The organism is Dactylosporangium siamense (genome assembly GCF_016862795.1).
GTDB classification, from domain to species: Bacteria; Actinomycetota; Actinomycetes; order Mycobacteriales; family Micromonosporaceae; genus Dactylosporangium; species Dactylosporangium siamense.
On record NZ_BONQ01000050.1, the window covers coordinates 1 to 55,524 of the forward strand.

56 protein-coding genes are annotated in these 55,524 nt (G+C 71.0%); 24 read left to right on the forward strand and 32 right to left on the reverse strand.

Going from position 1 to position 55,524, the window contains the following annotated elements; genetic code table 11:
- Positions 1-361, reverse strand: a 361-nt coding sequence (locus Dsi01nite_RS15875; protein WP_203846915.1) for an AraC family ligand binding domain-containing protein, incomplete at its 3' end; no start/stop codon positions are given.
- Positions 362-416: 55 nt separating this feature from the next.
- Here Dsi01nite_RS15875 and Dsi01nite_RS15880 point away from each other — a divergent pair.
- From Dsi01nite_RS15880 to Dsi01nite_RS15890, 3 genes are all read left to right on the forward strand, one after another.
- Entirely contained in the window at positions 417-1,412 is a 996-nt protein-coding gene (locus Dsi01nite_RS15880) for a zinc-binding dehydrogenase (protein WP_203846916.1), read from the forward strand.
- Positions 1,413-1,560: 148 nt separating this feature from the next.
- Positions 1,561-2,478, forward strand: a complete 918-nt coding sequence (locus tag Dsi01nite_RS15885) for a glycoside hydrolase family 16 protein (RefSeq protein WP_239135920.1) — start codon at positions 1,561-1,563, stop codon at positions 2,476-2,478.
- A gap of 8 nt (positions 2,479-2,486) precedes the next feature.
- Positions 2,487-3,380 (forward strand): glycoside hydrolase family 64 protein, encoded by an 894-nt coding sequence (locus Dsi01nite_RS15890; protein WP_203846917.1) that lies wholly within the window; start codon positions 2,487-2,489, stop codon positions 3,378-3,380.
- 174 nt (positions 3,381-3,554) lie between these two features.
- Here Dsi01nite_RS15890 and Dsi01nite_RS15895 read toward each other — a convergent pair whose 3' ends face one another.
- Complete coding sequence (locus Dsi01nite_RS15895) at positions 3,555-4,127, reverse strand: hypothetical protein (RefSeq protein WP_203846918.1); 573 nt, start codon at positions 4,125-4,127, stop codon at positions 3,555-3,557.
- A 339-nt stretch (positions 4,128-4,466) separates the two neighbouring features.
- Here Dsi01nite_RS15895 and Dsi01nite_RS15900 point away from each other — a divergent pair, with 339 nt between their 5' ends.
- Together Dsi01nite_RS15900 and Dsi01nite_RS15905 are read left to right on the forward strand one after the other, a co-directional pair.
- A complete protein-coding gene (locus tag Dsi01nite_RS15900; RefSeq protein ID WP_203846919.1) occupies positions 4,467-4,616 on the forward strand; it encodes a hypothetical protein in 150 nt (49 codons plus the stop codon).
- A gap of 96 nt (positions 4,617-4,712) precedes the next feature.
- A complete protein-coding gene (locus Dsi01nite_RS15905; protein WP_203846920.1) occupies positions 4,713-5,231 on the forward strand; it encodes a hypothetical protein in 519 nt (172 codons plus the stop codon).
- A 51-nt stretch (positions 5,232-5,282) separates the two neighbouring features.
- Here Dsi01nite_RS15905 and Dsi01nite_RS15910 read toward each other — a convergent pair whose 3' ends face one another.
- The 5 genes from Dsi01nite_RS15910 to Dsi01nite_RS15930 are packed head-to-tail and all read right to left on the reverse strand — an operon-like array spanning position 5,283 to position 10,765.
- The gene (locus Dsi01nite_RS15910) at positions 5,283-7,454 is read right to left on the reverse strand and encodes an MMPL family transporter (protein WP_203846921.1); all 2,172 of its coding nucleotides are present in this window, start codon (positions 7,452-7,454) and stop codon (positions 5,283-5,285) included.
- Between the two features lie 28 nt (positions 7,455-7,482).
- Positions 7,483-8,286: an ABC transporter permease gene (locus Dsi01nite_RS15915; protein ID WP_203846922.1), complete on the reverse strand. Its 804-nt coding sequence runs from the start codon at positions 8,284-8,286 to the stop codon at positions 7,483-7,485.
- On the reverse strand, positions 8,283-9,350 hold the full coding sequence (locus tag Dsi01nite_RS15920) for an ATP-binding cassette domain-containing protein (RefSeq protein ID WP_203846923.1): 1,068 nt from the start codon (positions 9,348-9,350) through the stop codon (positions 8,283-8,285). Before Dsi01nite_RS15920 ends, Dsi01nite_RS15915 begins: the two co-directional genes overlap by 4 nt.
- Before the next feature lie 20 nt (positions 9,351-9,370).
- Entirely contained in the window at positions 9,371-10,216 is an 846-nt protein-coding gene (locus Dsi01nite_RS15925; RefSeq protein ID WP_203846924.1) for a DUF4097 family beta strand repeat-containing protein, read from the reverse strand.
- Positions 10,217-10,249: 33 nt separating this feature from the next.
- Positions 10,250-10,765, reverse strand: a complete 516-nt coding sequence (locus tag Dsi01nite_RS15930) for a toxin-antitoxin system HicB family antitoxin (protein ID WP_203846925.1) — start codon at positions 10,763-10,765, stop codon at positions 10,250-10,252.
- 94 nt (positions 10,766-10,859) lie between these two features.
- On the opposite strand from Dsi01nite_RS15930, the gene Dsi01nite_RS15935 reads away from it, so the two are divergent.
- On the forward strand, positions 10,860-11,615 hold the full coding sequence (locus Dsi01nite_RS15935) for an alpha/beta hydrolase (protein ID WP_239135921.1): 756 nt from the start codon (positions 10,860-10,862) through the stop codon (positions 11,613-11,615).
- A 32-nt stretch (positions 11,616-11,647) separates the two neighbouring features.
- On the opposite strand, the gene Dsi01nite_RS15940 is transcribed toward Dsi01nite_RS15935, so the two are convergent.
- From Dsi01nite_RS15940 to Dsi01nite_RS15970, 7 genes are all read right to left on the reverse strand, one after another.
- A complete protein-coding gene (locus Dsi01nite_RS15940) occupies positions 11,648-12,022 on the reverse strand; it encodes a VOC family protein (protein ID WP_203846926.1) in 375 nt (124 codons plus the stop codon).
- A 188-nt stretch (positions 12,023-12,210) separates the two neighbouring features.
- Positions 12,211-13,110, reverse strand: coding sequence for a C40 family peptidase (locus tag Dsi01nite_RS15945; RefSeq protein ID WP_239135922.1), 900 nt, complete (start codon positions 13,108-13,110; stop codon positions 12,211-12,213).
- Positions 13,107-14,207, reverse strand: coding sequence for a mandelate racemase/muconate lactonizing enzyme family protein (locus Dsi01nite_RS15950; protein WP_203846927.1), 1,101 nt, complete (start codon positions 14,205-14,207; stop codon positions 13,107-13,109). Before Dsi01nite_RS15950 ends, Dsi01nite_RS15945 begins: the two co-directional genes overlap by 4 nt.
- Positions 14,208-14,272: 65 nt before the next feature.
- Entirely contained in the window at positions 14,273-15,052 is a 780-nt protein-coding gene (locus Dsi01nite_RS15955) for a serine hydrolase (RefSeq protein ID WP_203846928.1), read from the reverse strand.
- Complete coding sequence (locus tag Dsi01nite_RS15960; protein WP_203846929.1) at positions 15,049-16,794, reverse strand: ABC transporter substrate-binding protein; 1,746 nt, start codon at positions 16,792-16,794, stop codon at positions 15,049-15,051. The genes Dsi01nite_RS15955 and Dsi01nite_RS15960 overlap by 4 nt, the downstream gene beginning before the upstream one ends.
- 17 nt (positions 16,795-16,811) lie before the next feature.
- A complete protein-coding gene (locus Dsi01nite_RS15965) occupies positions 16,812-17,798 on the reverse strand; it encodes an ABC transporter permease (protein WP_203846930.1) in 987 nt (328 codons plus the stop codon).
- A gap of 4 nt (positions 17,799-17,802) precedes the next feature.
- Entirely contained in the window at positions 17,803-18,801 is a 999-nt protein-coding gene (locus tag Dsi01nite_RS15970; RefSeq protein WP_203846931.1) for an ABC transporter permease, read from the reverse strand.
- Between the two features lie 294 nt (positions 18,802-19,095).
- Between Dsi01nite_RS15970 and Dsi01nite_RS15975 the strand changes: the two genes are divergently transcribed.
- From Dsi01nite_RS15975 to Dsi01nite_RS15995, 5 genes are all read left to right on the forward strand, one after another.
- Positions 19,096-21,072, forward strand: a complete 1,977-nt coding sequence (locus tag Dsi01nite_RS15975; protein ID WP_203846932.1) for an N-acetylmuramoyl-L-alanine amidase — start codon at positions 19,096-19,098, stop codon at positions 21,070-21,072.
- Positions 21,069-22,385, forward strand: coding sequence for a C39 family peptidase (locus Dsi01nite_RS15980; protein WP_203846933.1), 1,317 nt, complete (start codon positions 21,069-21,071; stop codon positions 22,383-22,385). The genes Dsi01nite_RS15975 and Dsi01nite_RS15980 overlap by 4 nt, the downstream gene beginning before the upstream one ends.
- A gap of 128 nt (positions 22,386-22,513) precedes the next feature.
- Positions 22,514-23,983, forward strand: coding sequence for a glycoside hydrolase family 10-like protein (locus tag Dsi01nite_RS15985; protein ID WP_203846934.1), 1,470 nt, complete (start codon positions 22,514-22,516; stop codon positions 23,981-23,983).
- Between the two features lie 90 nt (positions 23,984-24,073).
- Positions 24,074-25,057 (forward strand): hypothetical protein, encoded by a 984-nt coding sequence (locus Dsi01nite_RS15990; protein ID WP_203846935.1) that lies wholly within the window; start codon positions 24,074-24,076, stop codon positions 25,055-25,057.
- A gap of 35 nt (positions 25,058-25,092) precedes the next feature.
- Positions 25,093-25,422 (forward strand): hypothetical protein, encoded by a 330-nt coding sequence (locus tag Dsi01nite_RS15995; protein WP_203846936.1) that lies wholly within the window; start codon positions 25,093-25,095, stop codon positions 25,420-25,422.
- 16 nt (positions 25,423-25,438) lie between these two features.
- Here Dsi01nite_RS15995 and Dsi01nite_RS16000 read toward each other — a convergent pair whose 3' ends face one another.
- Positions 25,439-25,963: an oxidoreductase gene (locus tag Dsi01nite_RS16000; RefSeq protein WP_203846937.1), complete on the reverse strand. Its 525-nt coding sequence runs from the start codon at positions 25,961-25,963 to the stop codon at positions 25,439-25,441.
- The gene (locus Dsi01nite_RS16005) at positions 25,960-26,883 is read right to left on the reverse strand and encodes a class I SAM-dependent methyltransferase (protein ID WP_203846938.1); all 924 of its coding nucleotides are present in this window, start codon (positions 26,881-26,883) and stop codon (positions 25,960-25,962) included. The genes Dsi01nite_RS16000 and Dsi01nite_RS16005 overlap by 4 nt, the downstream gene beginning before the upstream one ends.
- Before the next feature lie 61 nt (positions 26,884-26,944).
- On the opposite strand from Dsi01nite_RS16005, the gene Dsi01nite_RS58310 reads away from it, so the two are divergent.
- The gene (locus Dsi01nite_RS58310; protein WP_203846939.1) at positions 26,945-27,529 is read left to right on the forward strand and encodes a formate/nitrite transporter family protein; all 585 of its coding nucleotides are present in this window, start codon (positions 26,945-26,947) and stop codon (positions 27,527-27,529) included.
- A complete protein-coding gene (locus Dsi01nite_RS58315; protein ID WP_203846940.1) occupies positions 27,487-27,759 on the forward strand; it encodes a formate/nitrite transporter family protein in 273 nt (90 codons plus the stop codon). The genes Dsi01nite_RS58310 and Dsi01nite_RS58315 overlap by 43 nt, the downstream gene beginning before the upstream one ends.
- 141 nt (positions 27,760-27,900) lie before the next feature.
- Here Dsi01nite_RS58315 and Dsi01nite_RS16020 read toward each other — a convergent pair whose 3' ends face one another.
- The gene (locus Dsi01nite_RS16020; protein WP_203846941.1) at positions 27,901-28,458 is read right to left on the reverse strand and encodes a hypothetical protein; all 558 of its coding nucleotides are present in this window, start codon (positions 28,456-28,458) and stop codon (positions 27,901-27,903) included.
- Between the two features lie 499 nt (positions 28,459-28,957).
- Here Dsi01nite_RS16020 and Dsi01nite_RS16025 point away from each other — a divergent pair, with 499 nt between their 5' ends.
- Together Dsi01nite_RS16025 and Dsi01nite_RS16030 are read left to right on the forward strand one after the other, a co-directional pair.
- Entirely contained in the window at positions 28,958-29,917 is a 960-nt protein-coding gene (locus Dsi01nite_RS16025) for a D-2-hydroxyacid dehydrogenase family protein (RefSeq protein WP_203846942.1), read from the forward strand.
- A gap of 135 nt (positions 29,918-30,052) precedes the next feature.
- A complete protein-coding gene (locus Dsi01nite_RS16030) occupies positions 30,053-30,550 on the forward strand; it encodes a hypothetical protein (protein WP_203846943.1) in 498 nt (165 codons plus the stop codon).
- 67 nt (positions 30,551-30,617) lie between these two features.
- On the opposite strand, the gene Dsi01nite_RS16035 is transcribed toward Dsi01nite_RS16030, so the two are convergent.
- Together Dsi01nite_RS16035 and Dsi01nite_RS16040 are read right to left on the reverse strand one after the other, a co-directional pair.
- Complete coding sequence (locus Dsi01nite_RS16035) at positions 30,618-31,244, reverse strand: hypothetical protein (RefSeq protein WP_203846944.1); 627 nt, start codon at positions 31,242-31,244, stop codon at positions 30,618-30,620.
- Position 31,245: 1 nt separating this feature from the next.
- A complete protein-coding gene (locus Dsi01nite_RS16040) occupies positions 31,246-32,253 on the reverse strand; it encodes a LacI family DNA-binding transcriptional regulator (RefSeq protein WP_239135923.1) in 1,008 nt (335 codons plus the stop codon).
- Between the two features lie 215 nt (positions 32,254-32,468).
- Here Dsi01nite_RS16040 and Dsi01nite_RS16045 point away from each other — a divergent pair, with 215 nt between their 5' ends.
- Genes Dsi01nite_RS16045 through Dsi01nite_RS16065 form a run of 5 tightly spaced genes read left to right on the forward strand, consistent with a single transcriptional unit; the run spans position 32,469 to position 41,355 of the window.
- Positions 32,469-33,749: an ABC transporter substrate-binding protein gene (locus Dsi01nite_RS16045; RefSeq protein WP_203846945.1), complete on the forward strand. Its 1,281-nt coding sequence runs from the start codon at positions 32,469-32,471 to the stop codon at positions 33,747-33,749.
- A complete protein-coding gene (locus Dsi01nite_RS16050; RefSeq protein WP_203846946.1) occupies positions 33,746-34,609 on the forward strand; it encodes a carbohydrate ABC transporter permease in 864 nt (287 codons plus the stop codon). The genes Dsi01nite_RS16045 and Dsi01nite_RS16050 overlap by 4 nt, the downstream gene beginning before the upstream one ends.
- A complete protein-coding gene (locus Dsi01nite_RS16055; RefSeq protein WP_203846947.1) occupies positions 34,606-35,424 on the forward strand; it encodes a carbohydrate ABC transporter permease in 819 nt (272 codons plus the stop codon). Before Dsi01nite_RS16050 ends, Dsi01nite_RS16055 begins: the two co-directional genes overlap by 4 nt.
- Positions 35,421-38,066: a laminin G domain-containing protein gene (locus Dsi01nite_RS16060; RefSeq protein WP_203846948.1), complete on the forward strand. Its 2,646-nt coding sequence runs from the start codon at positions 35,421-35,423 to the stop codon at positions 38,064-38,066. Before Dsi01nite_RS16055 ends, Dsi01nite_RS16060 begins: the two co-directional genes overlap by 4 nt.
- Before the next feature lie 55 nt (positions 38,067-38,121).
- Positions 38,122-41,355: a discoidin domain-containing protein gene (locus tag Dsi01nite_RS16065; protein WP_203846949.1), complete on the forward strand. Its 3,234-nt coding sequence runs from the start codon at positions 38,122-38,124 to the stop codon at positions 41,353-41,355.
- A gap of 145 nt (positions 41,356-41,500) precedes the next feature.
- Here the strand turns inward: Dsi01nite_RS16065 and Dsi01nite_RS16070 are convergent, their stop codons facing one another.
- The 4 genes from Dsi01nite_RS16070 to Dsi01nite_RS16085 all read right to left on the reverse strand — a co-directional run bounded on the left by Dsi01nite_RS16070 (position 41,501) and on the right by Dsi01nite_RS16085 (position 44,308).
- Positions 41,501-41,905 (reverse strand): hypothetical protein, encoded by a 405-nt coding sequence (locus Dsi01nite_RS16070; RefSeq protein ID WP_203846950.1) that lies wholly within the window; start codon positions 41,903-41,905, stop codon positions 41,501-41,503.
- A 212-nt stretch (positions 41,906-42,117) separates the two neighbouring features.
- Entirely contained in the window at positions 42,118-42,642 is a 525-nt protein-coding gene (locus tag Dsi01nite_RS16075) for a hypothetical protein (RefSeq protein ID WP_203846951.1), read from the reverse strand.
- 206 nt (positions 42,643-42,848) lie between these two features.
- The gene (locus tag Dsi01nite_RS16080; protein ID WP_203846952.1) at positions 42,849-43,454 is read right to left on the reverse strand and encodes an ATP-binding protein; all 606 of its coding nucleotides are present in this window, start codon (positions 43,452-43,454) and stop codon (positions 42,849-42,851) included.
- Positions 43,455-43,540: 86 nt separating this feature from the next.
- Positions 43,541-44,308: a hypothetical protein gene (locus Dsi01nite_RS16085; RefSeq protein WP_203846953.1), complete on the reverse strand. Its 768-nt coding sequence runs from the start codon at positions 44,306-44,308 to the stop codon at positions 43,541-43,543.
- Between the two features lie 170 nt (positions 44,309-44,478).
- Between Dsi01nite_RS16085 and Dsi01nite_RS16090 the strand changes: the two genes are divergently transcribed.
- On the forward strand, positions 44,479-44,982 hold the full coding sequence (locus Dsi01nite_RS16090; RefSeq protein ID WP_203846954.1) for a PDZ domain-containing protein: 504 nt from the start codon (positions 44,479-44,481) through the stop codon (positions 44,980-44,982).
- Between the two features lie 75 nt (positions 44,983-45,057).
- Here Dsi01nite_RS16090 and Dsi01nite_RS16095 read toward each other — a convergent pair whose 3' ends face one another.
- The 3 genes from Dsi01nite_RS16095 to Dsi01nite_RS16105 form a co-directional block, all read right to left on the reverse strand.
- Entirely contained in the window at positions 45,058-45,954 is an 897-nt protein-coding gene (locus Dsi01nite_RS16095) for a septum formation family protein (protein WP_203846955.1), read from the reverse strand.
- A 139-nt stretch (positions 45,955-46,093) separates the two neighbouring features.
- Positions 46,094-46,666, reverse strand: coding sequence for an FKBP-type peptidyl-prolyl cis-trans isomerase (locus Dsi01nite_RS16100; RefSeq protein WP_203846956.1), 573 nt, complete (start codon positions 46,664-46,666; stop codon positions 46,094-46,096).
- A gap of 32 nt (positions 46,667-46,698) precedes the next feature.
- Positions 46,699-47,574 (reverse strand): helix-turn-helix domain-containing protein, encoded by an 876-nt coding sequence (locus Dsi01nite_RS16105; RefSeq protein WP_203846957.1) that lies wholly within the window; start codon positions 47,572-47,574, stop codon positions 46,699-46,701.
- 135 nt (positions 47,575-47,709) lie between these two features.
- Here Dsi01nite_RS16105 and Dsi01nite_RS16110 point away from each other — a divergent pair, with 135 nt between their 5' ends.
- Both Dsi01nite_RS16110 and Dsi01nite_RS16115 read left to right on the forward strand, forming a co-directional pair.
- On the forward strand, positions 47,710-48,597 hold the full coding sequence (locus tag Dsi01nite_RS16110; protein WP_203846958.1) for an aldo/keto reductase: 888 nt from the start codon (positions 47,710-47,712) through the stop codon (positions 48,595-48,597).
- Positions 48,598-48,616: 19 nt separating this feature from the next.
- The gene (locus tag Dsi01nite_RS16115; protein ID WP_203846959.1) at positions 48,617-49,600 is read left to right on the forward strand and encodes an aldo/keto reductase; all 984 of its coding nucleotides are present in this window, start codon (positions 48,617-48,619) and stop codon (positions 49,598-49,600) included.
- Here Dsi01nite_RS16115 and Dsi01nite_RS16120 read toward each other — a convergent pair whose 3' ends face one another.
- A complete protein-coding gene (locus Dsi01nite_RS16120) occupies positions 49,601-50,215 on the reverse strand; it encodes an NAD(P)-dependent oxidoreductase (protein WP_203846960.1) in 615 nt (204 codons plus the stop codon).
- 11 nt (positions 50,216-50,226) lie between these two features.
- Positions 50,227-50,997: an inositol monophosphatase family protein gene (locus Dsi01nite_RS16125; RefSeq protein WP_203846961.1), complete on the reverse strand. Its 771-nt coding sequence runs from the start codon at positions 50,995-50,997 to the stop codon at positions 50,227-50,229.
- Between the two features lie 66 nt (positions 50,998-51,063).
- Here Dsi01nite_RS16125 and Dsi01nite_RS16130 point away from each other — a divergent pair, with 66 nt between their 5' ends.
- Positions 51,064-51,981, forward strand: a complete 918-nt coding sequence (locus Dsi01nite_RS16130; protein WP_203846962.1) for a LysR family transcriptional regulator — start codon at positions 51,064-51,066, stop codon at positions 51,979-51,981.
- A 12-nt stretch (positions 51,982-51,993) separates the two neighbouring features.
- On the opposite strand, the gene Dsi01nite_RS16135 is transcribed toward Dsi01nite_RS16130, so the two are convergent.
- From Dsi01nite_RS16135 to Dsi01nite_RS16150, 4 genes are all read right to left on the reverse strand, one after another.
- Positions 51,994-52,860 carry a S41 family peptidase gene (locus Dsi01nite_RS16135; protein ID WP_203846963.1) on the reverse strand — a complete coding sequence of 289 codons (867 nt, stop codon included), beginning with the start codon at positions 52,858-52,860 and terminating at the stop codon, positions 51,994-51,996.
- Between the two features lie 93 nt (positions 52,861-52,953).
- On the reverse strand, positions 52,954-53,361 hold the full coding sequence (locus Dsi01nite_RS16140; RefSeq protein ID WP_203846964.1) for an NUDIX hydrolase: 408 nt from the start codon (positions 53,359-53,361) through the stop codon (positions 52,954-52,956).
- Positions 53,362-53,394: 33 nt separating this feature from the next.
- Complete coding sequence (locus Dsi01nite_RS16145; RefSeq protein WP_203846965.1) at positions 53,395-54,591, reverse strand: cytochrome P450; 1,197 nt, start codon at positions 54,589-54,591, stop codon at positions 53,395-53,397.
- 32 nt (positions 54,592-54,623) lie between these two features.
- Positions 54,624-55,361, reverse strand: coding sequence for a GbsR/MarR family transcriptional regulator (locus Dsi01nite_RS16150; RefSeq protein ID WP_203846966.1), 738 nt, complete (start codon positions 55,359-55,361; stop codon positions 54,624-54,626).
- Between the last annotated feature and the right edge of the window lie 163 nt (positions 55,362-55,524).

The window sequence follows — 55,524 nt, forward strand, 5'->3', positions numbered from 1 at the left end:
GGGCGCCCGGGTCGAAGCGCCGCGAGCCGGTCAGCGCCAGCAGGACCTCGCGGGCAAGTCCGGAGGCGAGGAACACCGCCGGGCGGGCGGGCGCGCGCCGGGCCAGTGCCACCGGCAGGAACACGATCCGCATGTCGGTGTCGCCGTGTGCGCGGTGGTGGTGCATGGACGAGGCGGGGACCCAGGCGACCCGGTTGGCCGGGACGACCCAGGTGCCGTCCTCGGTGTGGACGGTCAGGACGCCGCTCGCCGCGTACACCAGATGCCCGCGTGGATGGGAGTGCGTCGGGCTGGTCGAGCCGGACGGCCACAGGTGCGCGCCCCCGGACGGCCAGATCCGGGATTGGCGGGCTACGGGCATGACTCGGCATTCTATCGGTAGGCGGCCACCAGCCCCGGCGGCGACAGTTCAGGACATGCGAACGACGATGCGAGCGGCCGTCTGCGTCCGGGCCGGCGGCCCCGAGGTCCTGGAAATCCGTGAACTGGCGATGCCCGCGGTGCGGGAAGGCTGGAGCCTGGTGCGGGTGATGGCCGCCGGCCTCAACCGGTCGGAGCTGCGCACCCGGCAAGGGCACTCACCGGGCGTCAGCTTCCCGCGGGTGCTGGGGATCGAGTGCGTCGGCGTCATCGCCGACCCGGCCGGCACCGCGCTGCCGGCCGGCACGACCGTCGCGGCGGTGATGGGGGAGATGGGCCGGGCCTTCGACGGCGGTTACGCCGAGTACGCGCTGCTGCCGGACGCGCTGCTCATGCCCGTGACCACCACGTTGCCCTGGGAGGTGCTGGCGGCGCTGCCGGAGACGTACCTGACCGCCCAGGGCGCGTTGGACGCCCTGGGCCTCCAGTCAGGGGATCGGTTGCTCATCCGCGGCGGCACGTCGTCGGTGGGCCTGGCCGCCGCGTCGATCGCGCATGCGCATGGCGTCGAGATCGCGGCGACGACCCGGCGGCCGGAGAAGGCCGCCGCGCTGGCCGCGGCCGGTGCCGACCATGTCCTCCTGGACGGGTCCGGGTCGCTGCGCACGCCGTGGCCCGACGGCCCGAGCCACGTCCTGGAGCTCGTCGGCGCGAGGACGGTCGTCGACTCGCTGCGCCTGGTCCGCCGGGGCGGGACGGTCTGCGTGGCCGGTTCCCTCAGCGGATGGCAGGTCCCGGATTTCGAGCCGATCGCGATGATCCCCTCAGGGACCCGGCTGACCGCCTTCCACAGCGACGACCTCAAGGGCGCCGCGGGTGCGGCCGTGCTCCAGCGGATCGTCCGCAACGTCGAGGCCGGCGTGTACCGGCCGAACATCGACGCGGTCTTCGGCCTGGACCACATCGTCGCGGCCCACCGGCACATGGAGGACAACCGGGCCACCGGCAAGGTGGTGCTGCTGCCCGGCGACGATCACAAAGCGCTGCCGTAGCCGCCGGCCAGGATGTCCGCGGCCTCCCGTACCGAATCCTTACCTAGCGGCATTGACGTTGACGGATGGGTGGCCCCTATCGTAGGGGAAACTCCCTGCCCAGTTGGCGGCCGAGGCGGGACGGCCTTCAGCATGGTGGGAGAGGACTATGGCAATGCAACATCGGCGGCTGAGCAGAGCCGCGGCAGTCGTCAGTCTGCTGGTTGCGGGAGCCACGGGCGCCGCAGCGCCCGGATCCGTTGCGAGCGCGGCGATCCCGGCCCCGCCCGCGGGCTTCACCCAGCTCTGGAGCACCGACTTCGACGGCCCGGCCGACACGGGTGTCGACACCGGCGCCTGGCAGTACGACAGCGGTCCGGGCAGCAGCTTCGGCACCGGCGAGATCGAGACCATGACCAGCAGCACGCAGAACGTGTACCGCGACGGCAGCGGCCACCTGGTGCTCAAGGCGAGGCACGCGGGCAACGACCCGGCCGGCGGCTGGACCTCGGGGAGGATCGAGACCAAGGCGACCTTCGGCGCGGGCGCCGGGGGAGTACTGCTGGTCAAGGCCGCGATCTGGCAGCCGGACGTGACCAGGGCCAACGGCGCGGGTTACTGGCCGGCGTTCTGGATGCTCGGCTCCACGCTGCGCACCGGCACCCCGTGGCCGACGTCCGGCGAGGTCGACATCATGGAGGACGTCAACGGCCGCAGCTCCGTCTTCGGGACGTTCCACTGCGGCACGAACCCCGGCGGCCCGTGCAACGAGTCCACCGGCATCGGCAGCGGCGAACGTGCCTGCAACGGCTGCCAGACCGGCTATCACACCTACGCGGTGCAGATCGACCGTTCGGTCCAGCCGGAACAGATCCGCTGGTACCGCGACGGCACCAACTACTTCACCGTCACCGCGACCCAGGTGCCGGCCGCGACCTGGGCGAACGCGGTGCACCATCCGTTCTTCATCATCCTCGACCTCGCCATCGGCGGCGGCTTCCCGGGTGCGTTCGGCGGTGGCCCGAACGCCGCCACGGCCGGCGGGCACGCCATGAAGGTCGACTACGTCGCCGTCTACCGGAAGTAGGGCTGATCATGTCGTTCCTGACCCGCACCGCCGCGCTCACCTGTGCCGCGGTCGCCGGCACGCTGCTCGCGGCGCCGGCATCCGCCGCGGCGGACTTCTGGGGCCCGACCACGGGCATCCCGGTGTCGAATCGCGTCATGACGTTCAAGGTGCTCAACCGCACCAACGGCCAGTATCCGGACAGCAAGGTCTACTGGACGTTCAACGGCCAGACCCGATCGATCGCCGAGCAGCAGTTCGTCGACGTCCCGGTCATCGCCGCGGCGCGGATGTACTTCCACCTCGGCGCGCCGGACAGCCAGTACTCCGACTTCATCGAGCTCAACACCACGGCCGCGTGGATCGGCGTCAACACCACCCGGGTCGACGGGTTCGGCCTCAAGCTCGCCCTGCGCGTGCACACCAAGGGCGGCCAGGAAGCGACGGTCGGCGAGACCCAGGCCGTCTTCGCGCAGGGCCGCGACTCCACGTTCCAGGAGTTCGTCACCGCGATGCCGGCGCAGTTCAAGCACCTCGCCCAGGCGCCGTTGCGGATCATCGCCCCGAGCCGGTCCGCCGCGTTCCAGCCCGGCGGCCAGTACCAGAACTACTTCAAGAGCTACACGTCATCGCTGGGCTACAACGTCTCCACGAGCGACGTCTTCGGTTGCGCCGGCTCCCTGGCGTCCAACGCGGCCCTGTGTGGCGCCCTCAACCGGCACGTCGCCCAGCTCCCGCAGGCACAGTGGGCCGACGTCGGCCGGTTCTACCAGAGCGCGCCGGCCAACTACTACGCCCGGTTCTGGCACAACCACGCGGTCGGGAACAAGGCGTACGGCTTCCCCTACGACGATGCCGCCGACCAGTCCAGTTTCGTCGCGTTGAACAATCCGCAGTACATGCTCATCGCGGTCGGCTGGTAGGCGCGCAGCCTCTGCCGAAAGGGCGGGGCAGGCCGGTCCTGTCCCGCCGGCGTTGTTGACGACGTGGCCCGCCTCGCCGAAGCCCTGGCGGCGAACTCCCCGTATTCGGCGAGCACGGCATCCCGGCGCTTGCCCGGTAACGGCGCTGTCGATCGGGGCGCTCCTGAGCGTCGATCAGCTGTCGCGTCCGCGGGCGTGTTCCTCCCGCTGCTGGCGGGCCAGCTCCGGCGGCGTCGACCACAGCGCGACGTCGATGGCCGCCATGCCCAGGTCGCGTCGGGCGGCGTTGAGGAATGCCTGCTCCGACGGCTGGAAGGTGCGGAAGCTCAAGTCCGGGACGATGCCGTCCGGGCTGTTCGCCCGGTCGATCGCGAAGCGGAGGACGGCGACGCGAAGCTCGCGGGCCTGCTCCGCGACGTCCGGCGAGCTGGTCACCATGAGCAGGTCCGCGGAGGCGGCCTCGACGGCCTGGCGCAGCGCGGCACCGTCGCCGGACAGCTTCGGCACGACGAGCCGACCGTCCGGCGACCGGATCACATCAACCGGGTTCGCGGGCTGCTTGAGGTAGTCGACGAACTGGCGGCACGCGGTGAGATAGCGCGAATAGGCGCGCCGGAGCTCTTCGCGTTCGCGGTGCCGCTGCTCGGCCTGCGCCTTCTGCCGCTCGTTGCGCAGCGTCAACCATGAACCCAGCCAGACGCCGATCAACGCGACCAGCGGACCCATGACGGCGACGAAGGCATTCATACGGCGGCCACTGTATCGACGGACTCGCGGGTCAAGCCATCGGCCGGTGGTGTCCGATGAGTGACTCGACGATCGCCCTCGACGGGGCGGAGCACGCCCGCCGCCGGCGCATCCACAACCGGTTCTTCGGCCCCGCCGCCAGCGCGCACTACGGCCGCATCGTCGAGCCGATCGCCCAGCGGACCTTCGGTGACCTGGCCGGTCCCGGGCCGGTGGACCTGGTCAGTGCGGCCATCGCCGAGTACCCGATGCAGGTGTTCATGGCGTTGCTCGGCGTGCCGGACGACCTCGGCGCGCAGGGTCTCCGGTGGGTCCGGGCCATCATGGCTCGCCGCGCCGATGGACCCGACGCTCGTCGAGCCGGGCACCGCGGCGTTCGCCGAGCCGGGCACCGCGGCGTTCGCCGAGCCGGGCGAACTGTCGTTCCATTACAGCGCCCGCGGCTTCCCGCAGCACGGGACCGAAGCGTTGTGGGTCCTCACGGCGTAGACACGCGCGGCAGGTCCAGGATCCGGGCGCGGTGGGCAGCACCGCGACCCGGGTCACCGCACCCGAGGATTGCATTGATCGACCATGATGGCTGGTGTGGAGACGCCCGTCGGATCGCGGTTCAGTGTGCTGCTCGCGGGGCTGGTGTGGGCGGTCGCGTCGAGCGCCCTGTTCTGGGTGTACGGGATGCCGCACGTGCGTGCCTCGTTCGGCTCCGGGCCGCCGGCGGGAACGGTCGTCGTCGCCGACTGCTGGGTGGGGCACGACTACGAAGGCAACGAGCTCGGCCGGTCCTGCGACGGTGAGTACACCCCGACCGGCGCGGACCGGCCGTCCGGGATCGAGCGCTTCAAGTCGAGCGACCTGCACCGTCCGGGGACCGTGCGGGAGGTGTGGAGCGCCGGGGGGACCCTGACCGAGCGGTACCCCGGCCGGATGGTGGCCGGGGGCGTGCTCGCGTTGAACGGGGCCATCGTCAGCTGGTCGCCGCTGGTCTGGCTGCTGTCCCCGTACGGGCGCAGGGCGGAGGCGGAGATCAGCGAGCTGGGGATGTTCTTCCTGCTGGCGTGGGTGGTGGTGGGCTGCCTGACCGCCTGCAGTTCGGCGTTCGTCTGAGTGCCGACGGCCCGGTCGCGTCGCGACCGGGCCGTCGGGTTCCGGCCGGATTTACGGGTGCACGGCCGGGCCGGGCTCCTTCTCCAGGTCGACGGCGCCGCCGACCGGCTGGTGCGGTGCCGGCGCCCGGTCGCCGTGGCCGGGCCACCAGGCGGCGTGCCCGATGAGCGCGGTGAACGCCGGCACGAAGAAGAACGACATCACGAACGCCGACAGCACGATGCCGATCGCGACCGCGAAGCCCATCTGCTGCAGGAACGAGATGGGCGCCAGCATCAGCACCCCGAATGTGCCGGCGAGGATCAGGCCGGCCGCGGCCACGGTCGGGCCGCCGTGCTCGACGCCGAGCGCCGCCGCCTCGCGTGGCTCCTTGCCCTCCCGGGCCTCCTCCCGCAGCCGCGCGATCATCAGGATGTTGTAGTCGGTGCCGATCGCGACGACGAACAGGTACAGGATGATCGGCAGCTGGAACGTGACGCCCGGCTTGCCCTGGATGCCCTGGAACACGTACACCGTGGCGCCGAGCGTCGCGGCGAAGTTCAGCAGCACCGCGACCACCAGGTAGATCGGCGCGACGAGGCTGCGCAGCAGCAGGGCCAGGATGATCGCGATCAGTGCGGCGGCCACCGGCAGGATCACCGACAGGTCGCGGTTGTTGGCGGTGTTGATGTCGGCGAACACCGCCGTCGTGCCGCCGACGAGTGCCTTCGTCCCGGCGGGTGCCCGGGCGTGCAGGTAGTCGCGCAGGTCGACGCGGACGAGCTCGATCGCCTCGTTCGACACGGGGTTCATGTTCAGCAGCACGTCGATGCGCACGACGTCCGGCCTGGAGCTGGGGATCGCGTCGCGCACCTGGCCGACGCCGGGCCCGCCCTTGGCCGCGGCCGAGAACTCGGTGATCGCCTGCTGGCTCAGCGGCGATCCGTCGGTGGTGGTCAGGTACACCTCGGTCGGTTGCGCGGCACCGGCCGCGAACGCGCGGCCCAGGTCCGCCTGTGCCTGGGCCGACTCGGTGTCCTGCGGGAAACCGGAGCTGAAGTCGTAGTCGGCCTTGTACATCAGCGTGCCACCGGCCAGGGCGACCAGCACCAGGCCGGACACCACCGCGACGAGCGCCGGCCGGCGCGCGACCAGCGTGCCCAGCTTGCGCGAGATCGTCGCCTTCGGCGGGTGCTGCCACGCCTTGGACGGCCAGAACACGAACCGGCCGAGCTTCGACACGAGCGCCGGGATCAGCGTCAGCGATGTGATCAGCATGACGCCGACCGCGATCGCCAGGCCTGGGCCGAGCGAGCCGAAGAACCCGAGGGAGGCGAGCAGCAGCACCAGGAAGGCGACCACGACCGCGCCGGCCGCCGACGCGATGACCTCGCCGACCCGCTGCACCGACACGATCATCGCGGTCTGCTTGTCGTCGCCGGCGCGCAGCCGTTCGCGGTACCGGAACAGCAGGAACAGGATGTAGTCGGTGCCGATGCCGAAGAGGACGATCAGCAGGATCGTCTGCAGGTCCTGCCCGACGTTCCAGTCCAGGGCCTTGCCGACGGCCGCGATGATGCTGGTGGTCACCTCCATCACGACGCCGATCACGACGATCGGCAGCAGCGCGGCGATCGGGCTGCGGAAGATGACCAGGATCAGGCCGACGATGAGCACGAACGTGGCGATGCCGACGATCGCGAAGGCGCTGTTGAACGTGTCCTCGTTGTCGACGTAGGACGCCACGTCGCCGCCGACGCGGGCGCTGAGCCCGGTGCCGTTGAGGTCCTCGGTGAGTGCGGTGCGCAGGCTGCGGATCGCCTCGAGCAGTGCCGGGTCGTCCGGGGTCGGGGCCTGCAGGCCCACGCTGATGAGCTGGATCGACTTGTCCGGCGCCAGCACCTGCGGCCCGGTGACGTAGCCCTCGGTGGCCTTGATGTTGCGGGCCTTGAGCTTGCCCGCCAGCGTGGTGACCGCGGCACTGTCCTGATCGGACAGTGCGGCGCCGTCGGAGCGTTTGACCACGATCAGCGCGCTCGCGGTGGCCTGCTTGGCGAATGCCGTCTGGGACAGCTTGATCGCCTGGATCGACTCGTACTTGGACGGAAGGAAGTCGCTCTGTTCCGCCGACGTGATGTCACTCAACGACGGCGAGAGCCCGATGATCGCGACCGATGCGACCAGCCAGCCGGCGATCACCCACCAGGCTCTGCGAACGACGAACCTACCCAACCAGCCGAACATTGACGCCTCCCTGCATCGTGGTTTCGAGTTATCGGGTCGACTCGCGATTGAACAGCTTCTTGGCCCAGAGATAGCCGCCGAGCGTGATGGCGGCGCACCAGCCGATGGCGATGACCGCATTGTTCCCGATCGGGGTGCCCATCAGCAGCCCGCGAATCGTTTCGATGAGCGGTGTGAACGGCTGGTACTCGGCGAACCAGCGCAGGGCGGTGGGCATCGAGTCGGTCGGGACGAACCCGCTGCCGAGGAACGGCAGCAGGATCAGCGGCAGGCCGACGTTGCTCGACGACTCGACGGACTTGCTGGACAGGCCGAGCGCGACCGACAGCCAGATGAACGCGAACGCCATCATCACCAGCACACCGGCGAGGGCCAGCCACTCGACCGGGCTCGCCGTCGGGCGGAAGCCGATGAGCAGCGCGACGCCGAGGACCGCGGTGATGGCGAGCACCGCCTGGATGAGGCTGCCGAGGACGTGTCCGGTGAGGACGGAGACGCGCGCTATCGCCATGGTGCGGAACCGGTCGATGATGCCCTCGGTCATGTCCATCGCGACCGAGATCATGGTGCCCTGCACGATGGAGGTGATCGTCATCAGGATGATCGCGGGGGTCACGTAGTTGATGTACTCCGCCCGCCCACCGGCGGCGCCGTCTCCAGCGCCGCCGAGCCCCGCGCCGAGCGTGCCACCGAAGACGTAGACGAACAGCAGCAGGAAGACGATCGGCATCGCGACCAGCATCACCGTGAGCGACGGATACCGCATCATGCGGATCAGCTGGCGGCGCAGCATCGTCGCGGAGTCGGCGAGCGCATAGGACACCGTGCTCATGGCGTGGCCACCTTCTCGGGTCGGGGGTTGCCGGTCTCGGCATCGGGTCGCGGGTTGCCGCCCGCGGCCTCGGGTCGGGGGTTGCCGGTCAGGGCGAGGAACACGTCGTCGAGGTCGGGGGTGTGCACGCTCAGCGAGTCGACCGCGACCGCGTGCGCGTCGAGCCGGTCGATCAGTGCCTTCAGCGCGCCGAGGCTGCCGTCGTGCGGGACCCGCAGCGCGAGCGTGTCGGTGTCGCGGGTCGCCTGGGGCTCCGCGACCCCACGCGACGGCGTCTGGGGCTCCGCGACCCCACGCGACGGCGTCTGGGCCATGGCCCGCTCGGCGGCCTCGAGGTCGGCCGGCCCGGCGAACCGCAGCTCGATGTGGCCGCCGGGGATGCGGCGCTTGAGCTCGCCCGGGGTGCCCTCGGCGACGATCCGGCCGTGGTCCAGCACCGCGATCCGGTCGGCCAGCTCGTCGGCCTCATCCAGGTACTGCGTGGTGAGGAAGACGGTGACACCGCCGGCGACCAGGTCCCGCACGATCTGCCACATGGCGCGGCGGCTGCGCGGGTCCAGCCCGGTCGTCGGCTCGTCCAGGAAGATGACCTCGGGCGACGCGACCAGGGTCATCGCGAGGTCGAGCCGCCGGCGCATGCCGCCGGAGTAGGTGGAGACCGGCTTGCGGGCCGCCTCGGCGAGGTCGAACTGGTCGAGCAGGTCGGCCGCCCGGCGCCGGCCGGCCCGGCCCAGGTGGTGCAGGTCGGCCATCAGGAACAGGTTCTCCTGGCCGTTGAGCAGGTTGTCGACCGCGGAGAACTGGCCGGTGACACCGATCGCGGCGCGGACCGCGTCCGGTGCGGTGCTCACGTCGTGGCCGGCGACCGTCGCGGTGCCGCCGCCGGCCCGGATCAGCGTGGACAGGATCTTCACCGTGGTGGTCTTGCCCGCGCCGTTCGCGCCGAGCAGCGAGAACACGGTGCCGCGCGGGACGTCCAGGTCGATGCCGTCGAGCACCACGTGGTCGCCGAAGGACCGGCGCAGGCCGGTCGCCGTGATCGCCGGCTGGGATGGCGTGGTCATGGGGGTATCCCTTCGAGAGGTCAGGTGCGGCGGATGCTGATGTCGCCGAAGCTGGTGTGCGCGTGGACCTCGACGGTCTCCTCGGACTTCTCCGGTCCCTGGTCGATGTCGGTGAGCTCGTTGCGGACCCGCCCGTGTCCCGTCTTCAGGTCGAGCCACGCGGCAGTGCCCTTGGCGACCCCGACCGCGAGGTCGCCGGAGGCGGTGACCAGGGTGACCGACTCGCGGGCGACCCGGCCGACACGGATCGCGCCGTTGGAGGTCTTCGCGTCGACCCCGGCGTCGGCCCGGTCGACGGTGATGGTGCCGTTGGCCGCGCGCGCCCGCAGCTGGCCCGTGACGGTGCCGATCTCGATGGGCCCGTTGGAGCTCTTGATGACGGCGGCGCCGCGGATCTCGCCGATGCGCACGTCGCCGCTGCCGGTGGCGACCTCGGCATCGCCGGCGACGGTGCCGGCGGCGACGTGGCCGACGGTGTCCGCGTGCAGGTGACCGGTCTGGTCGAGCCGGAACCGCCCGACGGACGACTTGAACCGGCAGTCGCCGAGCGCGCCGGTGCTGTCGATGTCGCCGACGGTCACGTCACCGCGCACCGAGGAGCCGGTCGGCAGCTCCACCAGCACGGCGATCGACCGGGTCTTCTTCGAGAAGTCGAACATCCGCGACTTCGGCCCGCGCACGGTCAGCGTGCCGTTGGCGTATTCGACCCGGGTCTGCTGCGCGGCCTGCACGTCGGACTCGTCCGTGTCGTCGCTCGGGCGCACCTCGACGACGGTGTCGGTGCGGTCGCCGGCGACGAGGCGCAGCTCGCCGACGGTGATGTCGATGATGACGGAGATCGGCTCCGGGGTGGCGAAAACAGGCATGGTTGTCCCCTTGCATTGGGTTCTGGAAGGCTTTTAGCGGGCCCAGCCGGTGTGGTGCTGCGCGCCGGGCTTGCCGCGGCGTTCGGAGGCGTGGTCGCGGTCCGAGGTGCGCAGCGCGACCACGGCGGCCCGGGCCAGCCACGCGTTGACCGACCGGCCCTCCTTGCCGGCGGCCTCCTCGATCGCGGCCTTGAGCTGCTCCGGCAGCCGGACGTTGATGCGCGCCGTGGCGCCGTCGTCGTAGCTCGCGCCGTCGTCGGCCGGTGCCGCGCCGCGGCCGGCGTCCTCGTCCCGCGGCTGCTGCGCCGGGGGCGCGGTGACGACGAACTCCGGGTCGCGGCCGCGCAGGCGCACCTGGACCGACCCGGGGACGAGGTCTCTGGTGATCTCGTCGGCGGCGGCCGACAGCGCCTCGAGCATGGCGAGCCGGATCGCCGACTCCATCGCGACGGTGAGCCGCTCGATGGACGCGGTGCCGCCGTCCGCACCGGTCTCCGCGGCCGTCAGCAGCTCACGTCCGAGCGAGGCCACATACGGGTTCAGGTCCATGGCACAACTATGGCACGCAGTGGTGCCACTCGCAAGCAATCTGGCTCAGTTTGGCGCAACGTGGCTCAGGTTGGCACCGCGTACGCTGGCCGACGTGCAACGTCCCGCTTACCTGGCACCACTCGTGGTCCCGGTCGACCCGGTCGAGCCGGAGCGCGGCGACACGGAGGACGTCTACCTCCCGGACGCCGGCGCCGGACGCCGGCCGGCGGTGGTGCTGGTCCACGGCGGACCGGTGCCGGCCGGGCGCCGGCCCACGCCGCGGGACTGGCCGGTCTATCGCGGTTACGGCTCGCTGCTCGCCGGCCGTGGTGTCGTCGCCGTGACCGTCGACCATCCGCTGCACAGCCTCGACGACTACCCGCGGTCCGCGGCACTGCTCCACGAAGCGGTCGAGCGGGCCCGCGAGCACCCGCGCGTCGACGGCGACCGCATCGCACTGTGGTGCTTCTCCGGCGGCGGGCCGCTGTGCGCCGGCTGGCTGCGTGATCCCCCGTCGTGGCTGCGCTGCGTCGCGCTGACCTACCCATGGCTGGGCAGCTCCGTGCTGGAGCCGAGCTTCCGGCCGGTCGGCGCGGTCGAGGCGGTCGGTGCGGCGGCCGCGACCGGCGTGGCCGGTGCGATGCGGGCCAACGCCCTGCCGATCGTGCTCACCCGGGTGGGGCTGGAACGCCCGGACATCGCCGCCACCGTCGCGGAATTCGTGGCCGCGGCACGGACCGCCGAGGCGGACCTGACCATCATCGACGTGCCGGCCGGGCAGCACGGCTTCGACACCCTCGACGACACCGACGCCTCGCGGCACGCCGTCACGCAGGCAGTCGACCGCGTGCTGGCGACGCTGCGCTGAGCGGCGTCACCAGCACGTCACAAAGCCGTGCCTCAGCGCTTCGCCTCCGGCTCAAGGAACTCGAGGCGGTTGCCCAGGGGGTCGAAGGCGTAGAAGCGGCGGTGGCCCGGGAAGTTGTCGTCCCAGTCGACGCCGACGCCGGCGTCGGTCAGCCGCTCCGCCAGGGCGTCCAGGTCGGCGACCAGCAGCCCGGGGTGGGCCTTGCGGGCGGGGACGAAGTCCTGCTCGACGCCGAAGTGCAGCTCCAGGGCGCCGCCGCGGAACCAGCAGCCACCGCGGGCGGCGAGCACCGGCGGCTTCTCCAGCTCCGTCATCCCCAGGACGTCGCCGTAGAACGCCCGGATCTGGGCCTCGGCGCCCGGCGGGATCGCCAGCTGGGTGTGGTGCAGGCCGTTGAACTCGAACATCGTGCCGGGCTCCTCTCGTGGTGACCGGCTACCGGCGGCGCAGGAGCAGGACGATGAACACGACGACGGCGGCCATGGCGAGGATGCCGATGCCGTACAGACCGACGTTCCACGGTTTCGTCGCGACGAGCATGCAGGGCCCTTCGGTCGGCGGATGATGCCAATCGATGCGACCTCAGGCTAGCGGGTCAGCGCGTCGCAGGTTGCCCCACGCGGTGGATGCCGGTGAGGGTCTCGACCCGGTCCTGCGGCATCGGCTCCTCGAGGACCTGGTGCGCTTCGGCCGATGCGTGCAGCAGCACCCGGTCGGTGGGGGTGACGACGATGCCGACGTGGTGGACCGGGCGCCCGGGGCGGGCGAAGAAGTACAGGTCGCCGGGGTGCTCGGTGCCCGGGGCGACGGGCGTGGTCGCGGCCGCCTGGTCGTGGGCGTCGCGGGGCAGGCGCACCCCGAGCCGGCGCCACACCAGGTGGACCAGGCCGGAGCAGTCGATGCCGGGCGTGGACAGGCCGCCCCACACGTACACCGCGCCGAGCAACCGGCGGGCCACCGCGAGGACCTCGTCGCCCGTCGGCGGGCGGTCCGGCACCGGCGCCAGGTCATCGGCGGCGGCCCAGAGCGTGCGGCCGGCGACGCCGACGGGCAACCAGCTCCCGGCCGCCGCGCCGACCGGCGGCAGCCGGGTGCCGAGCACCACGCCGGGCAGCACGACCCGCCCGCCCGGGGCGTCGCGCAGGGCGGTGGTCGTGGCGTCGACCACCAGCGGCTCGGCGCCGTCGGAGGCGGGAGCGGTGAGCTGGGCGGTGCGGACCCAGCCCGGATAGCCGCGAGGGTCGAGCTCCGGGGCGGGCTGGCCGGTCGCGACGACCCGGGACCAACCGTCCGGGCGGGACTCCTCGACCTGTACCGGATCCCCCAGCAACAGCTGGGTGACGACGCCGCTGCCGGTCTGCTCGGTGGGGGTCATCGCCGCGATCCACGCGCCGATGTCGGGGGAGTCCAGCAGGGCGGCCGCATCGCTGGGCCGGGTCCGGTCCGGGGACGACCACAACGTCGCCACCGTGACCCCGACTGCCGCGTGTCTCACAGGTCCTCCAGAGCAAGGGTGACGCCGAGACCGGGACGGTCCGGCAGCTGGACGTGGTCGCGCTCGTATCGCAGCCCGCCCCGGACCGGCGAGGACGCGAGCCACCACACGGCGTCGAGGTCGGACACGGCGCTCGTGCCGTAGGCGGCGGCGAGGCTCGCCGCGGCGCCGACGCCGACCTGGGTCTCCATCATCGAGCCGATCAGCGTGCCCATGTCGTGCGCGGCGGCGAGCTCGAGGAGGGTGCGGGCGGGACCGAGGCCACCGGACTTGGCGAGCTTGACGTTGACCAGGTCGGCGGCGCGGCGGCGGATCACCTCGACGAGGTCGCGGACGCCGAACACGGCCTCGTCGGCGAGGATCGGCACGCCGACGCGGTCGCTGACCCAGGCGAGCCCGTCGAGGTCGTGCCGGGGGACCGGCTGCTCGACGAGCTCGACGTCGAGGCCGGCGTCCTCGATGCCGCGGATGACGCGGACCGCCTGCCGTGGGGTCCAGCCCTGGTTGGCGTCGAGGCGCAGCAGCACGTCGGGGCCGACGGCGGCGCGGATGTCGCGGACCCGGGCGATGTCGGCCGCGGCGGCGTCGCGCTCGCCGGCGCCGGGCCTGCCGACCTTGACCTTGAGGACCCGGAAGCCCTCGTCGACGCGGGCGCGGGCGGCGGCGGCCAGGGCCTCGGGCCGGTCGGCGGCGAGGGTGACGTCGGTCGGCACGGACAGGGCGACGCCGCCGAGGTAGCGCACCAGCGGCACGCCCAGCCGGCGGGCCGCGAGGTCGTGCAGGGCGACGTCGACGGCGGCCTTCGCGCCTTCGTTGTGCTGCACCGCGCGCTGCACCAGCCGGCCGTTGCCGGCCACGTCGTCGGCGTCGCGGCCGATCAGCAGCGGGCCGAGGATCTGCTGGACGCAGGCCTCGGCGCCGGCGACCGAGCCGCCGGTCACCTGCCACACCTGTGGCGCCTCGCCGTACCCCGCATCGTTGCCGTCGGTGATCGAGACCAGCAGCGACTCGGCGGTCGTGGCGCGGCGCAGCGCGGTGACGAACGGCGTGTGGAACGGCGCGGACACGCGGTGCGTGCGCACCTCCTTGATGATCACACCAGCACCTCCTTGATGGTCACGCCAGCACCTCCTTGATGGTCACGCCAGCACCTCCTGGACGGTCACAGCAGCTCCTTGCGGGCGTCCCAGGCGAGTCGGGACAGGCGGGCGATCACACCGTCCGGGGCGCCGGTGGTGCAGACCGCGAGCACGTACGGCGGCTCGCCGGCGGGCAGGACCACGCCGGCGGCGTGCCGCACGCCGGTGACCCAGCCGCTCTTCTGCGCGACCCGGGCCCCGCCGGGCACCTCGATGGCGAGGTCTTCCTGGGCGGCGAGCACGTCGAGCATCTCGGTGCACGACGCGGGTTCGGCGACCGAGCCGGTCGCGATGCCGCCCAGTAGCCGGGCGAGGTCGGCGGCGGTGACCGTGTTGTCCAGGTCGACCGGGTCCTCGATGCCGCGGGCGGTGACGCTGCCGGTCGCGCCGGCCGCTCGCCACGCCCCGGCGACCGCGGGCAGTCCGATCAGGCCGATGAGCAGGTTGGTCGCGAGGTTGCTGGACCGCACGATCATCCGGCGGGCCAGCCAGCGTGCCGGGGCGGAGGATCCGAGCCGCCGCCACACCTCGTCTTCGTTGTCGTAGCCGGGATCGCAGGTGTATCGGGAGCCGCCGACCGACGCGAAGTCGTTCACCACCGGCACCGGTGCGTCCAGGTCGAGGAGGCCGGCGTCGGCCGCCCGGTGCAGCGCGACCAGCACGGCGACCTTCATCGTGCTGGCGGCGTAGTGCGGCGCGTCCGGCGAACGGGTGTACGCCGGTGGTGCGCCGAGGCGCCCGAGGGACACCGAGACCAAGCCCGGTGTCCCGTCGAGCGCCCCTTCGAGGAACGACAATGTCACTGCTTCACGTAGGCGTTGGTGACCGCGACGCTGCCCCAGATGGAGTCGATGAAGATGCCGCCGACCTTCGAGCCGTGGATCGTGAACATCACGTCGACGTACAGCGGCACGACCGGCGCGTACTCCTTCATGATCTTCTCGTCGAGCTTGCCCCACTCGGGGCCCTGCTCGCCGACGGGCAGTGCGAGGACCCGGTCGAACTCGGCGTTGAGCGCGGAGGCGTTGAGGTAGGACGCGCCGTTGTTGCTGCCGCCGTCCTTGATCGCCCGGCCGTCGTAGAGGACCGGCAGGATCGACGCGCCGCTGGGCCAGTCCGCGCCCCACGACCCGATGTACAGGTCCCAGGGGTTGTCCTTCTTCTTCGTCTCGTCGAGGAACGTGTCCGCGGCGATCGGCTTCAGTGTGATCTTGAAGCCGGCCTTCTCCAGGTTGCCCTTGAGGTGGGTGCTGAGCTCCTGGTAGGTCGAGTCGTCCTGGAACCCGAGGACCAGCTCCGGGGTCTTGCCGCCGAGGAGTTCCTTGGCCTTGTCGGGGTTGCCGCTCTTGCCGGCCGGGTAGGCCTCGTAGTCCTTCCAGCCGATCGTCGCCGGCGGCATGAGCGTGGTCACGGCGCGGGCCACCGTGTCGCCGCCGAGGGTCTTGACGACGCCGTCACGGTCGATGGCGTAGTTGAGCGCCTGGCGGATCTTCAGGTCGGTGACCTTGTTGTTGTTGATGGTGAGGGTGTACTCGCTGGGCGTGGGCTCCTGCAGCGTGCGCGCCTTCAACGCCGGGTCATTGACCACTTTGGACACCAGCGAGGAGTCGACGCCGTTGAACGACACGGCGCTCGCGTCGGCGCCGCTGTCGGCGATGATGCGGTTGGTCTGGGTGACCGGGTTGGCGCCGAACTCGTAGACGTACGCGTCCGGGTACTGGTGGCGCATCGCGTCGGTCGCCGGGTCCCAGAACGTGTTGCGCTCGAACGTGAGCCGGGTGCCGGCCTCGTTCTTGGTGAGCTTGTAGGGCCCGGAGGACAGGGGCTGCTTGTCGTAGTCGGTGCCGGTGTCCTTGGCCGGCGGCAGCGGCGCGGTGGCCGGCAGCGACGCCGCGAACGGCAAGTCGCAGTGCGGCTTGTTGAACACGAACTTCAGCGTCTTGGGGTCCGGGGTGCTCAGCCCCGGCGGCAGGGACGTCTTGTTCGCCGCGAAGTTGAACTTGGTGTCGAACTGCGGCGAGTCGGCCAGCCACTCCTGGATGTAGGTGGGGCCGCCGGTCAGGGCCAGGTCGAAGGAGCGGGCGATGCCGTAGGCGATCTCCGCCGACGTGATCGCGCTGCCGTCCTCGAACTTCACCCCGTCCTTGATCTTGAATTCCCAGGTCTTGCAGTCCTTGTTGACGTCGGTGCCGGGCGTCTCGGCCAGGTCGCCGACGAGGACCACCTTGCCCTTGCCGTCGTCCTTGTACGTGGTGAGCCGCCGCGCGTACAGCTGCGAGGCGGTCAGGCCGACGAACGAGTACACCCGCTGCGGGTCCAGGTGCGAGATCTTGCTCTGCCGCAGGACCGTGACGGTCCCGCCCTTGGCCGCGCCGGGGACCTCCGCGGCCGGGCCCTTCGAGTCCTTCGGGTCGGTCGCGATCGAGCCGGTGGCCTGCCGGTTCTCGGTCTTCGCGTCGTCGTCGGTGCGCTTGTTTTCGCTGCAGGCGCCGAGACCGGCGACGAGCGTCAGCAGTATCAACGCCGTCAAAGGTTTTCGTGGCATGTCGTTCTCCCTGGGGTTCACCGCAGCCGGACGCGCGGGTCGATGATGGTGTAGAGCACGTCGACGACGAGGTTGGCGGCGACGATGAAGGCGGCCGCGATCAGGACGGTGCCCATGATCGTCGGCAGGTCCCCGTCCTTGACCGCGTCGATCGCGGTCCGGCCGAGGCCGCGCAGGCCGAACGTGGTCTCGGTGATGACGGTCCCGCCGAGCGCGGCGCCGACCTCGACACCCGCGGTCGTCACGAGCGGCGTGATCGCGGCCCGCAGCGCGTGCCGGCGCACAACCGTGCGGCGCCGCAGCCCCTTGGCCTCGGCGGTGCGCACGTAGTCCTCGGACAGCGTCTCCAGCATCTGCGCGCGGGACAGCCGGGCGTAGACGGCGGAGAAGAGCACCGCGAGGGCGCACCACGGCAGGATCAGCGCCGTCGCCCAGTCCCACGGGTTGTCCAGGATCGAGGTGTACCGCGGGTACGGCAGGACCTTCAACGTGTAGACGAACGTCAGCAGCAGCACGCCGCCCACGAAGTACAGCTGCAGCGACGCCCCCGTCAGCGACAGGCCGATCGCCAGGCGGTCGAAGACGGTGCCCAGCCGGAGGGCGGACAGCATGCCCAGCCCGATGCCGACCGTCAGCCACAGGATCGAGGCCGGGACCACGATGCTCAACGTCACCGGGATGACCCGGCCGAAGGTCTCCGTCACCGGTTCGCTGTTGACGTAGGAGTAGCCCAGGCACGGCGCGTCGCAGTGCCCGCCCTGCGAGGCGCCCAGGTCGCGGCCGGCGAAGATGCCCTGCACGTAGTGCAGGTACTGCAGGTACTTCGGGTCGTTGAGCCCGAGCTCGTCGCGGACCCGCTCGAGGCGCGCCGCGTCGCAGTTCTTCGGGCACATCGCCGTCGCCGGGTCGCGGGGCAGCGCGAAGAACATCAGGAACGTCAGCACGCTCACCGCGAACAGCGTGAGGATCGCCAGCAGGATCCGCCGGATCAGGAAGTTCAGCACGGCGTCACCTCGTCATCGACTTCGGGTCGAGCGCGTCCCGGACCGCGTCGCCGAACAGGTTGAAGGCCAGGACCAGCACGAAGATCGTGACGCCGGGGAAGAACACGTACGCCGGGTCGGTCTGCAGGTAGTTGAGGCTGCGGAAGATCGTGCGCCCGAAGTCCGGGGTCGGCTCCAGCATCCCGATGCCGAGGAACGACAGTGCCGCCTCGCTGGTGATGTAGGCCGGGATCGACAGCGAGAACACCACGATGATCGGCGCCCACAGGTTCGGCAGCAGCTCCTTGAACAGGATCCGCGAGGTGCGCGCGCCGGTGGCCCGGGCCGCCTCGATGAACTCGCGTTCGCGCAGCGAGAGCACCTGCCCGCGGACGAGCCGGGCGGTGGCCGTCCAGCCGAACGCGGCGAACAGCCCGATCAGCACGATGACCCGGAACCAGCCCGGCACCGCCTCGCGGGGGCCGTAGAAGGCCAGCTCGAGGGGGCGGATCAGGGCGAGGGTGAAGATGAGGAACGGCAGGGCCAGGGCGACGTCGGTGATCCAGTTGATGATGCCGTCGACCCAGCCGCCGAGGTAGCCGGAGACGATGCCGGTCAGCACGCCGAGCGTCGTGGTGACGATCGCGGCCGCGAACGCGATGCCCAGTGAGGTGCGCATCCCGTAGACCATCTGGATGAACAGGTCGCGGCCGAGGCCGGGCTCGATGCCGAACCAGTGCGTGCCGGAGACGCCGCCGGCCACCCCGTAGGGCATGCCGTAGCGGTCGAGGTCGTCCTTGAACGAGTCCTGCGGGTCGATCCCGTAGCCGAGCTCGATCAGCGGGGCGGCCAGCGCGACCACGATGAGCAGCGCCGACACGATGCCGCTGACCAGTGCGGTGCGGTCGCGTCGCAGCCGGCGCCAGACGGCCTGCCCGAGCGACCGCGCGGCGATCGCCTCGTCGTCCCGGGCCGGTGGCTCGTCCTGCTCCACCCGCTCCGCGTCTAACGGCACCACGCTCATGCCATCCCACCTCCCCAGCATCGACGGCAGCGACTGTAGGTAACCGTCGTACGCCGACGATACGGTGAAGGTAATCTACGAACCCGTCGCCGTCATCCGGCGCTTGTAACGACTCTGCAAATCCTGCACCCCGGTCACCGGCGCGAAGAGTCGGTCGAAACATGCATGAAACAGGTCAATGCGGTGGCGGTCGCTGTAGGTTACCCACATGTTGGAGCAACTGACCGCAAGGTATTGACGTCAAAGATTCCTGTGCGGCACGCTGTGCCGAACCACCCGTAGTCAGGAGGTTCGATGCGCCGTCGTCGCCGCCCCTTCACCCCGACTGCCACGCTCGGCGCCGCGATGCTTCTCGCGCTGAGTGCCGCCGTCCTTCCCACCGGCACCGCAGCCGCCGCCGAAACCGACGCACGCCAGGCCGAATACGCCTCGGCGTCCACGGCCTGGGGCGTGCCGCAGAGCGTCCTGCTCGGCGTGTCCTACCTGGAATCGCGCTGGGACACCAACGGCGGCGCGCCGAGCACCAGCGCCGGCTACGGCCCGATGCACCTGACCGACGCGGCCACCCTCGCCGCGGCGGCCCACCACGAGAATGACGCCCGCGGGGACGACTCCCGGGCCCCCAAGACCGTCCAGCCTGCCGCCACCGCGACCGGCCCGGCATTGCGGACGTTGCAGCGCGCCGCCGAGCTCACCGGCACGGCGGAGCAGACCCTGCGCACCGATCCCGCGGCCAACATCCGCGGCGGTGCGGCGCTGCTCGCCGGGTATCAGCGCGACGCCGGCGGCCCGGCCGGCGCCGGCAGCGACCCGGCCGCCTGGTACGGCGCGGTCGCGAAGTACAGCGGCGCCGACACCACCGACGCCGCGGCCGCCTTCGCCGACGAGGTCTACGCGACCCTGCGCGACGGCATGGCCCGCACCACCGACGACGGGCACCCGCTGAACCTGGCCGCGCAGCCCGCCATCAGCCCGGTCCGGGCCTGGCTGGACCGGCTCGGCCTGCGCCGGCCGCCGGCCCGCCCCGACGGCCTGGAATGCCCGGTCGACATCTCGTGCGAGTGGATCCCGGCACCCTACGAGCAGTACGGGCCCGGCGCCGGCGACTACGGCAACCACGACCTCAGCGAGCGCCCGCAACGGCAGCGCATCGAGTACATCGTCATCCACGACACCGAGGCCACCTACGACACCACGCTCAACCTGGTCCAGGACCCGGAGTACGTCAGCTGGCACTACACGCTGCGCTCCGTCGACGGGCACGTCGCCCAGCACGTGAAGACCAAGGACGTGGCCTGGCACGCCGGCAACTGGTACGTCAACGCCAAGTCCGTCGGCCTGGAGCACGAGGGCTTCGCCGCGCAGCAGGGCGCCTGGTACACCGAGGCGATGTACCGCTCCTCGGCGAAACTGGTGCGGTACCTGGCCGCGCGGCTGGCGATCCCGCTGGACAGGCAGCACATCATCGGCCACGACAACGTCCCCGGCACCGTGCCCTCCACCGTGCGCGGCATGCACTGGGATCCGGGCCCGTACTGGGACTGGAGCCACTACTTCGACCTGCTGCACGCGCCGTTCATCACGTTCGGTACGTCCAAGACCGGGCTGGTCACGATCGACCCCGACTACGGGACGAACCAGCCGCAGTACACCGGCTGCACCGGTGCCGCGAGCAACCCGTGCCCGCTGCACGGCTCCTCGCCGGTGCTGCTGCGCACCGCGCCGTCCCAGGACGCGCCGCTGCTGAGCGACATCGGCCTGCGCCCCGGCGGTGAGCCGGCCACGATGCAGATCTCCGACCACGGTGCCCGCGCCGCGGCCGGGCAGACCTACGCCGTCGCCGGCCGGCAGGGCGACTGGACCGCGATCTGGTACCTCGGCCAGAAGGGCTGGTTCTTCAACCCGCCGTCCCGTCCGGCGGCGAAGTGGTCGACCGGCCTCGTCGTCACCCCGAAGGCCGGCAAGGCGAGCATCCCCGTCTACGGGCGCGCCTACCCGGAGCAGTCCGCGTACCCGGCCGGCGTGCCGTACCAGGCGATCACCCCGCTGCAGTACACGTTCAGCGCCGGTCAGCGGTACACCCTCGGCGGCATCGTGCCCGGCGAGTATTACCGGGCCGTGACCTTCGACGGCTCCGGCCCCGGTGACTGGACCGTCATCCGCGGCCAGAACAAGTACGCACAGGTCCAGTTCGGGCACCGCGTCATGTTCGTGAACCTCGACGACGTGCAGATCCTGCCGTCGTTCATCGCGCCCCCGGAGGGGTCATGAGACGATCCGCAGCCGCCGTCGTGCTCGCTGTAGCCATGGCGTTCATCGCGCCCGCGACCGCCGCGACCGCGCATCCCGTCACGCATGACGAGCAGATCACGTTCAACCGCTGGCAGACGTTCCCGCAGTGGCTCAGCGGGAAGTCGGAGGGCACCTGGGCGGTGCCCGGCCGCACGTCGTACCTGAGCATCGGCCGGGCCGCCGGCACCACGTCGTTCACCGACCCGCACACCGGCACGACCGCCGACTGGGAGTACGCCACCTGGACCTCGCCGCAGCGGCGGATCGGGTTCGGCGCCAGCGAGCTCGTCGCGTCCTGGAACGCCGACACCCCGGCCGGCACCTGGCTGCAGGTCGAGCTGGAGGGCACCTACACCGACGGCCGCCAGACCCCGCGGTACGTGATGGGCCGCTGGGCCTCCGGGGACCAGGACATCCGGCGCGCCACCGTCGATGATCAGAGCGACGGCGTGTCCTCGATCTGGACCGACACGTTCTCCATCGACGACGCCTCGGCCGGGGTGCTGCTGCAGTCCTACCGGCTGCGCGTCACCCTCTACCGTCAGCCCGGCTCCCGCGCCACCCCCCGCGTCTACCAGGTCGGCGCGATGGCCTCCAACGTCCCCGACCGGTTCACCGTCACCCCGAGCGCCGGGCACATCGCCTGGGGCCGCGAGCTGGCCGTGCCGCGCTACTCGCAGAACATCCACGAGGGTCAGTACCCCGAGTACGACGGCGGCGGGGAGGCCTGGTGCTCGCCGACGTCGACGGAGATGGTCGTCGAGTACTGGGGCCACCACCCGAGCCCGGCGGACCTCGCCTGGGTCGACCCGTCCTACGCCGACCCGCAGGTCGACCACGCCGCTCGCAGCACCTACGACTACACGTACCAGGGCGCCGGCAACTGGCCGTTCAACACCGCCTACGCGGCGAGCTACGGGCTCACCGGCATCGTGACCCGGCTGCACTCCCTGGACGAGGTCGAACGGTTCATCGCCGCCGGCATCCCGGTCGTGACGTCCCAGTCGTTCCTCGCCACGGAGCTCACCGACGCGAACTACTCGACCTCCGGGCACCTGTTCGTCGTGGTCGGCTTCACCGCCACCGGCGACGTGATCATCAACGACCCCGCGTCGTCGTCGAACGATGCGGTACGCAACGTGTACAAGCGATCGGAGTTCGAGCAGGTGTGGCTGCGTACGAAGCGGTACCGTGCGAACGGCACCGTGGCCTCCGGTAGCGGCGGCGTCGCGTACATCATCGCCCCCAGCTCGAAGCAGCTGCCGCGAGTGCCCGGATCGGACAACTGGTGAAAATTCGTCTTCTGCTGGCATTACTGCTGGCTGGTGTCTTTGTCTCCGCTTCGCCGGCCTCGGCGTCCGCGGCTCCGGCTGCCGCCTGCGTGTCGAATCCGGCCACGCCGAAGCACCAGATGCGGGCGATGTGGATCGCCAGCGTGGTCAACATCGACTGGCCCAGCGCGCCCGGGAAGTCCGAAGCCGAGTTGAAGGCCGAGTACGACGGCTGGCTGGCGCTGGCCAAGTCGTACAACTTCAACGCCGTCATCGTGCAGGTCCGCCCGCACGCGGACGCGTTCTGGCCGTCGCCGCTGGAGCCGTGGTCGCAGTACCTCACCGGCGTCGCCGGCCAGGACCCCGGCTGGGACCCCCTCGCGTACCTGGTGTCGCAGGCGCACGCGCAGAACCTGGAGTTCCACGCCTGGTTCAACCCATACCGGGCGAGCATGCCCGCCCCGGGCGGCGCCGGCACCGACCTGTCGAAGCTGCCGGCGAACCACCCGCTGGCGCTGCACCCCGACTGGGCCGTCGCCTACCCGGTGAACAACGCCGGCGGCCGGCTCTACCTCAACCCCGGCATCCCCGAGGCCCGCGCCTGGGTTCAGGACGCCGTCATGGACGCCGTCACCAAGTACGACATCGACGGCGTGCACTTCGACGACTACTTCTACCCGTACCCGGCCGCCGGCCAGGACTTCGGCGACGAGGCCACGTTCGCGCAGTACGGCGGCGGCTTCGCGACCAAGGGCGACTGGCGGCGCGACAACATCGACCGGCTCATCCGCGAGCTGGACGGCCGTATCCACGCGGCCAAGCCGTGGGTCAAGTTCGGCGTCAGCCCGTTCGGCATCTGGCGCAACAAGGCCGCGGACCCCCTCGGCTCCGACACCAACGGCACCCAGTCCTACGACGCCAACTTCGCCGACACCCGCAAATGGGTGAAGGAAGGTTGGATCGACTACATCGTGCCGCAGGTGTATTGGAACATCGGCCTCGCGGTCGCCGACTACGCCAAACTGGTCCCGTGGTGGGCCGACGTGGTCGCCGGCACCGACGTGCAGCTCTACATCGGTCAGGCCGACTACAAGGTCGCCACCGCCGGCCAGCCGGCCGCCTGGTTCGACCCCGCCGAGCTGTCCAACCACCTGACGCTCAACCGGCAGTACCCCCAGGTCCTCGGCGACGTGCACTTCAGCGCCGTCCAGGTCAGAGCGAACCGCCTCTCGTCGGAATCCATCCTCGCCGCCGAACACCACAGCCGCCCGGCGTTCCCACCCGCCTGGCAGCCGGCTTCGGGCCCGGCCAAACCGCTGCTCTTCCCGGTGATCACCACCGCCCGGCGGACCGACGCGGGGGCCGAGCTCCGGTGGCGCCCGACGGTCAGCGGCGCCGGCCCGTTCGGCGAGGTGACCTCCTACGGCGTGTACCGCCTCGACACGGCGACCATCCCACGCGGCTGCGACCTCGCCGACGCGTCCAACCTCGTGGCCACGGTGCGCGGCACCACGTACACCGACCCCACCGCCGAACCGGGCAAGCACTACACGTATGTCATCACCGCCCTCGACCGTCTCTGGCACGAGAGCGCCGCATCACCGCCCCGCTGGATCTGACTGGTCTCGCCGTCCGGCGGTCACGGGTGGATCTCACCTTGACCGCCGGGTCGGCGGCCGCGGGCATCGGCCTGGAAGAATCCAGGCACGATGTTCGCGTGCAAGGGTTGCCGGGCCGAGCTGACCGTGCCGATGGCGGAGGTCGCGCTGCCGGCCCACGCGCACCAGAACCTCGGTCACACCCTGATCGGTCCGCTGATGGAGCCCGGCACCTTCGCCGTCGACCCGGACCCGCCGGCCTGGCTCCGGTTCCCGGGCGCGCCGGTGGTGATCGCCCCCGGCGACCTGCGCGGCACCGTGTTCCGCCAGGACCTGGCCGGCGAAGGCTGCCTCGGCGTCGGCGGAGGGAGCGGCCCGAACCTCGTCTGTGAGCGGTGCGGCCGGGTGGTCGCGACCCGCATCGACGACTGCGGGCGGTGGCAGGCGGTGTGGCTGGACCCGGCGGCGGTCCTTCACATCGCCGGCCCGGCCCGGCCGCAGCTCACCTGGGAGGAGCTGCGGACCCGGCGGGCCGGCGTCGACCTCCTGGAGCAGAACGGCTCCTGGAGCCCGGTGTGGTCGGCCGCGCTCGCCGCCGCGCTCGCCCGGGTCCTTGCCGTGTCCGGCGGCGCGCCGGTCACCGCCGACGGTGCCCTCGACGCCCTGATCGGGCCCGCGCTCGCCGCGATGCTGCCGGCCGGCCCACCGCCTCGGCCGGTGACGCTGGCCGGGCCGGCTCGGTCGGTGACGCTGGCCGGGCCGGGACTGCCGCCCGGCGACGTGGACGTCGCACTCGTCCCGCGGCACCCGCAGACCGGCGCCGCCTGGACGCTGCCGGGCGCGGGCAACGCGGTGCCGCTGGAGTGGGACGTGTGGGCGCCGCTGGCGTACCGGCCGGCGCGGGGCCCGGTTCCGCTGCCCGCCGGCGAGCGCCGGGACGACCCGCCGCCGCTGCTGCCGTCCGAGCGGTTCTGGCTGGACCGGGGCGTGTTCGTCGCGACCCTGCGCCGGCTGCCGGAGCTCGACCGGCCCTGGCTCCGGGCGATCCACGACCGGGCCGAGTCCCGCGGCTACGGCTGGCCACTGATGCTGTGAATCTGGTCTTGTGGGCCACCGCTACCGTTGCCCGCGTGGCCGTCGAACCTGAACCGTTGCCGTTGTCGTGGCGGCGCACACCGCTGACCGTGGCGCTGCACGGCGCGCTGCTGGTGTGGATGACGACGCCGATCCTGTGGGTGGTCGGCCTGGTCACGTTCATCCCCGAGGACGACACCACGGCGCAGGTCGTGTTCCACGCGTCCACCGTGGCGTTCGGCGTGACCGTGCCGGTGGTCGTCCACCGCGTCGCGCGGCGGACGGAACGCGAGCTGCACTGGTGGGCGATGATCTGGCTGACGGCCCTGATCGGCCTGGCCTTCCTGTGCGCCGCCGACGTCCAGGACACGTTCCGCGGCGCGTGACGCGACGTCGTTGCGGTCAGGCCGGTTCGGCGTACCAGCGGCGGTGCACCCACGGTTCGACGGCCAGCACGCTCGTCGCGGCCACGACGGTACACACCGCGGTCGGCAAGTCGAGCGCCGTCCAGGCCGCGGTGAGACCGGCGGCCACCGTCACCCACGGCCGGATGAGGGTCAGCGGGCCGAGGCCGAGCAGGATGAGGAAGGTCGCCGGCCGCCGGGGCAGGACCGCGTAGCCGACGAGCGACGCCACCACGACGGCCGCGAAGGGGCCGATGACCCACAGCATGCTGATGCCGGCCTGGGTCAGGCCGGTGTACCGGGTGCCCGGGTCGGGCGCGGTGGCCAGGACGGCGCCGAGGACGAGGGCCAGGCAGCCGAGCACGGCCGCGCCGCCGGCGAGCCCGCGCCGCATCGCGACGACGTAGTAGGCGCGTTTGCGGATCAGGCCGTTGCGTCCGGTCGCCGCGCGGAACCCCGCGAGGGCGGCATCAACCAGCGCGATCGAGGCCAGGACCACCGGCACCGCGACAGCAGCGCTCACCACGGCCGGCGCATGGGACGGCTGTCGGTGACCAGGTGGCGCGCGGCGGGGCCGAGCGCGGCGCGCAGCGCCGACACCTCCTGCGGGCGCACGCCCAGGAGCGGCCGGACCGACGCGCAGAACGGGTTGCTGTGGTGGGTCGGCCGGTGCAGCAGCGGCACCAGACCGGGCGCCGACCGCGCCGCGGTCATCAGGTCATGGTCGGTGTGCGCGCGGCGGGCCGACACGACCCCGTCGTGGCGGCCCAGCGGCTCGCGCATCCGGGCCCGGTGGAACATCCACGCGCCGACCGGCGCCAGCCGGGTCGCGGCGATGTCGAAGTGGCAGTACGCCTGCGCGCCGGCGTCGGCCTGCGCCCGGAAGAACGCGCCGAGGGCATCGCCGCGCAGGTGGTGCAGCACGCCGACGGAGATGTACACCGTGGCCGAGCCGGGCAGCGCGAACGCGTCGCCGCGCACGAACCGGCACGCGAGCCCTTCGACGTCGGCGAGCCTGGTCGCCTCCGCGACCAGCGCCGGGTTGAAGTCGACGCCGCTGAGGTCGACGTCACCGAGCACACCGGCGGCCGCGAGCCAGCGAACGGCGTATCCGATGCCGCAGCCGACGTCGACGACCCGCGGCCGTTCACCGCCGCGGGCCACCGCGGCCAGCAGCGGACCGAGCAGCTCCGCCAGCTGCTCGGCGATGCGGAGCTCCTCGTTGAGCCGCTGCAGCTCGGTGTGCGTGCGCACCAGCAGCCGGTCCACCGCGGCCGCCTCGAGCACACCGTCACGGTGTGGCAGCCCCGCCACGATCCGGGCGCCGCGCCGATCGCCGGCGGCGCGCAGCGCGGCGATCACCTCGTCGCGGCGCACCGGCAGGCTCGCCCCCGTCGCCACGTCGTGGCGGATGATGAGGTCGGAGATCTCCAAGATCGGCACCCGCGTACGGTAACCTGCGAGGCCGGGCCCGCGGGCGGGGACGCGGCGCGCCGCCGTGGTCATGAAGAAGATGATCCACGCCGGTGAGGCGAAGGTCTTCATGTCCACCCGGGACACGCTGATCCGGGCCTACATGGCCGGCGCCATCCTGTCGCTGGCCGCCGCCTTCGCGGTCACCGTCACCGTGCAGACCGGCCAGCCCATCATCGGCGCGCTGCTGTTCCCGGTCGGTTTCTGCCTGCTGTACCTGCTCGGGTTCGACCCGCTCACCGGGGTGCTCACGCTGGTGCCCCTGGCCCTGATCGACAAGCGCCCTGGCGTGCGCCCGCGCGGCGTGCTGCGCAACTGGGGCCTGGTGTTCGCCGGCGCGCTCACCGTCGCGGTGATGATGGCCGTGATCTTCACGTTCGCCTTCAGCGTCGATCCGAACGCGGTCGGCAAGGCCATCAGCAAGATCGGGGAGAGCCGCACCGTCGGCTACGCCGACCACGGCGCCACCGGCATGCTGACCCTCTTCATCCGCGGCGTCCTGTGCACCTGGATGGTCTCCACCGACGTCGTCGCCGCCATGATCTCCACCAACGTCATCGGCATGTGGGGGCCGTGCTGGTCTTCTTCTACATGGGCTTCGAGCACTCGATCGTGAACATGTACCTCTTCCCGTCCGGCCTGATGCTCGGCCGCAACTTCTCGATCGCGGACCACTTCATCTGGAACGAGATCCCCACCGTCGTCGGCAACCTTGTCGGCGGGCTCACGTTCGTGGGTCTCACGCTCTACACCACCCACGCCAGGACCGGCGCGACCCGCCACCGCCCGGCCGCCCCGGCGACCCCCGCACCGGTCGCCGAGGATGTTCCCGCCCTTGTGCAATAGCCCCTCATGACGAGGCCGGCCCGGAGCCGGGGCGGCAGGTCAGGGGGCGGCAGGTCAGCGGCGGCAGGTCATGGGGCGGGCGGCCCGCCGGGCCGGTGGTCAGGGCCGTCCGGACGATGCGGATGGTCTCGCATGCGTCGTTCAGTCGTTGAGCAACCGGTCGATGACGTCGCGGGGTTCGTCGTCGGTGTCGCCGGCCGCGGCCCGGATGTCGAGCTCCCGGCTCTTCGCCTCCGCGGAGGCCCGGGCGTCGCGGCGGCGGTCGAGGAACGTGGAGGTGTCCGGGGCCAGGTGGAGCAGGACGGTGTCGTCGTCGCTCCACTCGTTGGTCACCGTCACCAGACCGTGGTCACCGTCGGCCATGCACCCGGCGACGCCGCGCAGGAGGGTGACCGCCCAGATCATGGTCGGTAGCCGGAAGTCGGCGCGGGACGAGAACTCCACGACCAGCGATCCGGTGTCCTCGTCGAACTGGAACGTCAGGTCGTCTTCCGCCAGGTCCAGGAACACGTCGGCATAGTCGCCGTCGAGCCAGCTGTCGCACTCGTCGATCGCGGCAGGCAGCTCGTCCGACTCGGAGACCCCGGCCCACTCTCGCGGCGACCAGGCGTTCGCCGGTGCGACCGGGGATCGCAGATAGGTCTGGAGGCGCGGCTTTGCGATGAGCAGGGCGGCAGTCACGAACACCGACTCGGACACGGCCTCAGCCTATCGCATCACAACCTAGCTGCCTAGGAAGCTCTGCGGGTTGCGTCCCGGGTCACAACCACCGGCGATACCGTTCGCTGCGTCAGCCGTCGCCGTGGTGCATGACCCAGGCGGTGGTCCGCACCCCGCCGCGCGCCGCGATGTCCTGTCGCAACTGCCGTTCCTGGGCACCGGACAGACCTGGCGCGGCGCCGGCCGGGAGTTCGAGCGCCTCGGCCCGATACTGGCGCCCGGCCGACAGCCTGGAGTAGTCGATCCGGATCGCCGCCGTCCCCGACCCGTCGTCAGCAGCAGCGAGATGCTGCCGTCGACGTCACCCCACAGCGGGACGCTGCGGTCCAGGACCTTGCAGCCGGTGACGGCCCCGAACGGCGACTCCCCGCCGACCTGCATCGGCGTCGCGGTGAACCGGCCGCGGATGCCGTCTGCCTGATCCGCGGCGCCACAGTGGGGCGGTTGGCACCCTCCCTCGCCGCGTACCGTGAAACGCATGAAGATCGTCGTCCTGGACGACTACCAGCGCGTGGCTCGCAAGTTCGGGCCGTTCGAATCGCTGCGCGGCGACACGGTCGAGGTGCTGCACGAGCACATCACCGGCCTGGACGCGCTCGCGGCCGCGCTGCGCGGGGCGGAGGTCGTCGTCGCGATGCGCGAGCGGACGCCGTTTCGCGCCGAGACGTTCGAGCGGCTGCCGGAGCTGCGCCTGCTGGTGACCACGGGCATGGCCAACGCGGCCATCGACCTGGCGGCTGCCGCGGCCCACGGCGTCACGGTCGCCGGCACGGCCGCGACCGGGTCGACCAGAAGCTCGAACACCGCCGAGCTGACCTGGGCGCTGATCCTGGCCTGCCGGCGGCACGTGGTGACCGAGGACCGGGCGCTGCGCGACGGCCGCTGGCAGACCACGGTCGGCACCGACCTGGCCGGCACCACCCTCGGCGTGCTCGGGCTGGGGCGGCTCGGCACGCAGGTGGCGCGGATCGGGCAGGCGTTCGACATGCGGGTCGTCGCGTGGAGCGAGCACCTGACCCCGGAACGGGCGGCCGAGGTCGGCGCGACCTGGGTGTCCAAGGCCGAGCTGCTCGCCACCAGCGACGTCCTCACCGTCCACCTGAAGCTCAGCGACCGGACCGTCGGGATGATCGGCGCCGCCGAGCTGGGCGCCATGCGCCGGACCGCGATCCTGGTCAACACCTCGCGCGGCCCGATCGTGGACGAGCGGGCCCTGGTCACGGCGCTGGCGGCCGGCACGATCGCCGGGGCCGGCCTGGACGTCTACGACACCGAGCCGCTGCCCGCCCGCCACCCGCTGCGCGGCGCGCCCAACACCGTGCTGCTGCCGCACCTGGGTTACGTCACCGAGGCCGGGTACCGCTCGATGTACGAGCAGGTCGTCGAGGACATCGCGGCCTGGCGGGCCGGGTCCCTGGTGCGGGTCCTGACGGCCTGACCGCATGCTGAAGTTACGGGTGACGCTGTTCGGCGCCATCGAGTCGCCGCCAGGCGAGCGCGTCCTCCGTGCCCACCCGAGCGATGGTCTCTGGGAGGATCGCGCGTGAAGGCACGCCCGCACGGGAGGTCGACATTGGACGCCAGCCTCGCGCCTCTGCTGGTCACCGGCGCATTCACCCTCATCGCCGCGATCGGCAGTTCGGCCTTGACCTTGTTCGCCACCAGCCGGCGAGAGCGGCGGCAGGCCTACGAAGCGTCGTACTTCCGCAACCTCGAACACCGGCGCTCGATCATTGTCGAGTTCCTGCTGATCTACGACCAGTTCAGGAGGCTCGGCGCCGCCGGGCACGCAGTACGCGAGGACCACGAAACCGACCAGTCCTATCGGGAGTACCTCGGCGATCTGCGGCGTCGGCTCGGGGAGAGCCGCACGACGTTGGATCTGTTCTGCAGTCCGCACACCCGGCCCATCGCCGAACGGGCCGAACAGCTGGGCCGAGAGGTATGGCTCGCGCTCATCGGGCGCCAGCCCCTCACCGACGACCAGCTCCGGGATCACGCCGCCACCATGGATGGCTACAAACAGGTGCTGCTGACCGCGTTCCGGAAGGATCTCGGCGAGGAGTCCTGAGCGTGCGGCACAGGCTCGGTCGTGCCGCATGGTCGTTCCGGAGCCGGCAGGGGCGGGCGGCGAGGGTTCAGCGCAGGTCGATCGGTTGCAGGCCGACCCTGGCCAGGCGGACCCGGCCGGCGGCGTCCCTGGCCAGGACGGGGACGCCTGGCTGGCGCGGGCCGCGGACCTCGAACAGCACGTTGCGTTCGTGCACGTCGCGGTACCGGCGGCGGTAGGTGTCGAACCGTCCGCCGTAGACGAGCCGCAGGAACGCGGTCATCGGGTGGTCGAGCCAGGTGGGGCGGTCGGGGCGCCACTGGAACCGGGCCCATTCGTAGCCGTCGACGAACTCGCGGACCTTGACCAGGCCGGTGAATCGCAGCCCGATCAGCGCTCTGCGGTCGAAGGCGACGCCGGACAGCCCCACGACGCGGCGCTCGAGGAAGTAGGTCCCGGTGACGAACCGGCCGTTGAGGTAGGTCCGCTCGTCGATCACCTCGACGACGAAGACCCGCTGCCGGTGGTCGCAGACGCGGAAGGCGGCCTTCTCCTCGCCTTTGCCGAGGTACGCGCAGCGCCAGCGAGGATCCGGGAAGTGCAGCAACCGGTCGGCGTAGGTCATCGCGGCGAGCTGTTCCTCGTGCCACGGGGTGAAGTCCGCCGCGACGGCTTTCGACACCTCGACCAGGGTGCCGCCCATGTCGATGAGCACGTCAGGCCTCCGGGGTGGGTGGCCGCTCGCCGGAGCCGCGCACGATCAGCTCCACGCCGACGGTGACGGTCTGCACGGGCCGGGTGTGGTCGGCCATGCGGTGCCGCAGCAGGTCGATGGCGGTGCGCCCGATGGTGTCGCTGTCCTGGGCGACGACGGTGATCGCGGGCCGGAGCAGGTCGGCGACGGCGAAGTCGTCGAAGCCGACGATGGCCAGGTCCGCGGCGGCGGAGCCGAGGTGGCGCAGCACCTCCAGGGTGGTGGACGCGTTGCCGGTGATGAGCGCGGTCGCGGGGTCGGGGCCGCGCAGTGCGGCGTCGAGCGCGGCGGCGATCCGGGCGGGCTCCACGACGCCGGGGTGGACCAGGCCGGCGACCGGTTCGCCGCTCGCCGCCATGCAGGCCCGGAAGGCGGCGGCCCGTTCGTGGCCGGTGAAGATCCGCTCCTCGTCGCCGATGTAGGCGACCCGGTGGTGCCCGTGGCCGCGCAGGTGCCGGAACGCGGCGCCGATGCCGGCGGCGTTGTCGGAGATGACCGTGTCGACCGTGATCCCGCCGGCGGGCCGGTCGAAGGCTACGATCGGTGTGCCGGCGTCGATCTCCCGGCTCAGGTACTGGTGGTTGTCGCCGACCGGTTCCAGGACGATGCCGTCGAGGTGCCGGCCGCACATCGACAGCACCACCTCCCGCTCCCGGTCCTCCTCGTCGGCGGTCGCGGTGGCGAGGACCGTGAGACCGTGCGAGCAGGCGGTGGCGTCGAGAGCGCCGAGGACCGGGTGGCCGGCGGACAGGTTGCGCACGGCCGCGCCGATGAGCCCGCTGCGTCCGCCACGCAGGTGCCGGGCGCGCTCGTCGGGGGTGTAGCCGAGCGCGGTGATGGCGGCCTGCACCCGGTTGGCGAACCCGGTGCCGACGGTCGGGTCGTTGTTGACGACCCGCGACACGGTGCGCAGCGCGACGCCCGCGTGCTCGGCTACGTCGATCATGGTCGGCCGCTTGCGGCGCGTCATGCCACTCCTCCCAGGCCCAGCAGTGTCAGCGTACCGGCGGGCGCATTCATCCCATGACTGCATGTGAGGCCAGAGCATAGCCTCAGGTTTCTCGTTCGGGATAACGTTATTTTCGAGCGTCACACCTGTTGACATCGGATGTTTCACGGTCGTATGGTCGGCGCCACCATCCGCCGGGTCCATCGTTATCTCGCCCCGTCCGCCAGGAGGTCCCCGTGCCCCGCACCCGCCGCTCGGTCCTGCTCAGCGCAATCTCCACCGCCGCCTTACTCGCCGTCGCCGGGTGCACCCCCGGCGAGTCCAGCAACGGCGGCGGGACAACCCTGACGTTCCTGACCTTCGAGACGCCGGCACTGACCGCGAAGTTCTGGGACGACTCGATCACCGACGCCACGAAACAGCTCGACGGCGTCACGGTGAAGAAGATCGTCGCACCGACCAGCGACCGCAACGCCTACGCCAAGCAGCTGCAGGCCTCCGGGCAGTTCCCCGACGTCCTCGCCTCGATCAACCCGAAGGACTTCCTCGACGCGGGCCTGCTGCAGCCGTTCGACCAGGCCTGGCTGGACGCCAACTTCCTGCAGCCGAACGGCAACGCCATCAACGGCAAGACCTACATCCCGCCGACCAACTCGCAGATCCTGCCGATGGTGTTCTACAACAAAGACCTCTTCGCCAAGCACAACCTGACGGTGCCGACCACGTGGGCCCAGTTCGCCGACGTCGCCGCCAAGCTCAAGGCCGCCGGGGTCACCCCGATTCAGCTCGCCGGCGCCGAACCGTGGTCGGCCAGCATGCCGCTCGTCGGCCTGGTCAGCGCCGACGTGCTGGGGAAGAACCCCAACTGGATCAAGGACCGCTACGCGGGCAAGGTGAAGTTCACCGACCCGGACGTCGTCGCCGCCGTCACCAAGCAGCGCAACCTGGTCAAGGCCGGCGCGTTCGGCGACGGCGCGCTCGGCGTCAACTACGCCGACGCCAACAAGCAGTTCCTCGACGGCAAATCCGGCATGTACCTGATGGGCAGCTGGTTCATCGGCCAGATCACCGCCGCGCAGGCGAAGTCCTTCGGCGGGTTCCTGCTCCCCACCGACGACGGCAAGCAGATCGTGCCGTTCAACGTCGGCGGCACCACCAGCGTCAACGCCAAGTCCGCGAACGCCGCCAAGGCCGCCGAGTTCGCCAAGGCATGGTCGCTGTCGCCGAACAACCTCAAGACCCTCATCGAGACCGACGGCGCATTCCCCATGCTCAAGACGGTCAAACTGGAGGACTTCGGCGCCACCGTCACCCCGGTCTTCACCGACTGCTACAAGTACGTGCAGGAGAACAACACCAAGGTCAGCTCCATCGGCTGGGTCAACAACGACGACGCCCTGCCGCCCGGGGTCGCCGACCTGTTCTACGCGCTGTCGCAGCAGCTGTTCACCAACGACGACGTCAAGGCACAGCTCGCGGCGCTGGACACCGCGTGGGACAAGGCCGCGAAGAAGTGACCAGGCGCGGCGGCCTCGCGCCCATCGCCTGGCTCGCGGTCCTGCTCTACGCGCTGTTCCTGGTGTACCCGCTGTGCCGCAGCCTGTTCCTCAGCTTCACCGACCGCAACCCGCTCAAGGCCGACAGCACCTTCGTCGGCCTCAGCAACTACCTGGACATGCTCGACGACCCGCGGCTGCTCGCGACGCTGCGGTTCACGCTGCTGGTCGTCGTCGCGGTCACCGTCGTGGCCAACGTGTTCGGGCTGGCGTTCGCGCTGCTGCTCAACCGCAACACCGCCAACTACCGGGTGATGCGCACGCTCATCTTCATCCCGCAGGTGCTGTCCGGGGTCATCGTCGCGTTCATCTGGCGCAGCATCCTCACCCAGAACGGCCTGCTGAACGCGGCCCTCGCGCAGGTGGATGCCCGGCCGGTGGCGTGGCTGGGCAGCACCGACCTGGCCACCGTGTCGATCTGCGCCGTGGTCAGCTGGATGACGATCGCGTTTGCCACCGTCGTCTACTCCGCGGCGCTGCGCACCGTGCCGCCGGAGCTCTACGAGGCGGCCCGGGTCGACGGCGCCGGCGCCCTGGAACGCTTCCGCGCCGTGACACTGCCGATGATCGCGCCCGGCATGACCATCAACGTCGTGCTGTGCCTGATCACGACGTTCAAGCTCTACGACGTCATCGCCGTGCTCACCGGCGGCGGACCGGCCAACACCACCCAGTCCACCGCGTACTACCTGCTCGAGGTCGCGTTCACCCAGAACCTCTTCGGCTACTCCTCGGCGATCGCGATGCTGCTGCTCGCGCTCACCGCCGGGATCGCCTACACCGTCACGTTCCTGCTCCGCAAACGGGAGGCCCGGCTGTGATCCGTCGGCTCCACACCGGCTTCGCCTGGCTGGCGACGCTGCTGTTCTGCCTGCCGATCTACCTGGCGCTCGTCAACGCGTTCAAGGACCAGCGGCAGATCCTCGCCAACCCGGCCGCCCCGCCGGCGCCGTTCACCCTCGGCAACCTCACCCGTGCCCTGCAGCGCCCCGACCTGCTGGTGCAGGCCGGTCTCATCAACTCCGTCGTCGTCACCGCCGCGTCGGTGCTCATCCTGGTGCCCCTGTCGAGCGCGCTGTCCTTCTACATCTCCGAACGCACGCCCAGGGTGAAGGCCGCGCTGCTGGCCATGTTCGCGCTCGGGCTCATGGTGCCGCCGCAGGTGGTGCTGCTGCCGATCGTCGGGCTGTTGCAAACCGTCGGGCTGCAGCACACGTACACCGGCCTCATCCTCGCCAACGTCGGCGGCGGCTACCTGTCCTTCGCCGTGTTCGTCTACGTCGGGTTCCTGCGCGGCGTGCCCCGCGAGGTGATCGAGGCGGCCCGCGTTGACGGCGCCGGGGACCTGCGCGTGTGGTGGCAGGTGGTGTTTCCGATGGTGCGCCCGGCGACCGCGACCGTGGCCATCTTCCTCGGCCTGTGGGTGTGGAACGACTTCCTCAACCCGCTGTTCATCCTCGGCCCGCTCAAGGGCCAGACCATCACGACCGGCGTCTACCTGTCCGTCGGCACCTACTCCACCGACTACGGCCAGTTGTTCGGCATCATGTTCCTCGCCGCGATAATCCCGGTGGTCGGCTACCTGGTCAGTCAGCGCGAATTCATCCACGGACTGATGTCAGGAGCCTCGAAGTGACGCCCCCACACATTGACGACTTCGCCGGCGACTGGCTCGACCGCGGCGAGCTCGCGCACCTGCCGTCGCTGCGCAACCAGTGGGGTCAGGCGCACGTCAACGACGACCTCACGTCGCTGTCGTGGCTCGCGATGCCGCCCTACAGCGGGGGATACCACACCGGCGTCCTGCGCGTCGACGGCCGGGTCGTGCGGGCCGACCGGCTGCGCTGGGCACCGTGGGGCGTGTCCCGGGAGGGTCGCTCCAGCGGCGTCGCCGTCACCAGCGACACCCGCCTCGGCTACGAACAGCACGCCGTGTACTGGCGGACCCGGCTGTTGAATCACACCGCTGACCCCGTCACCGTCACCGTCGAGCAGGAGCTCCACGCGCCGATCGCCGACAGCCCGGTCGACTGGGGCTGGCTCTACGGCACGCCGTGGAGCGCCGGGCACTATCACGACTACTACGCCACCGAACGGATCCGGGTCGAGGTCCTCGCGTGGGTGCCGCGCCACGTGCATCTGCTCGCCACCGACGCCCGGTGGATCCGGCTCGGCAGCCCGCGCATCCCCGGCATCCAGCGCGACGAGGACACCGCGCCGATGCTCCTGGAGACGGAGCTGCCGGATCACTCCACATCGGACAGCGGGCGCACCCGCGCCCCGTCCGTGCTCGGCACCGTCCGGGGGATCAGCGGCGCACCGGGCGTGTTCGAGCTGACCTCCCCGGCCGCGGAGCACCGGCTCGCGCCAGTGGCGCTCGGACCGGAAGCGGTGCTGCGCCTCGAGTTCCGGCCCGCCACCGACGACCAGACCGGCGTCGTGCTCACCCACGGCAACCACCCCGACTCCGTGCAGCTCGGGCTGACCGGCGGCCGGCCCTGGCTGCGCATCGCCGGGGAACTCGTCACGGCCGGGTCGCCATTGCGCGCCGGGCAGTGGCACCGCCTCGAGGTGCGGATCACCGGCGACGGCGCCTCCCTGAGCGTCGACGGCGCCCTGGTGGCCTGGACCGAGCCGTGGTGGGGCGCGCAACGCTGGACCTCCACTGTGGACGTCGACCACGTGGTTGTCACCGACCGGAGCAGCCCCGCGGTGTCGACCTACGCGTTCGCCACCGCCCCGGACGCGTTGGAGGTGCGCGGGGGCGGCGCGGTCGCCAGATGGGTGTGCACCGTCGAGCCCGGTGACACCGTGGATGTGGGTGTGGTACTGGCAATCGCGTCGAACCGGTCGCGATCGGTGGACGTGGCAGTGTTGGCGGCACGCGGGTTCGCGGGCGCCTTCGACGCCATCGCCGACCGGTGGCGGTCCACGTGGACGGACGCCTTCACGCCCGGCAATCCTTCGTTCTCCGGGCACCTCCCGGTGCTGGAGGGCGCGCCGGCCGGCCTGGCCCGCACCTACTACCTCGGCGTGCTCCTCGCCATCTACCTGCGCAACACCGGGGTCAGCCCGATCGGGCCGGTGTTCCTCACCGGCGGGCCGCGGCTCGGACCGACCACCACGTACTTCTGGGACCAGTCGGAGTGGGCACACACGGCGGCCATGCTGGAGCCGGTCGGCACGCGGGCCTGGATCCTCGCGGCGCTCAGCCAGCCCTACGACCGGTGCCACTCCTTCGACACCCGCAACCTGCTGCCCGTCGGCAACCACTACGCCGCCAACGACCACGCGCTGTTCCGGACCGTCCAGGCGTACCTCGCCGTCACCGGCGACCTGGACCTGCTCACCGAGAAGGCGGGCACGTCGACGGTCCTGGACCACCTGCGGACGCTCGCCCAGCGCCCCCGGGCCGCCTTCGGCGACGGTGTCCTCGCCGACTTCGGCCGGGACGCGTGGGAGCTGCTCGAATGCGTGCCCAACTACCGCGACGCGGTGGTGTCGTTCAACGCCGGCTACGCGGGGATGCTGCGCGGGCTGGCCGCGCTGCTGCGGCGCCTCGATCCCTCGCTAGCGGACGAGGCGGCCCGTGCCGACGCCGACGCCGACGAGCTCGCGGCCGCGGTCCTGCGGCAGTACGCCGGCGGCGGGCGCTGGAACATCGCACACCCGGAAGGCAACGAGACCATCGGGCACGTCCTGGACTTCGTGTTCGTGGCCGCCGAGCTCGCCGACGACCTGAGCGCTCCGGTGCGCGCGGAGATGGTCGAGTTCGTGACCGGGCACCTCCTCGACGGCGACTGGATGCGGGCCCTCGCCCCGGACGACCCGATCGCGCCGCGCTCCGACCGGCCCGACCACGGCGCGGCGGGGGCGTTCGGTGCGTGGCCGGGCGCCACCGCATACGGGCTGTGCCGCCTCGGCCGGCCCGACCTCGCCGCCGCGCTGCTGTCCCGCATCCACGCCAGCACGTCCGGCGCGGTGTGGGGGCAGGCGATGGAATCGGTCGGCGGCGGCCGGTTCCGGGTCGCCGAACGGGGCGTCGCCAACCGTGACAGCCTCGCCGGCGCCGCCGCCACCGAGGCGATCCTCGTCGGGCTCTTCGGCCTGCCCGGCGGCTCGCCCGTGGCACCTGACCTCGGCATCGGCACGCTGCACCACGTCCGCGTCCAGCAACCCTCGCCCAACCCGGGCGCGCCGCAGCACGTCCTCGTCCAGCAACCCTCGCCCAACCCGGGCGCGCCGCAGCACGTCCCCGTCCAGCAACCCTCGCCCTGACCAAGTCATCCCACCGGATGACCCGTCATCCCGCCAGATGAAAGGAGCGATGCACATGACCAGGATGCGCAGCACCGTCACCGCCGCCACGGTCGGCCTGCTGACCGCCGGCGTCGCCGCGATCGTCGTCGTCGCGGCCCCGGACGCCAGGGCCGCGACCCCCACCCCGGCCCAGCAGTGGACCGACGTGCAGAACCTGATCGGCCCCATCCGGGGCGTCTGGACCACCCAGGACTATGCCGGGGCGGTCAGCCGGTCGATGCCGGACACGGCCCTGCTCGGCAACGGTGACATCGGCGTCACCTCCGGCGGCGGCCCCGGGTACAAGACCTTCTCCGTGTCCAAGGGCAACTTCTGGGCCGGCAACCCGAACCCGTCGTTCGTCGCCCTCGGCGGCGTCACCATCGCACCGGCCACCAGCACGCCGTCGGCGAACCTGGCGCTCGGCGCGGTCGCCACCGCTTCCAGCGCCGACGCCAACTTCCCGGCGTCGCGGGCCGTCAACGGCCAGTGGGCCGCCGGGTATGAGGGCTGGGTGTCGCAGGTCGGCAAGCCGCAGATCCTGACCCTCGACCTGGGCAGTGCGAAATCGTTCACGCGGTACCTGGTCCGGCACGACGCGGCGGCCCGGCCGGCGGAGACCGCGAACGTGACGAAGAACTTCACCCTCCAGGTGTCCGGCGACGGCAGCACCTGGTCCACTGTGGACACGGTCACGAACAACACCGCCGCCACCACCGACCGGACCGTGGCGGCGCAGTCGGCGCGGTACGTCCGGCTGAACATCACCGAGCCCACCCAGGGCACCACCGCCGACTCGCAGACCAACCCGCGGGCCCGGATCGGCCAGATCGAGCTCTACGGCGCGGCGCCGGTGTCCAATGTGGCGCTCGGCGCCGCCGCATCGGCAACCAGCACCGAGGGCGGTTTCAGCCCGTCGCGGGCCGTCAACGGCCAGTGGGCCGCCGGGTATGAGGGCTGGGTGTCGCAGGTCGGCAAGCCGCAGATCCTGACCCTCGACCTGGGCAGCGCGAAATCGTTCACGCGGTACCTGGTCCGGCACGACGCGGCGGCCCGACCGGCGGAGACCGCCAACACCACGAAGAACTGGACCCTGCAGGTGTCCGGCAACGGCTCCACCTGGTCCACTGTGGACACCGTCACGAACAACACCGCCGCCACCACCGACCGGACGATCGCCGCGCAGAACGTGCGGTACGTCCGGCTCAACATCACCGAACCCACCCAGGGCACCACCACCGACTCGCAGACCAACCCGCGGGCCCGCATCGGCCAGATCGAGCTCTACGGCCCGGGATCCGGACCGACCACGCCACCGCCGTCCGGCGCGTTCCGCGAGGAACAGAACATCCTCAAGGGCGACGTCGACACCACCATGACCATCGGCGGCCAGCCGGTCACGATGAAGACCTGGACCGCCGCCAACGACAACCTCGTCGTCACCCAGATCCGCTCCACCGGCACCGGCACGGTCTCCCTGAAGGCCGAGACGTTCGCCGGCGCCGCCGACGCGCGCAGCGGCTTCACCAACACCGCCGGCGTCAACGGGCAGACCACGTGGGCGACCCGGCGCACCCCGACCGGCGGCAACTGGGTGTCCGAGGCGTCCCTCGCCACCCGGCTGATCGGCGGCACCGGCACCGCGTCGTCCTCCGGCGCGACCGCCCGCCTCACGTTCGACCTCGCGCCCGGCCAGACCGTCCAACTCGTCACCGCCGTCGCGGGCGGCGGGCAGAATCCCACCGGCACCGCAGCCAATGCCCAGAGTCTCGTCAACGCGCAGAGCAGCACCGCGCTCGACACGCAGTACACCACCCATCTGGACTGGTGGAAGCAATACTGGTTGAAGTCCTATCTCAACGTCGGCGACGACACCCTGCACCGGTACTACTACGGCGCGCTCTACCTGCTGGGTTCCTCGATCCGCGCGGGCAAGATGTCACCCGGCCTCTACGGCATCTGGGCGACCAGCGACTCGCCGCAGTTCAGCGGCGACATGCACCTCAACTACAACTACATGGCCAACTTCTACGGCGTGTACTCCACCAACCGCCCGGAGCTGGCGCTGCCCTACTTCGACCTGATCGGCGCCTACCTGCCGGAGGCGCGGCGGCGGGCGCAGCAGGACCTGAACCGCGTCAAACCCGACTACGTCGGCCGGCGCTTCCCGTCCGGCGGCATGCCGTCCGGGTTGCTGTTCCCGGTCGGCATCGCCCCCTACGGCGCCACCGCCGACAACAACTATCACCAGCAGGTCGGCAACTCGCTGTTCACCGCGACCCAGTACATCGCCTACTACGAGTACACCCGTGACCGGACGTTCCTGCAGAACACCGCCTACCCGGTGCTGAAGGAGGTGGCGGCGTTCTTCCAGAACTGGCTCGAGTACGACGCCGCGACGCAACGCTACAACCTGTGGTCCGGTCCGCACGAAGGCCTCTGGGGACGCAATTCCAGCCCCGACCTGGGCCTGCTGCGGTATGTCCTGTCGACGCTCGTCGACGCGTCGTTGGACCTCAACACCGATGCGTCGCTGCGCGGCACCTGGCAGAACATCCTGTCGCACCTGCCGCCCACCCCGACGACCGTCGCCAACGGACAGACCGTGTACGCCCTCGCCGACGCCGGCACGATCAGCGGCTCCGACACCCGGCCCATCCACCCCGGCGACAACACCGTCAACCTCGAGTTCATCCACCCCGGCTTCGGCCTCGGCCTGGGCTCATCCGCCACCGACCGGCAGATCGCCGTCAACACGCTCAACGCCATGAACTCCTGGGGGCAGGACAACAGCTTCCCGAAGGTCTTCACCCAGGCGGCCCGCGTCGGGTACCCGGCGCAGAGCCTCATCGACCAGCTCAAGAACCAGATCACCCAGAAGCTCGGGCCGAACCTGCGGATCAGGGACCCGTTCCACGGCCTGGAGAAGTCCGGCGCGGTCGAGGCCGTCGACAACCTGCTGCTGCAGAGCGACAACGGCGTCATCCGGGTCTTCCCCGTCTGGCCCACGTCCCGCAACGCCCAGTTCGTCAACCTCCGCGAGAAGGGCGCGTTCCTGGTGTCCAGCCAGCTCAGCGGCGGCCAGGTCACCTACGTCGACATCACCAGCCAGGCCGGGCGCCCGGTCGCGCTGCTCAACCCGTGGGGCAGCGGCCGGACGGTCACGGTCACCAGGGTGGGCGGTGGGACGGTCGCGCACACCACCCCGAACGGCACCATCACCTTCCCGACACAGTCCGGCGCGACCTACCAGATCGTGCCGACCTGATCTGTTCCGCCCGTGTCACGTCCCCGGCGGCGGGCCGCGCCGCCGGGGACGTCGCTCTCAGGTCCGGGCTCTCGGTGCGCCAGCCCGCCGCCACGAAGCGCGTACGCCGGATTGGTCGACGTAGCTGGTCGACGCGGAATGCCGGTCATCGAGCGTCGTGGCCTTGGGGTTGCCGCGCCCGGTCAATATAGAAGCTCCGTCTCGGGCCTCCCTCCGGAATCGGGTCCGACGCCGTGTTGCCGCGCATCTGCCGCGACGGTGCGTTCCACCTTCTGGCGACTTCCTCTGGGCGCTGATGGCCGGACTCAAGACGGGTGCCGCTGCTGTCGGTGACTTGGGCGTCTCTTTCGTTCACCCAAACCGCGATGTTCGCGATGCCGGCCGCCCGGTCGTCGTCCTCGAAGCGGTCGACGGTCAAGGCTGCCTCGTCGTCATGGTCGGAGCGGACGTGGAACGTTTCGTCCGGTTTCAGCCAGCGGTCCTCTCCCAACGGCTCCAACCAGAGCACCAGCCACCCGGCGGAGTCGTTGTGTACTTCCATGATCACCATGAGCACACTGTAGGCTCAGCGGCGCTCTGCGGCAGACGCGTCCCGGAGCAGCGCCGAAACCATGGCACGGCGGGCGCCTGTGTCCATGGACATCAACATCCACGAGGTCCAGTTGCACCCGCTTCGCACTCCGACCCACCCGCCGACGATGGCACCCAGTGAGCGAATCGTGGCGGATCAGTGCTCTTTGGATCGCCCGGTCGTCATCCGCCTCATGCCTGATCCTGCGCACGTTCGGGTCGGTCGCCGTGGATTTCGGCATGCATTGCTTGGACGAGCTGGTGGTACAACTTCGTGCACTCCGGTTGTCCGGCCCGGTCCGTGCCGGACGCCATGCGCGGCAACAGGTTCCACAGCGCGCGGTCATAGGTGTCGAGCACCTCTCGGACGGGACCGGTTGCGAGCAGCATGGTCTCGACCCGCACGGTCTCGTTGTCGGTGAGCGGACCGCGCAACTCCGCCGGCGGCCGGGCGATCACATCGGCCAGGTCCAGCGGAGCTTCGCTGCGCTGCCGGTGCAGGGTATTCGCTGTGTCGAACAGCCGCTGGGCCGTCACCAGATACCGTGCGTAGACTTCCCGGCGGGTGGCTCGCAGTTCCCGCTCGGAGGCGAAACGTTGCTCCAGGCGCAGGCGTTCCTGCTGCCAGCGATGGCTGAGCATGGCGGTGATGAGCCCGACCGCCGCCGTCACGAGCACACCGCCGAGCGTCCCGACGACTGTCAACCACCCCGCCATGACGTCATCAAATCATTTCGATACCACCGCAGTCGACGTACTTCCGCCCCGACAGTCTGTGCGATGAAGGCGTCCGGTGTCGCAGCCAACAGTCGGTTCCGGGGCGACCGAGCGGGGGGTGTCGTGGACGAGCTCCGGGCGTCGCGCCGTGATGGACTTCCGGCCGACTCGCCTTGTGGACAGAACAGGAAGCTGCGGCATTTCGTTCAGTCCTGTGTCTGGCAGCCCGGCGAGCCCGGCTGCGCAGCGATGCCGAAATGTGTGATGGTCATGTCGGCCACGTCGGCGGGACTCCGCCTGGTGTTGTCGATGCGCAGGTAGTCGGTACGGTCGTCGAACCTGCCGCCCGAGCCGAGGCGGTACTGCTGATCCAGTTCGAGCAGGTTGCGCTCCGAGAAGGCGACATCCCGCTTGGACGGCTTCTCCGCCAGGCGTGACACGCCGCGATTCCGCTGGAGCCGTTCCTCCTGGCTGGCCTCGAGCTCAAGGAAGAGGACCCGGCCGCCGCGTCGTCTGAACGGCTCCGCGAAGCCGTCCACTGCCACCTCGTCCTCGGGAAGGTCGAACGCCCAGACCAAGGTGAAGATCAGTCCGGGCAGATCGCTGGCCGCCACCTCTTCGATCAGGTCGCGACGGAACCCGTCAACCAGCCGCCCGAACGGCGGACTACCGAACGGGAAGAACCGAAGCACCGGCTCGATCGCCATGTGGTTGTGGAACAGCCGCAGGCTGGTCCGGGCGGCGATCTGCTCGCCAACGGTCATCTTTCCCACGGCCGGCGGCCCGACGATGAAGAGCAATGTCCCGGTCACCTCGCCAACGCTAGCCGTCCTCAACCGTACGATCGAGGCATTTACCGACCGGCCGCGTCGACGCGGCAACCGCCCGCTGGCCCGGTTCAGGGGCTCAGCTCGCCGACCGCTTTGAGTGCCTCCTCGAGTGCGGCCTCGGCCGGCGGATCGGGCAGCGTGCCCCGGCGTGCGGCGAGCCTTGCGAGGAGGTCCGGCCGGGCCAGCCAGTCGGTTACCTGGCCGGGGCCGGGCCTGACGGTACCGTAGACACCCCCGGGTCTGCCGACCTGGAGGAACGCGTTCCACGCGCGTTCCCCGCTCCGGATGCGGGCGACCTCTCGGGCATATTCGGCGAGGTTGGCGAGCGTGGTCGCGTCGCCGGAGCGCTCCCAGTGCCTGAGGTACGGGCTGAGATCGTCCTCGATCAGCATGATCCCGGTCAGGACGGGCTCGAAGTGAGCCAGGTGCACGCCTTCGGCGAGGGCGGTCCGCCAGTGCACCATCGCCAGATCCCGCACCGCTGCCTGCTCGGCGGCCGGCCAGGTGGTGAATGCGCCGTACGCAAGGTGTCCGTAGACGATCTCGACATCCGGAAACTCGAAGCCTTCCGTTGCGGCAATCTCCAGGATCCGGGGGAGAAAGTGCTTCAGGTCGTCGAGGTCACCCCACAACATCAGCGAGTCCGCGACGTACTGCTCGAGGTCGTCGGGGGTCAGGTCGCGCAGCGGCACCCGATGCAGCGCCCGTTCCTCGTCGGCCGTGTGGCAGTGCAGGCACGGGTCGGTCCATTCCCGCAGCGGGTAGCCGGCGAAGCTCTCATACAGCAGCGTCACGGCCTCGCCGAGCATCCGGCTGGTCTGCTCGACCTCATCCATCGGCTCACCGTAGGCAACGCCGGCCGCTCCAGTCGAAGGCTTTTCGCTTCCCGCGCAGCGCGGCCGGCGGCAGGCACGGACGGCTGATCTTGGTGACAGTAGGCTGGCGGGTTCAACCGTGGAGATGCCATTGACAGGCGTAGGCAAGCTGACGTGACTGGAGGAATCGCATGCTGATGTCCACCCTGGCCGAGCCGCCGGGTCTGGTGTACGAGGTAAAAGGGCTCGTCTTCGCGGATGCCAAACTCAACGCGATCGGCGGCGGCAACCTGCCGAAAATGGTCAAGTCTCTGGTGGAGCAGGCTCTGCAACTCGGCGCGAACGGGATCGTTGACATCAGGACCGCCGTGGGCGGCGACGCTGGATGTTGCGTGATGACCGGGACGGCCGTTCTGATCGGACATACACCGGGCACGCCGTACTTCGGTGCGCAACTGCTGGATGCCACCCGCGGCGTCCAGATCGGTGTTGTCGCCGCAGGAGGCCCCGCAGAACGGCACGGGCTGCGCCCGGGCGATGTCGCGACGCACGCGGCCGGCGACGCCCTGACCGACGCCGCCGAATTGATCGGAATCATCAGGGCAGCCAACCCTGGGGATCAACTTGCGCTGAAGGTATGGCGAGACGGGTCGACCGTGAGCCTCACCGTCGTGCTCGGTTCCAGACCGGACTGAGCCGAACCGGCCCGTGGCGACGGCCGCGCCGAAACCCAAAAGTCCAGCTCGAGGGAATTGCTCCACGCGGCTCGGTCAGACCGGTAGTGGTTTCGTTCCGAGGCCCTTGATCGAGGCGCGGGCCTTCTTGCCCGGGTTGAACAGGGCGAAGCAGCGCACATAGCGGTCGCCCGCGTCCCACTGGAACTTGCTGACGCCTTCCCAGACGAGCCCGATGTCCACGCGGGCGTCGAACTGGGCCTGGGTGAGGCCCATGAACTTCGCGACGACCGGATAACACCGGTCGATCGTCCACTTCCTCAGGACGTCGTCGGCGGGGAACGTGCCGCTGCCGCTCACCTGGATGGTGCCGACGAACTCGGCCTCGTGCGGCGTCGTGCAGCCGACCGGGGTCAGCTCGCTCAGGTCGCCCCACCAGCCGTCGGACTTCGTGGTGCCCCGGACGTCCAGGCACTGGATCGCCTTCGGAGCGTCCCCGGCCAGCGCACCCTTCAGTGACCCGGAGTTGAACGACATCCGGCTGTACACATTGGTCAGCGCGAAGACCGAGCAGACATAGGAGCGCAGACCGCCCCGCCACGGCCCGGGCAGCGGCAGCTGGACGTCGATGCCGAGCATGCCGTTGTGCCAATCGCCGCCGACGTAGTCGTTGACCGCCGCGCTGCAGGCGGTGTACGCCGCCTGGAACCCCGCGGAGCCCGCCGCCGGCGGCCCGGGCTCCTGCCCGTCGCTGCCCTCGACGGTGCCGACCAGCACGACCTCGAGCGTGTGCGCGCGCTCGCACTCGATCGGGGCGGCCCGCACGAACGCCGGGTCGAAGGACGTCTTCGACGGGCTGTCCAGGCACATCCCGACGCTCGGCACGTCGAACTTGGGCGCCGCCATCGGTTGCCAGTCGTCGAGCAGGTTGCCGTCGGTCCCGGCGACGGGCTTGCCGCAGCCCGACACCCCGAGCAGCACCCCGACCAGCACGGTGGCAATCGATGTTATCGTCCTATTTCCCCGTGAAACCACCGGGCGACTTTCCGCGACGGCGGCCGATCTTGTCAATGGCCGGTCAGCCATTGCGCCGACCCCGAACGGACCGGACCGGGTGCGCCGGCGGAAGGCGTCAGCGCGCGTCGAGGACGTCGACGATGACGCGCAGCGCGCCGGCCGGCGCGTGCGGGTTCGCCTCTCGGTCGTACGTCATGTTCGGTGGGATGTCGAGCTGGACGCGGCTGCCGACCTTGACCCCGACCAGCCCGCGGTCCAGGCCCGCGATCACCTGGATCGTCCGTCCGAGCTGGCCCAGCCCGACAGCCACGTCAACGGTGGACTTCCGCGACCACGTCGAGTCGATGACCTTGCCGTCACGCAGGGTGGCAATGACATAGTTCGTGGTGATCGTCTGGCCCGGCGTGACGGCCGCGCAATGGCCCAGAATCAGGACGATCACGGCCAATTCGTCCGGCTCGGTGGCACCCGCGGTGATTGTCGGCGCGGTCGCGAGGCGCTCGTCGAATCCGTCGCGCAGCGGCGGGAACGCGGCGCGTGGTTCGTGGCTGCAGGACGGATCGGCACTCGGACTCGGCGACGCGACCGCGTGCACGCCCGTCTGCGCCGGCCCGGGCTGCCGCGTGCAGGCCGCCGGTGCCGTGAGGAGCAGCACGGCGGCGACCAGCGGGCCGAAGCGAATGATCATGCGGAGATGTATACAGGTCTGCCAGGCCGTCGTCAGTCGGCGGTCCGCACCGTGGCGTCGCGGGTCGCGGCCCAGGCGGCGAGCAGTTGCAGGCCGTCGCCGGAGGAGGAGCCCGGCTCGGCGGAGTACGTCAGGAGCACCAGCTGATCGTCGCCGGGCAGTTGGAACGCCTCGAAGTCCAACTCCAGGTCACCGACGGCCGGGTGGCGGAGACGCTTCACGCCGTAGCGGTGCGCGTAGACGTCCTGGGCGGCCCACAGGCCGCGGAAGGGTTCGCTGCGCATGGACAGCTCACCGATCAGGTTCACCAGGTGCTGGTCGTCCGGATGCTGGGCGGCGGCGGTGCGCAGCGCGGCGACCGCGGCCCGGGCCACCAGCGCCCACTCCGGGTAGAACGCCTGCGCGTGCGGGTTGAGGAAGGTGAACCGCGTCGAGTTCACCGGCAGGGCGGCGCCCGTGGCGAACATCGGCGCGTAGAGGGCCATGCCCAGCGGGTTCGCGGCCAGGATGTCGAAGCGGTGGTTGCGCAGGAACGCCGGGACGCCGGTCATGGAGTCGAGCACCCGGCGGATCGTGGGCCGGATCTCGGGAGCCTTGTCCCGGCGGGCGCGGGTGCGGGCAGACTGGGGGCCGGCGGCGCGGGCGAGGAGGTGCAGGTGCGCGGTCTCGGTCTCGTTGAGTTGCAGCGCGCGGGCGACGCCGTCCAGGACGCTGTCGGAGACGCCGGCGAGGTTGCCGCGTTCCAGCCGGATGTAGTACTCGACGCTGACCCCGGCCAAGGCGGCGACCTCGCCCCGGCGCAGCCCGGCGACCCGGCGGCCACCATACGCGGGGATTCCGGCCTGCTCCGGGGTCACCTTCGCCCGGCGTGAGCTCAGGAACGCGCGCACCTCGCTGCGATTGTCCACGTGCCCAAGGCTAAGCCGCTCACCCGGCGGGAGGGGGTCCCTGGCAGAACCCCTTTCAGCGGTGTCTCCCTGCCGGACGTGGGTAGGTGTTTGCTCGAAGGGACAACGAGAAGGGACAACGAAGGGAACACCACCATGCGAGCCATCCCGCACCTGACGCTCAACAACGGCGTCGAGCTGCCCGCCATCGGGTTCGGCGTGTTTCAGACGCCGCCGGACGAGACCCGGACCGCGGTCGACGCCGCGCTGGCGGCAGGGTACCGGCACATCGACACCGCCGCCGCGTACAACAACGAGCGGCAGGTCGGCGAGGCGATCGCCAAGTCCGGCGTCGACCGCGCCGAGGTCTTCATCGAGACGAAGATCTGGATCAGTGACTACGGTTATGACGAGACGCTGCACGGCTTCGACAAGAGCGCCGGCAAGCTCGGCGTCGACCAGATCGACCTGCTCATCCTGCACCAGGCGCTGCCGTCGGAGTTCGGCAGGACCCTGGAGGCGTACCGGGCGCTGGAGACGTTGCTCGCCGGCGGTAGGGTACGAGCCATCGGCGTCTCCAACTTCATGGTCGAGCACCTCACGGCGTTGCTGGACAAGGCGACGGTCGTGCCGGCGGTGAACCAGATCGAGGTGCACCCGTACTTCGCGCAGCGGCAGGTGCAGGCGTTCGGCGCGCGGCACGGCATCCTCGCACAGGCGTGGTCACCGATCGGCGGCATCACCTTCTACCGCGACAGCCCGCACACCAGCACCCTGCAGGACCCGGTGATCGGCGAGATCGCCGCGGCCACCGGCAAGACCCCGGCGCAGGTGATGCTGCGCTGGCACCTGCAGCAGGGGCGTTCGGTGATTCCCAAGTCGACGAAACCGGCGCGCATCGCGGAGAACCTCGACGTCTTCGACTTCGACCTCACCGGCGAGCAGCTGGCCGCGATCGACGCCCTCGACACCGACACCCGTGGCGGCCCCGCGCCGGAGGCCATCACGATGGCGACCTTCGGCCGGCCGATCCCAGAAGCCTGATCTACCAGGAGGACACAGCATGCGTACCGCCAAACTCGGCGAACTCGAGGTCTCCCGCATCGGACTCGGTGCGATGGGGATGTCGCACGGCTACAGCGGCGCCGGCAGCGACGACGACGAGTCGATCCGCACCATCCACCGGGCGATCGAGCTCGGGGTCACGCTGATCGACACTGCGGAGATCTACGGCCCGTACGTCAACGAGAAGCTCGTCGGCCGGGCCCTGCGGGGTCGCCGCGACGAGGTGGTGCTGGCCACCAAGTTCGGCCTGGTCTCCCACGACGGCCGTGTCCCGGCGGGCCTGGACAGCAGCCCGGCCAACATCCGGGCCGCCGTCGAAGGCTCGCTGCGGCGCCTCGGCACCGACCGCATCGACCTGTACTACCAGCACCGCGTCGACCCGAGCACCCCCATCGAGGACACCATGGGCGCCCTCGCGGACCTGGTGCAGGCCGGCAAGATCCGCTCCGTCGGCCTGTCCGAGGCCTGGGTCGACACGATCCGCCGGGCCCACGCCGTGCACCCGGTCACCGCCCTGCAGTCCGAGTACTCGCTGTGGACGCGGGACCAGGAGCAGCTCCTGCCCGTGCTGCGTGAGCTGGGCATCGGCCTGGTGGCGTACTCCCCGCTCGGCCGCGGCTTCCTCACCGGCGCCCTGCGCACCCAGGCCGATGTGGAACGCCTCGACGACAGCGACTTCCGCAAGAACAACCCGCGCTTCACCGGCGAGAACCTCCAGCACAACCTGCGCCTCGCCGCGCAGGTGCAGGCGATCGCCGACCAGATCGGCGTCACCTCGGCCCAGGTCGCCCTGGCCTGGCTGCTGGCCCAGGGCGACGACATCGTCCCCATCCCCGGCACCAAGCGGGTGCACCGCGTGGAGGAGAACGCCGCCGCCGACGCCGTCACGCTCACGCCGGAGCAGGTCGCCACGCTCACCGCCCTGCCCGTCGCCGAGGGCGGCCACCACACCGACGAGCAGATGCGGGTGATCGAGCGCTGATCAGGAGTCCAGCACGGTGACGGTCTGGCCGGGGAACCGGGCCTGTTCGGCCTCCTGGACCATCGCCGCGGCAACCGTTGCCCGGGTCACGCCGCGGGGGAACAGCCGGTGAAGGAGCGAGGCCAGGGTCATCGTGCGCGGGGACGGAGAGGCCTGGCCGCCGGTCATCGGGCCGACGTGGAACACGGTGCCGCCGGCGGCGATGACCGTTGCGTCGGCTTCGACCTTGTCGGGGAGTTCACTGCGCATCAGGAGGCGCAGCATGGTGCGCGTGAGCGCCCCGGCAGGGGCCGCCGACGGGCCGGTTCCCAGGGCGCCGAGCCAGATGATCCGGTCGACACCGGCGGCGACGGCGGCCTGAGCGCCGGCGGTAAGGGTGCCGGGGGCGGAGCCCTTTACGGCGCCGAGGCCGGACAGCAGCACGTCGCATTCGGCGACGGCGGCGGCGATCGAGGCCGGATCTCGCACGTCGCCGGCGACCGTGGTGAGTCCGGGCAGGGTGGGTACGCGTGCCGGGTCGCGGGCAACGGCCGTCACCGACAGGCCCCGGGCGAGGGCGGCGGTGACCATGAGTCTCCCGGTGGCGCCGGTGGCGCCGAGCACTGCGATACGCATGGGCATTCCCGTCAGAGCGAGGTTTGCAGGACGTTGAGGGCTGCGGCGTGCACACCCGGCGCGGCGGCGACGTAGCCGGGGCTCGTGACGTCCCAGGGTCTGCCGTCGAAGTCGGTGACGATGCCGCCCGCCTCACGGACCAGGAGCACCGGACCGATGTGGGAGCGCACGTTTTCGAACTGCCAGTGCACGTCAGTGCGGCCCGCGGCGACCTGGGCGAGCTCGTGGCTCACCGGGACGGAAAGGCGCACGTACAGCGCGTGCTGCAGCATCGCGGTGATCGAGGCGCCGATGCGGTGCGCCACCGGAGCCGAGTGGCTGGGCCTGGCCTGACCGGTGCCGGTCAGGGCGACGCTCAGGTCGGTCTTCGCGGATACCGTCATCCGGGCGCCGTTGCGGAACGCGCCGCCGCCGGCCGTGGCGGTGAACAGCTCGCCGGTCAGCGGCGAGTGGAGCACCGCGAAGGCGGGCCGGCCGTCGCGCACCAGCGTGACGCCGATGTTCCAGCCGGTCATCCCGTGCACGAGGTTGAGGTTGCCGCCGACGGGGTCGACGACCCAGCGTTCGCCGGCCGGCATCGGACCGGTCCCGTGTTCGTCGTCCTCCCAAGCGGCGGCGGGCAGGGCGGCCCGCAGGAAGTCGGCGACGGTGGCGTCGTTGCGCCGCAGGCCGGCGAACAGTTCGTCGCTGGTCGCGGCGCGGTTGTCGGGCGAAGAGAGGCGGAGCAGGCGGGCGCCGGCCTCCCTGACAAGCGCAGTGGTGCTGGTGAGCAGGTCGGTCATGACTCAAGTCTTGGTTGCGCCGTCAGGTAAGTCCAATGCACTCTTGTGAAGCTAAGGTTTACCGTCATGCAACTGGATCTCAACCTGTTGACCACGCTGGACGCCCTGCTGACGGAGGGCAGCGTGATGGGGGCGGCGGAGCGGCTCCACCTGTCCTCGCCCGCGGTCAGCCGCTCGCTCGGCCGGATCCGCAGGCTGACCGGCGACGACATCCTCGTGCGGACGGGCCGTTTCATGACCCCGACCCCGTACGCCCTGGCGGTCCGGGAGCAGGTGAGCGGGCTGATCCGGCAGGCGAACGCGGTGCTGGCGCCGAGCCGCGACCTGGACCTGGCGGCGTTGGAGCGCACCTTCACGCTGCAGTGCCACGACGCGCTGACCACCGCGGTCGCGCCCCTGCTGCTGGCTTCGATCGCCGCGCAGGCCCCGGGTGTACGGCTGCGGTTCCTCACCGAGACGGCGGTGGACACCGATGACCTCCGGCACGGCCGGGTGGACCTGGAGATCGGCGCAACCACCCCGGAACTGCCGGAGGTCCGGACCGAAACCGTCGGTCACGACCGCCTCGTCGTGGCGCTGCGCGCAGACCACCCGTGCGTCGGGCGCCTGGACCTGGAGTCGTACGCGGCCCAACCGCACCTGCTCGTCTCCCGTCGCGGGCGGTTGAGCGACCCGGTGGACGAGATGCTCGCATCGCACGGCCTGCGCCGCCGGGTGCTGGCGGCGGTCGGCACCACCGCGGCGGCCCTGCACGTCGTCAGCCGCGGCGACGCGCTGCTGACCGTGCAGGACGTCATGTGCCGGCCGCTGATCGCGGCGTTCGGGCTGACCACCGAACCCCTGCCCGAACCCCTGGGCCTGCCGTCGCCGCCGATCGTGTGCAACTGGCATCAGCGGTACGACACGGACCCCGGCCACGCGTGGCTGCGCGCGCAGGCGCGGGACGTGCTGCGAACGATCCTGGCCGCGGCCGAGGCGCCGTGAACCGGGCAGCCGTCAGTGCAGCGCCGCCACCGCGGCCTCGATCACCGTGCCGGGCGGGCTGACGACGTCGGGCACGACGCCGACGCCCTCCCAGTTGGTGCCGGTGACGCTGTCGATGACGTAGGCCTCGGGCAGGTGCGCCAGGACCGTCGGCGCCAGCCGGATCGGCGTGATGTGATCGGCGGCACCGGGCGTGGTCTCACCCACGACGACAACCCTGCCCCGTGCCTGCAGGTGATAGGCGAGCGCTTCGCCGGACGAGAACGTGCCCTGGCCGACGATGACGGCGACCGGCTGCCGCAGGCTCGTGCCGGACGGCAGGGCGGGCGTCCACCACTGGCGCCGCCGGTCCGGGTAGACGACCTCGGACAGCTGCGTCGGTGTATCGCCGAGCAGCCGGCCGGCGATGTGCGCCACCGTCGCCGGGTCGCCGCCCCCGTTGGCGCGCAGGTCGAGCAGGATCCGGGCGGAGCCGTGGGCGAGGGCGAACGCGGCGTCGAGATACGGCTGGGCGAGGCTGACGGCGTCGAGGTCGTCGACGCTGATGAGGCAGGTGCCGTCCGCCAGCCGCCGCACCTGCGAGACGCACGCGGCCCGGGCCCGGACCACGGCCGGGTCGGGATCAGGCCAGCCCGGCGACTCGGTGTCGGGCCGGGCGGTGCCGCCGGGCTCGAAGGCGAGCGCGAGATGGCGGGAGACCGTCCACGCACACTGTTCGATCGCCACGCAATCGGCGCCGGTGACCGTGGTGTCCACGGCATCAAAACGTTCGGTGAGCACGGCGATGAGCGCGTCGCGGCGCGCGCCGGGTGGCATCAGCCGGGCCAGCCAGTCGGTGAGCCGCTCAACGAGGTCATGCACCAGCAGGGCGTCGGACATGACCGAACGGTAGAGCAGCGGGTCCGCGTCCAGCAGCCTCGACCGCTACGCCCGCAGCGAACCCGTCCTGCCGGTGACCGGCCACGAGGCGGATCAGTGGCCCAGATGCAGGGGGAGGATCGCTGCGGTTGTCACCGCCAGGTCGCGGTCGAGCACGTCTTCCTGCGGGATGAACACCATCGCCCGTCCTTCGCCGACAGTCACGTCCCGCTGTACCGCGTGGGTCGTGCCGTGGAAGACGTGCATGGTCACCGTGTGCGGGAAGCCCGCCTCGTACGGACGAGGGCCGCTCCACAACAGTCGGAGGTCTTCCACCGTGAGGCCTGTCTCCTCGAGCAGCTCCCGGTGTGCCGCCTGTTCCGGCGTCTCACCCGGCTCGACATGGCCGCCGGGCAAGCTCCATTGATTCGGCGAGACCGGGGTCCGATCATCGCGATGCTGCATGAGGATTGCCCCCGATGGGTCGACGAGGAGCACCAACGCGACTTCATAGCTGGCCACAGCGAGATCATGCCAAAGCCACGCACCGAGAGGTCAGAACTCCACGTCGAGGGTGACCAGCCGGTGGCCGAGCGGCGGGGCCACGTGCAGGTCCGGGCGCTGGTACGCCGGCCGCAGGTGTGGGAACCGGTCCAGCAGGATCCGGAAGCACTCGTCGGCCTCCATCCGGGCCAGCGCCGCACCCAGGCAGTAGAAGGCGCCCATCCCGAAGGCGGTGTGGCGGTTGGGCTTGCGCGTGATGTCGAAGCGGTCCGGCTCCTCGAACACGTCGGGATCCCGGTTGCCGGCGAGCATGGCCAGGTAGAACTGCTCGCCGGCGGGGAACGCGTGCCCGGCCACCTCGACCGGCTCGCCGCTGACCCGCACGATCACCCCGGCCGGGCCGTCGCAGCGCAGCATCTCCTCGACGGCCGGAGCGGTGAGCGTGGGGTCCGACCTGAGCAGCGCGAGCTGGTCCGGGTTGTCGAAGAGCAGCCGCAGGCCGTTGGCGATCAGGCCCGCGGTGGTCTCGTGGCCGGCGAACAGCAGCAGCACGCAGTTGGCGACGATCTCGTCCTCGGTGACGGTGCCGTCGCGTTCCGCGGCGACGAACATGCTCAGGATGTCCTCGCGGGGCTGCCGGCGCCGCTGCTCGACCAGGACGCGCAGGTAGTCCTGCATCTCCAGGACGCTGCGCTGCGCCTGCCGCAGCCGGTCCATGTCCGCGAGCTGGAAGACCGCGAGGATGTCGCGGGACCAGACCTGCAGCTGCAGGCGGTCGCCCGTCGGCATGCCCAGGATCTCGGCGATGACGTTGGCCGGCAGCGGATACGCCAGGTCCTTGACGACGTCCATGCGCCCGTGCGGCGCCACCGCGTCGAGCAGCTCGTGGGTGATCTCGCGGACCCGCGGGCGCAGGGCGTCGACGGTGACCGGCGTGAAGTACCGCTTCAGCAGCTGCTGGAAACGGACATGGTCGGCCGGGTCGGTGTGCCCCATCCACAGCTGGATCGAGCGGCGCAACGGCAGCAGCTCCTCCTGCTCCGCCGCGCTCAGCCGCTCCAGGCCCTTGCCCAGGTTGGCGGTGTCCAGCCGGCGGTCCTTGAGCGCCGCGACGATGTCCGCGTGCCGGGTCAGCAGATACGCGCCGAGCTGCGGGACCTGGCTGACCGGGCTCTCGGCCCGGATCCGGTGCAGCAATGGCATCGGCTCGGCCATCGCCTCGGGTGTGAAGATGTCATACGACCGCATGCCCCGATCCTCGCCGACGCATCGGCCGATGGCTATGTCTGCGGCGGTGCCGGATTTGGCGACGGGTGTACCTCGGGCTTGGTGGAGAGGACCTCGCGGACCTGTTCGGCGGCGCGGAAGATGCTCTCGCTGATGAAGTCGCTGAAGCGGGCGATGTTCTCCAGGCGGACGGCGGCCGGGTTGCCGGGGCCGAGGACGGTGACGCCGCGCCGGGCGATGTCGGCGACCTGGGCGATGCCCCGGGCGCTGGCGATCGTCGACTGATACCAGACGTCGTCGTTGACGGAGTAGCGGTCGCGGCGGCGTTCGTCGCGGCTGCGGCGGACGAGGCCCTGCTCCTCGAGGAACGCCACGGCCTTGGAGACCGATGCCGGGCTGACCTGGAGGTGCTGGACGAGTTCGGACGCGGTGAGGCTGCCCGCGTCGGCGACGAGGAGGCAGGCGAGGACGCGGGCCCCCATCTTGGGCAGGCCCTGCTGCATGAACAGGGTGGTGAACGACTCCTCGTACTCACGCACGGCCTCGTCGTCGCGGCCGGGGGCCGGGGTGCCCGCGGGCTGGGTGGGACGGCGCCGGTGGGCGCGGTGTTCAGTGGCGCGGTGGGCCAGGTCGGCGCGGTATGCGGTGGGGCCGCCGTTGCGCATCACCTCGCGCGTGATCGTCGAGGTGGGCCGGTCGAGCCCTCTGGCGATCTCCGCGTAGGCGAGGCTGTCGGCCAGCCCCAGCGCGATCTTCTGGCGTTCCTGCTGGGTGAGTCTGCCTCCCGGCACGGTGATCTCCCTTCGTGGTGCCCCCAGCGTAGCGTTCCTTGCAGGCCAATGCAACGCAACAGCAGCGGATCATTGCATTAGGCGCCAGCCCGTTGCAACGAAATAGGTGTCGTGAGCTGGGATGATCCAGATGTGAAGCAATGATTGTGTTGCGAGATCTGGA

Excerpts from the sequence above, each read along its gene's own strand:
- Dsi01nite_RS15880 (WP_203846916.1), top strand. The coding sequence starts at position 417 with ATGCGAACGACGATGCGAGCGGCCGTCTGCGTCCGGGCCGGCGGCCCC.
- Dsi01nite_RS15885 (WP_239135920.1), top strand. The coding sequence starts at position 1,561 with ATGGCAATGCAACATCGGCGGCTGAGCAGAGCCGCGGCAGTCGTCAGT.
- Dsi01nite_RS15890 (WP_203846917.1), top strand. The coding sequence starts at position 2,487 with ATGTCGTTCCTGACCCGCACCGCCGCGCTCACCTGTGCCGCGGTCGCC.
- Dsi01nite_RS15895 (WP_203846918.1), bottom strand. The coding sequence starts at position 4,127 with ATGAATGCCTTCGTCGCCGTCATGGGTCCGCTGGTCGCGTTGATCGGC.
- Dsi01nite_RS15900 (WP_203846919.1), top strand. The coding sequence starts at position 4,467 with ATGGACCCGACGCTCGTCGAGCCGGGCACCGCGGCGTTCGCCGAGCCG.
- Dsi01nite_RS15910 (WP_203846921.1), bottom strand. The coding sequence starts at position 7,454 with ATGTTCGGCTGGTTGGGTAGGTTCGTCGTTCGCAGAGCCTGGTGGGTG.
- Dsi01nite_RS15915 (WP_203846922.1), bottom strand. The coding sequence starts at position 8,286 with ATGAGCACGGTGTCCTATGCGCTCGCCGACTCCGCGACGATGCTGCGC.
- Dsi01nite_RS15920 (WP_203846923.1), bottom strand. The coding sequence starts at position 9,350 with ATGACCACGCCATCCCAGCCGGCGATCACGGCGACCGGCCTGCGCCGG.
- Dsi01nite_RS15925 (WP_203846924.1), bottom strand. The coding sequence starts at position 10,216 with ATGCCTGTTTTCGCCACCCCGGAGCCGATCTCCGTCATCATCGACATC.
- Dsi01nite_RS15930 (WP_203846925.1), bottom strand. The coding sequence starts at position 10,765 with ATGGACCTGAACCCGTATGTGGCCTCGCTCGGACGTGAGCTGCTGACG.
- Dsi01nite_RS15940 (WP_203846926.1), bottom strand. The coding sequence starts at position 12,022 with ATGTTCGAGTTCAACGGCCTGCACCACACCCAGCTGGCGATCCCGCCG.
- Dsi01nite_RS15960 (WP_203846929.1), bottom strand. The coding sequence starts at position 16,794 with ATGCCACGAAAACCTTTGACGGCGTTGATACTGCTGACGCTCGTCGCC.
- Dsi01nite_RS15970 (WP_203846931.1), bottom strand. The coding sequence starts at position 18,801 with ATGAGCGTGGTGCCGTTAGACGCGGAGCGGGTGGAGCAGGACGAGCCA.
- Dsi01nite_RS15975 (WP_203846932.1), top strand. The coding sequence starts at position 19,096 with ATGCGCCGTCGTCGCCGCCCCTTCACCCCGACTGCCACGCTCGGCGCC.
- Dsi01nite_RS15980 (WP_203846933.1), top strand. The coding sequence starts at position 21,069 with ATGAGACGATCCGCAGCCGCCGTCGTGCTCGCTGTAGCCATGGCGTTC.
- Dsi01nite_RS15985 (WP_203846934.1), top strand. The coding sequence starts at position 22,514 with ATGTGGATCGCCAGCGTGGTCAACATCGACTGGCCCAGCGCGCCCGGG.
- Dsi01nite_RS15990 (WP_203846935.1), top strand. The coding sequence starts at position 24,074 with ATGTTCGCGTGCAAGGGTTGCCGGGCCGAGCTGACCGTGCCGATGGCG.
- Dsi01nite_RS58310 (WP_203846939.1), top strand. The coding sequence starts at position 26,945 with ATGAAGAAGATGATCCACGCCGGTGAGGCGAAGGTCTTCATGTCCACC.
- Dsi01nite_RS16025 (WP_203846942.1), top strand. The coding sequence starts at position 28,958 with ATGAAGATCGTCGTCCTGGACGACTACCAGCGCGTGGCTCGCAAGTTC.
- Dsi01nite_RS16040 (WP_239135923.1), bottom strand. The coding sequence starts at position 32,253 with ATGACGCGCCGCAAGCGGCCGACCATGATCGACGTAGCCGAGCACGCG.
- Dsi01nite_RS16065 (WP_203846949.1), top strand. The coding sequence starts at position 38,122 with ATGACCAGGATGCGCAGCACCGTCACCGCCGCCACGGTCGGCCTGCTG.
- Dsi01nite_RS16070 (WP_203846950.1), bottom strand. The coding sequence starts at position 41,905 with ATGGTGATCATGGAAGTACACAACGACTCCGCCGGGTGGCTGGTGCTC.
- Dsi01nite_RS16075 (WP_203846951.1), bottom strand. The coding sequence starts at position 42,642 with ATGGCGGGGTGGTTGACAGTCGTCGGGACGCTCGGCGGTGTGCTCGTG.
- Dsi01nite_RS16085 (WP_203846953.1), bottom strand. The coding sequence starts at position 44,308 with ATGGATGAGGTCGAGCAGACCAGCCGGATGCTCGGCGAGGCCGTGACG.
- Dsi01nite_RS16090 (WP_203846954.1), top strand. The coding sequence starts at position 44,479 with ATGCTGATGTCCACCCTGGCCGAGCCGCCGGGTCTGGTGTACGAGGTA.
- Dsi01nite_RS16100 (WP_203846956.1), bottom strand. The coding sequence starts at position 46,666 with ATGATCATTCGCTTCGGCCCGCTGGTCGCCGCCGTGCTGCTCCTCACG.
- Dsi01nite_RS16110 (WP_203846958.1), top strand. The coding sequence starts at position 47,710 with ATGCGAGCCATCCCGCACCTGACGCTCAACAACGGCGTCGAGCTGCCC.
- Dsi01nite_RS16115 (WP_203846959.1), top strand. The coding sequence starts at position 48,617 with ATGCGTACCGCCAAACTCGGCGAACTCGAGGTCTCCCGCATCGGACTC.
- Dsi01nite_RS16120 (WP_203846960.1), bottom strand. The coding sequence starts at position 50,215 with ATGCGTATCGCAGTGCTCGGCGCCACCGGCGCCACCGGGAGACTCATG.
- Dsi01nite_RS16125 (WP_203846961.1), bottom strand. The coding sequence starts at position 50,997 with ATGACCGACCTGCTCACCAGCACCACTGCGCTTGTCAGGGAGGCCGGC.
- Dsi01nite_RS16130 (WP_203846962.1), top strand. The coding sequence starts at position 51,064 with ATGCAACTGGATCTCAACCTGTTGACCACGCTGGACGCCCTGCTGACG.
- Dsi01nite_RS16135 (WP_203846963.1), bottom strand. The coding sequence starts at position 52,860 with ATGTCCGACGCCCTGCTGGTGCATGACCTCGTTGAGCGGCTCACCGAC.
- Dsi01nite_RS16145 (WP_203846965.1), bottom strand. The coding sequence starts at position 54,591 with ATGCGGTCGTATGACATCTTCACACCCGAGGCGATGGCCGAGCCGATG.